Source organism: Klenkia sesuvii, from assembly GCF_037083825.1.
GTDB classification, from domain to species: Bacteria; Actinomycetota; Actinomycetes; order Mycobacteriales; family Geodermatophilaceae; genus Klenkia; species Klenkia sesuvii.
In genome coordinates this window covers 1-56880 of the sequence record NZ_JBAPLU010000013.1, presented here as the reverse complement: position 1 = coordinate 56880, position 56880 = coordinate 1, and the positions used below count along the sequence as shown (strand labels likewise).

The window sequence follows — 56880 nt, the reverse complement described above, 5'->3', positions numbered from 1 at the left end:
AGGTCCGCTGGTCGTTCCTGCGGCTGCTGGCCACCGGCCGCAGCGCCGTCCCGGTGCTCGAGCAGCTCGACCAGGAGGGCCTGCTCACCCGCATGCTGCCCGAGTGGGACCGGGTGCGGTCGCTGCCCCAGCGCCACCCCTGGCACCGGTTCACCGTCGACCGGCACCTGGTGGAGGCCGCCGCGGCCGCAGCGGAGCTCACCCGCGACGTCGACCGGCCCGACCTGCTGCTGGTCGGCTCGCTGCTGCACGACATCGGCAAGGGCTGGCCCGGCGACCACTCCGAGGTGGGGGCGGTGGTCATGACGGAGGTGGCCGCGCGCATGGGCTTCGGCCCCGCCGACGTCGCCGTGCTGGCCGCGATGGTGCGCCACCACCTCGTGCTGCCCGACGTCGCCACCCACCGCGACCTCGACGACCCGGCCACCATCGACCGCGTGGTGGACACCCTCGGTGGCGACCCCCAGCTGCTGCACCTGCTGCACGCCCTGGCCCAGGCCGACGGCGCAGCCACCTCCAGCGCCGCGTGGTCGCCGTGGAAGGCGCACCTGGTGGCCGCCCTCGTCGGTCGCGTGGCCGCCCGCCTGGGGTCCACCGCCGAGCCCGAGCCCGTGCTGGCACCCAGCGACCCGCAGGTGGTCGCGCCCGCGCCCGAGATCCCCGGGCCCACCCGGCCGGTCACGGTCGGCGTGGCCGACGTCGCCGACGGGCAGCAGGTCACCTTCGGCGCGCCCGACCGGCCCGGCCTGTTCAGCCTCTGCGCCGGCGTGCTGGCGCTCAACCAGCTCGACGTGCGCGCCGCGAGGGTGACCGTCGAGGGCGGCCACGCCACGTCGGTGTTCGCCGTCCGGCCGCGCTTCGGGCGGGTGCCGGTGCCCGAGATCCTGGCCGACGGCGTCCGCGCCGCTCTCGAGGGCACCCTGCCCCTGGCCGAGCGCCTGGCCCAGCGCGAGCGGGACTACAGCCAGGACGGCGTCCGCGGCGCGCCACCGCGGGTCGCCTGGTTCGACGCCGAGGCGACCGGTGCGGCGAGCACGCTGGTCGAGGTGCGGGCCACCGACCGCGCCGGGCTGCTGCACCGGCTGACCGCGGCGCTGGCCGCCGAGGGCCTCGACGTCCGGGCCGCGACGGTGGAGACGCTGGGGGCCGACGCCGTCGACGCCTTCTACCTGGCCGACCCGACGGGCACACCGGTGGACGCCGGCCAGCGCGAGCGGACCGAGCGCGCGCTGCTGGCGGCGGCCTCGGGCACGGCGCCCGACCCGGTGCCGCGCTGAGCCCGGATACCCTGGGGAGCCCGCTGATCCACCGCTGCTGAGGACGTGTTGTGTTCGAGACCCTCTCCGACCGGCTCGACAAGGTCTTCACCGGGCTGCGCGGCAAGGGCCGCCTCTCCGAGGCCGACATCGACGCCACCGCGCGCGAGATCCGCATCGCGCTGCTGGAGGCCGACGTCGCGCTGCCGGTCGTGCGCGAGTTCATCGGCGCGGTCAAGGAGCGGGCCCGCGGGGCCGAGGTCAGCCAGGCGCTGAACCCCGCCCAGCAGATCATCAAGATCGTCAACGAGGAGCTCATCGGCGTCCTCGGCGGGGAGACCCGGCGCATCCGCTACGCCAAGTCCTCACCGACGGTCATCATGCTGGCCGGTCTGCAGGGCGCCGGGAAGACGACGCTGGCCGGCAAGCTCGGCCGCTGGCTCAAGGGCCAGGGCCACACCCCGCTGCTCGTGGCCTGCGATCTGCAGCGGCCCAACGCGGTCAACCAGCTCTCCATCGTCGCCGGGCAGGCCGGGGTCGACGTCTACGCCCCGCAGCCGGGCAACGGCGTCGGCGACCCGGTCCAGGTCGCCCGCGAGTCGATCGAGCACGCCCGCCGCACCATGCACGACGTGGTCGTCGTCGACACCGCCGGCCGGCTGGGCATCGACGCCGAGCTGATGGCCCAGGCCGCCGGCATCCGCGACGCCGTGCAGCCCGACGAGACCTTGTTCGTCGTCGACGCGATGATCGGCCAGGACGCCGTCACCACGGCGATCGCGTTCTCCGAGGGCGTCGGCTTCTCCGGCGTCGTGCTGACCAAGCTCGACGGCGACGCCCGCGGTGGTGCCGCGCTGTCGGTCCGTGGCGTGACCGGACAGCCGATCATGTTCGCCTCGACCGGCGAGAAGCTGGCCGACTTCGACGTCTTCCACCCCGAGCGCATGGCCTCGCGCATCCTCGGCATGGGCGACGTCCTCACCCTCATCGAGCAGGCCGAGCAGGCCTTCGACGCCGACCAGGCCGAGAAGATGGCCGGCAAGCTGGCCAGCCGCGACGGCTTCACCCTCGAGGACTTCCTCGAGCAGATGATGGCCATCCGCAAGATGGGGCCGATCGCCAACCTGCTCGGCATGCTGCCCGGGGCCGGGCAGATGAAGGAGCAGATCAAGAACATCGACGACCGCGACCTCGACCGCACCGCGGCGATCATCCGGTCCATGACCCCGACCGAGCGGGTCAACACCAAGATCATCAACTCGTCGCGCAAGGTGCGCATCGCCAACGGCTCCGGCGTCACCGTCACCGAGGTCAACGCGCTGCTGGAGCGCTTCGCCCAGGCCCAGAAGATGATGGGCCAGATGGCCGGCTCGATGGGCATGCCGGGCCTGGGCCCCATGTCGAAGAAGGCCCGCGGGCGCCAGCAGCAGGCCGTCGCGCGCAAGGGCGGCAAGAAGGGCAAGAAGCCCGCGCGCCGGCAGATCGGCGGCGGGCCGGGCATGCCGCCCGGCGGGGTGGGTGGGGGCCAGCACGGCGGCATCCCCGGGTTGCCGCCGGGCCAGGCCATGCCCGACCTCTCCAAGCTCGACTTCAGCCAGTTCAAGGACCGCTGAGCCGTGCACCTCTCGGGGGTGCTGCTGCCCGAGGGCGGGACCCGTGACCTGTGGGTGCGTGACGGGCGGATCACCTTGGACCCCGTGCCGGGCGCAGAGACCGTCTCCCGGGGCGGGTTCGTGCTGCCGGGCCTGGTCGACGCGCACTGCCACGTCGGCATCGCGCGCGGCGGTGGTCACGTCGAGGACCTCGCCGCGGCCCGGGAGCAGGCCCTGGTCGAGCGGGACGCCGGGGTGCTGCTGCTGCGCGACTGCGGCTCGCCGGTGGACACCCGGGCCCTGGACGACGACCCCGACCTGCCGCGGATCCTGCGCGCGGGTCGGCACGTCGCGCGCGAGCGGCGCTACATCCCCGGCTTGGCGGTCGAGGTCGAACCGGCGTCGCTGGCCGACGAGGTGCGCACCCAGGCCCGCCGCGGTGACGGCTGGGTCAAGCTGGTGGGCGACTGGATCGACCGCGGCGCCGGCGACCTGGGCCCGCTGTGGCCCGACGACGTGCTGGCCGACGCGATCGCCGCCGCGCACGCCGAGGGCGCCCGGGTCACCGCGCACACCTTCGGCACCGACGCGCTGCCCGGGCTCATCCGCGCCGGCATCGACTGCGTGGAGCACGGCACCGGGCTGACCGAGGAGCTGATCGGGGAGATGGCCGCGCGCGGCACCGCCGTCGTCCCCACGCTGGTGAACGTGGAGAACTTCCCCGGCTTCGCCGCGGCGGGGGAGAAGAAGTTCCCGTCCTACGCCTCCACGATGCGTCGGCTGTACGCGTCGTCCGGGGCGGTGGTCCGGGCCGCGCACGAGGCGGGGGTGCCGGTGTTCGCCGGCACCGACGCCGGGGGCGGCATCGACCACGGCACGATCGCGGAGGAGATCCGGGCGCTGCACGCCGCCGGTCTGCCCCGGGAGGCCGCCCTCGCCGCCGGCTCGTGGGCGGCGCGGGAGTGGCTCGGCCTGCCCGGCCTGGTGGAGGGGGCTCCAGCCGACCTGGTCGTCTACGACCGGGACCCCCGCCAGGACCTCGATGCCCTGGCGGCACCGCAGCTCACCCTCCTCCGCGGCCGCGTGGTCACCCCCTCCCGCTGAGGCCCTTCCCTCCCGCGGTTGATCATCGCCCGATGGTTGCCGGCACCCGCGTGTCGCGCAGCCACCTGCCGATGATCAACTCCCGAGGTCGATCGTGCGCCTCCGGGCGGCGCAGGTCGCTGGTCAGCTGGACCAGCCGGCACCCTCGTCGTCCGGCCTCCGCCACGGCCCACCGGACCAGCGCCGAGCCCACCCCGGCACCGCGGTGGTCCCGGTGCACCCGGACCGCCTCGAGCTGCGCCCGCCGCGCACCCAGCCGCGCCAGCGACGGGAGGACCGACAGCTGCAGGGTCCCCACCACCTCGCCGACCGACTCGGCGACGACCAGCAGGTGCGCGGGGTCGGCGTCCACCTCGGCGAACGCGGCGCGGTAGGGACCGAGGTCGGTCGTCTCGCGGCTACGACCCAGCGGGTCGTCGGTCAGCAGCGCAACCAGGGCGGGGACGTCGTCGGCCGCCGCGCGGCGCAGGAGGAGGGACGGCGACAGCTGCTGCGGGAGGGGCAGGGCGCCATCGTGCCTACGGTGCACCCGTGGGCGACGTCGTGGCGGGAGCTCACCGAGGACGACGTCCGCGCCGTCGTGCGGGCCGAGCGGGACGAGCGGCTGGCCGCGGCCGACCAGCTGGACGCCACCGGGGCCGGGGACGCCGCCGACGAGCTCCGCGCGGCGGCGGCCGTGCTGGAGCGCTACCTGTAGGGAAACCGTTCGGCGGCGGCTGGGAGACTGGTGTCGTGCTGTTGCGGATGTCCACCCTGTTCCTGCGCACCCTGCGCGACGACCCGGCCGACGCCGAGGTCCCCAGCCACCGGTTGCTGGTGCGGGGCGGGTACATCCGCCGCGCCGCGCCGGGTGGGTTCACCTGGCTGCCGCTGGGCTGGCGGGTGTACCGCAACGTCGAGCGCGTCGTCCGCGAGGAGATGGACGCGATGGGCGCGCAGGAGGTGCACTTCCCGGCGCTGCTGCCCCGCGAGCCCTACGAGACCACCAACCGGTGGACCGAGTACGGCCCCAACCTCTTCCGGCTGCAGGACCGCCGCGGCGTCGACTACCTGCTCGGCCCCACCCACGAGGAGATGTTCACGCTCCTGGTGAAGGACCTCTACGGGTCCTACAAGGACCTGCCGCTGTCGATCTACCAGATCCAGACCAAGTACCGGGACGAGGCGCGGCCCCGGGCCGGGCTGTTCCGCGGTCGCGAGTTCGTGATGAAGGACAGCTACTCCTTCGACGTCGACGACGCCGGGCTCGAGCGCTCCTACGCCGCCCACCGCGAGGCCTACACCAAGGTCTTCGACCGGCTCGCGCTCGAGTACGTCATCGTGTCGGCCACCTCCGGGGCCATGGGTGGGTCGAAGTCCGAGGAGTTCCTGCACCCCACACCGATCGGCGAGGACACCTTCGTCCGCTCGGCCGGCGGGTACGCGGCCAACGTCGAGGCGGTCACCACCGTCGTCCCCGACGCGATCCCGCTCGAGGGGCTGCCGGCCGCGCACGTCGAGGACACCCCCGACACCCCGACCATCGAGACGCTCGTCGCCGTCGCGACCGAGCTGTTCCCCGACGCCGGGTACACGGCCGCCTCCACGCTGAAGAACGTCGTCGTCCAGCTGCGGCACCCCGACGGGTCGGCCGAGCCGCTGGTCATCGGGCTGCCCGGGGACCGCGAGGTCGACACCAAGCGGCTCGAGGCGCAGGTCGCCCCGGCCGAGGTCGAGCCGTTCACCGACTTCGCCGCGCACCCCGCGCTGGTGAAGGGCTACATCGGGCCGCGGGTGCTGGGGGAGGAGTCGGCCTCGGGCATCCGCTACCTGGTCGACCCCCGCGTCGTGCCCGGCACCCGCTGGGTCACCGGGGCCGACGAGCCCGGCAGGCACGTCTTCGACCTCGTGGCCGGCCGCGACTTCACCTGGGACGGGACCATCGAGGCCGCCGAGGTGCGCGCCGGTGACCCCGCCCCCGACGGCTCGGGCCCGCTCGAGCTGGCCCGCGGGGTGGAGATGGGCCACGTGTTCCAGCTCGGCCGCAAGTACGCCGAGGCGCTGGACCTGAAGGTGCTCGACGAGAACGGCAAGCTCGTCACGGTCACCATGGGCTCCTACGGCATCGGGGTCTCCCGCGCCGTGGCCGCGATCGCCGAGTCCACCCACGACGAGCTGGGCCTGGTCTGGCCGCGCGAGGTCGCCCCGGCCGACGTGCACCTGGTCGCCACCGGCAAGGACGCCGCGGTGTTCACCGCGGCCGAGGCCCTGGCCGGAGAGCTGGTCGCCGCCGGGCTCACCGTGCTCTACGACGACCGACCCAAGGTCAGCCCCGGCGTGAAGTTCAAGGACGCCGAGCTGCTCGGGATGCCGACCATCGTCACCGTCGGCCGCGGGCTGGCCGAGGGCGTGCTGGAGCTGCGCGACCGGGCGACCGGCGACCGGCGCGACATCCCGGTCGAGGGTGCGGCCGCCGCCGTCCTCGCCGAGGTCCGCGGCTAGGTCTGCCTGGCCCGGGCGCGCACCCACTGCTTGAGTGCGCGCCCAGGCGGGTTGCCGGTCCGGTCGACGAGGACGGGCGCGCAGCGGGGGAGCGGCTGCGCGCCCGTTCGGGTCAGCGGCCGAGGTGAGCGGCACACGCGCGCACCCGGCCGCGGGGTGTGCCTGGTCAGCCGCCCCGCTCGACGAGCTCGACCTCGTAGCCGTCGGCGTCCTCGAGGTAGGCGGCGCGGTGGTCGGGGCCGCCGGCGAACGGGTGCCGGTCAGGGAACATCAGTCGCCACCCGTGTCCTGGGGCTGGCCGGACCAGTGCGTCGAGGTCCGTGACGTGGAACGCGAGCGGAAGGACCCCGTCCTCCTCACGACTCGCAGGCTCGCCGCGAGCCTCTGGACGGGGCCGGGTCGGGCACCCACAGCTCGACGTGTTGGAGCAGCATTCGGCGTCCTCCCGACGTCTGGCATGATGAGCGGTCGAACACGCGCTGCCGGCGGCCCTCTCACCGTCGTGGCCCGTGTCCAGCCGCACCGCCCCCGGCGTACCCCCACGCGCATGCAGGGGCGGGCACCCCGAGAACTCGTACGAGGAGTACACCACCCACCGTGGCCACCAAGATCAAGCTCATGCGTCTCGGCAAGATGCGCGCGCCCTACTACCGCATCGTCGTCGCCGACGCCCGCACCAAGCGCGACGGCCGGTCCATCGAGACCATCGGCAAGTACCACCCCAAGGAGGACCCCTCCTACATCGAGGTCGACGCCGAGCGCGCCGCCTACTGGCTCGGTGTCGGCGCCCAGCCGACCGAGGCCGTGGCCGCCATCCTGCGCGTCACCGGTGACTGGCAGAAGTTCAAGGGCGAGCCGGCCCCCGAGCCGATGAAGGTCGCGGCCCCCAAGCCCGACAAGAAGGCCGCCTACGAGGAGGCCGCCCGCGCCGCCGCCGACGAGCCGGCCGCCGGGGCCACCACCCCGAAGAAGAAGGCCGCGGTCAAGGCCGACGCCACCCCCGAGGCCGAGTCCAAGCTCGCCGAGGACGCCCCTGCCGACGGCTCCGCCGGCAAGACGGCTGCCGAGTAACCAGTGCTCGAAGAGGCGCTCGAGCACCTGGTCAAGGGCATCGTCGACAACCCCGACGACGTCGCCGTCGACCTGGTCGAGGGTCGCCGCGGCAAGACGCTGGAGGTCCGGGTGCACCCCGAGGACCTCGGCAAGGTCATCGGCCGCGGCGGGCGCACCGCCAAGGCGCTGCGCCAGGTCATGACCGGGGTCGGCGGACGCGGCCTGCGGGTCGACGTCGTCGACACCGACGGGCGCTGAGCGCGAACCCGCGCCCGCAGGGCACCCCTCCCGACACCGTGGTGGTCGGCCGCATCGGCCGACCCCACGGTGTTCGTGGTGAGGTGACCGTCGAGGTGCGCACCGACGACCCCGACCGCCGGTTCGTCCCCGGGGCCGTGCTGGCGACCGAGCCGGCCGACCGCGGACCGCTGACCGTCGAGTCGGCGAAGTGGCACTCGGGCACCCTGCTGCTGCGCCTGGAGGGCGTCACCGACCGGCAGGCCGCCGACGAGCTGCGCAACACGATGCTCGTGGTCGAGGTCGCCGACCTCCCCGAGCTCGACGACGACTCCTTCTACGACCACCAGCTCATCGGGCTGGAGGTCCGCCTCGCCGACGGCACCGTCGTGGGCGCCGTGTCGGCCGTCCGGCACGACGCCGCCGAGCTGCTGGTCGTCCGCCGCCCGGGTACCCACGACCTGCTGGTGCCGTTCGTGACGGCGATCGTGCCCACCGTCGACCTCGCCGCCGGCCACCTCGTGATCACCCCGCCCGAGGGGTTGCTCGAGCTGTGAGGATCGACGTCCTCACGATCTTCCCCGAGTACCTGGCGCCGCTGGGCCAGGCCCTGCTGGGCAAGGCCGCGGCCAAGGGCCTGGTCGAGATCGGCGTGCACGACCTGCGGACCTGGACCGACGACGTGCACCGCACGGTCGACGACAGCCCCTACGGAGGCGGGCCGGGGATGGTCATGCGGCCCGAGCCGTGGGGCCGGGCGCTGGCCGAGGTGCGGCGTCCGGGCACCCGGCTGGTCGTGCCCACGCCCGCCGGCCGACCGTTCACCCAGACCGTCGCCGCCCAGTGGGCCACCGAGCCGGGGCTGGTCTTCGCCTGCGGGCGGTACGAGGGCATCGACCAGCGGGTGGCCGACGACGCCGCCGCGCACGGCCCGGTGTCGGAGGTCAGCATCGGCGACTACGTGCTCGCCGGCGGCGAGTCCGCCGTCCTGGTGATGGTGGAGGCGGTCACCCGGCTCATCCCGGGGGTCGTCGGCAACGCCGAGTCCGTGGAGTTCGACTCGCACGCCGACGGCCTGCTGGAGGGGCCCTCCTACACCCGACCGGCGTCCTGGCGCGGCCACGACGTCCCGCCGGTGCTGCTGTCGGGCGACCACGCGGCGATCGCGCGGTGGCGCCGCGCGGAGTCGGTCCGGCGCACCGCCGACCGCCGTCCCGACCTGCTCGCAGGGGTGCAGCTGACCGCCGCCGACCGGGCCGCCCTGGACGCCGACGCATGACCGCCGTGCCCGGGGGCGCGAGCGCCTGGGTCCGGCCCACGGCCCGGGTCCTGGTGCTGGACCCCGCCGGTCGTCTCCTGCTGTTCGGCGGGCGGTTGACCGCCCCCGACGTCGCCCCGGGTGACGTCCAGTGGTGGTACACCCCCGGCGGTGGGGTGGAGGACGGGGAGTCCCTGCGGGCGGCCGCCGTCCGGGAGCTGGCCGAGGAGACCGGCCTGGTGGTCGACCCCGCCGAGCTCGAGGGCCCGGTGTGGTTCCGGCGGTACGTCGGCGAGTTCGGCGGCCGGCTGGTCGACAGCCGCGAGACCTTCTTCGTGCTGCGGGACGTCGAGCACGTCGTCGACGTCGCCGGCCGCACCGAGCTGGAGGTGCTCGCCGACGAGCCGCACCGGTGGTGGTCCGCCGCGCAGGTCGCGTCCTCGACCGAGCGCTTCGCCCCGCGGGAGCTGGCCGACCTGCTCGTCGACCTGCTGGCCGGCCCGTGGACGGGTCCGCCGCGCATGGTGGACGGCTGACGTCACAGGGCCGCTGCGCCGCGCTGCCCGCGGATGTGGCAGAGTAGAGGACTGCTGCTGCCGCTCTGCACCGAGCGCGGCTCCCCGGCCACCGTCCGGGGCACCGCTGCGCCCCCCGGGCCGCGGGCAGCCCGAGTACAGACACCGCTAGGACTGAGGACAGCTGCGATGAACACCCTGGACGCCCTCGACGCCGAGTCGCTGCGCGACGACATCCCCGACTTCCGCCCCGGGGACACCGTGAAGGTGCACGTGCGGGTCATCGAGGGCAGCCGCTCGCGCATCCAGGTCTTCCAGGGCGTCATCCTGCGTCGTCAGGGCGGCGGCCTGCGCGAGACCTTCACCGTCCGCAAGGTCAGCTTCGGCGTCGGCGTGGAGCGCACCTTCCCGGTGCACACCCCCGTCGTGGAGAAGATCGAGGTGCTGACCCGCGGTGACGTCCGCCGGGCCAAGCTGTACTACCTCCGCGACCTGCGCGGCAAGGCCGCCAAGATCAAGGAGAAGCGCGAGGTCCGCGAGGCCGTCGCCCGCTGACCCAGCACTCAGGCACCACCCCCGGGGGGGAGGTGAACGGCGCGGACCGTACGCTGACCGGCGATGAGCACCGACCGGCCGACGGGGCCCGCCGACGACGAGACCGCCGGTCACCGGGCCGAGGGCGGCCAGGACGAGGTGCGCGTGGGCCGGTTCTCCCGGCGCGCCCGCCGGCGCGACCGCGAGGAGCAGAAGAAGAGCTCGTTGCTGCGCGAGCTGCCGGTGCTGCTGGTCGTGGCCTTCGTGCTCGCCCTGCTGGTCAAGACCTTCCTCGTGCAGGCCTTCTTCATCCCCTCGGGGTCGATGGAGCAGACCCTGCACGGCTGCACCGGCTGCACCGGCGACCGGGTGCTGGTCACCAAGCCGCCCTACTGGTTCGGCGACCCCGAGCCCGGCGACGTCGTCGTCTTCCAGGGACCCGACACGTGGACCCCCGAGGTCGAGGTCGCCGAGCCCGACAACTGGTTCTCCGAGGCGGCGCTGTTCCTGGGCCGCGCGATCGGGGTGGCCCCGCCCAGCGAGGACGACTACGTCAAGCGGGTCATCGCCACCGGCGGGCAGACCGTGCAGTGCTGCGACGCCGAGGGCCGCGTCACCGTCGACGGGGAACCGCTCGACGAGCCCTACATCTACCAGAACACCCCGATCGAGTCGCGCACCTTCGGCCCGGTCACGGTGCCCCAGGGCCGGCTCTGGGTGATGGGCGACCACCGGTCGGCCTCGGCCGACTCCCGCTCGCACGTCGGCGACCAGTACGCGGGCACGATCGGCGTCGACGACGTCATCGGCAAGGCCTCGGTCATCGTGTGGCCCTTCAGCCGCTTCACGTTCCTGGACAGCCCCGACATCCAGCCCCAGCAGGCCGAGGGCGCCGGGGTCGCCGGGCTGCAGGCCGACGTCGTGGCTGCCGCGCCGTTGCTCATCGGCCTGGCCGGGGCGGGCGCCGTCTCGGCCCGGCGCCGCCGGCGCTGAGCCGACCCGCCATTCCGGGAATGGCGCACGCGATTCTGGTGGTGCGCGAAGAAATCACCACAAAGTGTTCAAGCACTCCCTCGGGTGAGTCGATGAATGGTGTGCAAGCCACCGACACCGAAACGAGGAAGTGCAATGTCCAGCTCCCCGGCCGGAACGACCCGCGGCGTCACCCGCGTTCTGCTGCTCGCTGACGCCCCGGTCCTGCGCCGCGGCCTGGTCAGCATGATCAACGAGACCGCCGGCATGCAGGCCGTCGGCGTCCCCGGCGAGCTGCGCCGGGCCCTGACCCTGGTCGAGTCCGCCCGCCCCGACGCCGTCGTCGTCGAGCTGGGCTCCGGCCGCGCCGCCACCCTCAACGTGTGCCGCGACCTGCGCCGCCGCTACCCCCGCGTCGCCATCGTCGCCCTGGCCACCTCCGAGGACCCGGCCGTGGTGAACGAGGCCCTGGCCGCCGGTGTCCGCGGCTACCTGCTCATGAACACCTCGCCCACCCTGCTCGGCTGGTCGGTGCTGGCCGCCCGCGCCGGTCGGACGGTCGTGGACCCCCAGATCCGCCGCGTCGAGCCCAGCGAGGTCCCGGTGGCCAAGGAGCTCACCCCCTCGGTGCCGCTCACCCGTCGCGAGTCCGACGTCCTCGACGAGCTGATCCAGGGCCAGAGCAACCGGGCCATCGGCCGCAACCTGTTCATCTCCGAGGACACCGTCAAGAGCCACGTCAAGGCCATCCTGCGCAAGCTGGGTGCCCGGGACCGGGCGCACGCGGTCTCCCTCGTCCTGTCGGCCCGCAACGGCGGTGGCACCTGCACCTGCTCCCACGGCCACGCCGCCGGGCCCCAGCGCGAGACCGAGCGCCTGACCGAGGACGCCACCGTCTGAGCCCGGCAGCGACCACCAGGACTCGTGCGGTCGGGGCGTCCGCCTCCTCGGCGCCCCGGCCGCACCCCCACCGACCCGAGCCGGTCCCCGTCACCCGGGGGCCGGCTCGTGCCGTCGTAGGCTCGGACGGCGATGGCCGCCCCACCCCGTCCCCCCGACGCCCTCTGGTCGATGGAGGGCTCCCTGCGCCGTCGTGGCTTCGCCGCCGTGGCCGGGGCCGACGAGGCCGGTCGCGGGGCCTGCGCCGGGCCGCTCGTCGCGGCCGCGTGCATCCTGCCGGCCGGACGCCGGGGCCGGGTGCCGGGGTTGGCCGACTCCAAGCTGCTCACCGCGGCGGCCCGCGAACGGGTGTACGCCGAGGTGGTGCAGCGGGCGGTGGCCTGGTCCGTCGTCGTGGTCGACGTCCCCGAGCTCGACGAGCGCGGCATGCACGTCACGAACATCGAGGCGCTCCGCCGCGCGGTGGGCACCCTGGCGGTCACGCCCGACTACGTCCTCACCGACGGGTTCCCGGTGAGCGGGCTGGCGCAGCCCACGCTGGCTGTCTGGAAGGGGGACCGGGTGGCCGCCTGCGTGGCCGCGGCCTCGGTGCTGGCCAAGGTCACCCGCGACCGCATGATGGTCGACCTGCACCACCGGTTCCCGCACTACGAGTTCGACGTGCACAAGGGGTACATCACCGACCTGCACACCCGGGCGCTGGACCGCTTCGGCCCGTGCCCGGAGCACCGGCACCGCTTCGTCAACGTGGCGCGGGCCCGCGACGCGCACGCCGCGCGCGGCGGTCGCCCCGCCATGGACGATGATGGTCCGGTGCACCAGTCCCCGACGCCCGTGGAGAGTCTGCGATGAGCACCGAGGACCTCGAGAAGTACGAGACCGAGATGGAGCTGCAGCTCTACCGGGAGTACAAGGACATCGTCCGGCAGTTCTCCTACGTGGTGGAGACCGAGCGGCGGTTCTACCTGGCCAACTCGGTCGACCTGCAAGTGCGGGAGGCCGGCGGCGAGGTGTTCTTCGAGCTGAAGCTCTCCGACGCCTGGGTGTGGGACATGTACCGCCCGGCCCGGTTCGTGAAGAACGTGCGGGTGGTGACGTTCAAGGACGTCAACGTCGAGGAGCTGGACAAGCCCGACCTCGAGCTGCCCGACAACCCGCGCATCACCTGAGCCCCTAGCAGGTACGGCACCCAGCGCGCTCCCCGCCGTCCACATCGGGGGGTGCTGTCCACAGATCGGTCCGCGGGCGACCACGAGCCGCCCGCGCGGTCGACGGTGGACCGGTGCACCCCACCCCTCGCGACCGCCGCGCCGAGCTCGGCGCCCGCGGCGAGCAGATCGCCGTGGACCACCTCACCGCCGCCGGGTTCGTCGTGCTGGACCGCAACTGGCGGTCCGGGCGCGGCGAGCTCGACGTCGTCGCCCGCGACGGCGACGCGCTGGTCTTCTGCGAGGTGAAGACCAGGTCGGGCACCGGCTTCGGCGACCCCGCCGAGGCCGTGACCCCGGCCAAGCAGGCCCGGCTCAAGCAGCTGGCCGGGGCCTGGCTCGACCAGCACGACGAGCGGTCGGCCCGGCTGCGGTTCGACGTCGTGGGCGTGCTCGTGCTCGGTGGCCGGGTCGACGTGCAGCACCTGCGCGGGGCGTTCTGATGGCGCAGGCCCGCACCTGGTCGGTCGGCCTGGTCGGCGTCACCGGGGCGCTGGTGGAGGTCGCGGTCGACGCCGCCCGGGGGGCACCGGCGCTGGCCCTGGTCGGGTTGCCCGACGCGGTCGTGCGGCAGTCGGTGGACCGGGTCCGGGCCGCCGTGCGGCGGTGCGGGTGGAGCTTCCCCGACGGCCGGGTGACCATCTCGCTGTCACCGGCCGCGATGCCCAAGCAGGGCGCCGGTTTCGACCTGGCCCTGGCCGTCGCGGCCTTGGCCGCCACCGGCTCGATGGTGCTGCGCGACGTGGACCGGCTGGTCTTCCTCGGCGAGGTCGGCCTCGACGGGTCGCTGCGCGCCGTGCGGGGGGTGCTGCCCGGGGTGCTCGCGGCCCGGGCGGCCGGCTTCGGCGCCGTCGTCGTGCCGGCGGACAACGCGGCCGAGGCGGCGCTGGTGCCCGAGATGACGGTGCTCCCGGCGGAGGACCTGCGCCAGGTGGTCGCGCACCTGCGGCGGTCGGGGCCCCGGCTGGCCGCGCACCGCCCGGCCGCACCGGCCGCGCCGCCCCCGGGGCCCGACCTGGCCGACGTCGTCGGCCAGGCCACCGGCCGGCGGGCCATCGAGGTGGCCGCCGCGGGCGGGCACCACCTGTTCCTCTCGGGTCCCCCCGGGGCCGGCAAGACCATGCTGGCCGAACGGCTCCCCGGCCTGCTGCCGCTGCTCGACGACGACGTCGCCACCCAGGCCACCGCCATCGCCTCCGTGGCCGGCACCCTGCCGCCCGGGGCCCCGCTCATCCGGCGGCCGCCGTTCGAGGCGCCGCACCACTCGGCGACCGCGGTGAGCCTGGTGGGCGGGGGATCGGGGCAGATCCGCCCCGGCGCCCTGTCCCGCGCCCACGGCGGCGTGCTGTTCATCGACGAGGCACCCGAGTTCCCCCGCTCGGTGCTCGACACCCTCCGCCAGCCGTTGGAGCGCGGCACCGTCACCGTCCACCGCGCGCACGGGTCGGCCACCTTCCCGTGCCGGGCCCAGCTCGTGCTCGCCGCCAACCCCTGCCCGTGCGCCTCGCCCGCCGGCGACGCGGCCTGCACCTGCGGTTCCCTGGAACGCCGCCGCTACCAGGCCCGGTTGTCCGGCCCCCTGCTGGACCGGGTCGACCTGCGGGTGCAGCTCCCGCCGGTCACCCGGGCGAGCTGGCTCGACGGCCGGGCGGTCCCGGAGTCCACCGCGGTGGTCGCCGAACGGGTGCGGGCGGCCCGGGCAGCGGCGGGGGAGAGGCTGGCGGGCACCGGGCTGCGCACCACCTCCGAGGTGCCCGGCCGGTTGCTGCGCGACCGGTGGCCGGTGCCCCGGTCGGCGCTGGGGCTCGCCGAGCGGGCACTGGAACGCGGTGCCCTGTCGGTGCGTGGTCTCGACCGCGTCGTCCGGGTCTCCTGGACCCTCGCCGACCTGGCTGGGCGCACGGTGCCCGGCCGCGACGAGGTCGCCGAGGCCCTCGGCCTGCGCCTGGCCGGGGTGGCCGCGTGACCGGGGCGCTGACCGCGGCGATGGCGGGGGACCCGACCGACCCGGAGCTGGTGCGCCGGGCCCGGGCGTGGCTGTCGCGCACCTTCGAGCCCGGGGACGGGGAGGTGGTGCGGTGGGTGGAGCGCACCGGACCGGTCGCCGCCGTCCGGGCCCTGGTGGCCGGCACGGCCCCGGCCGGCGCCCGGCGCCGGGCCGCCCCGCGCGCGGGCGCCGACCAGAGCCTGGCCGACCTCGACGCCGCGGCCCGGGTCGGTGCCCGGCTGGTCGTGCCCGAGGACGACGAGTGGCCGCGGGTGGCCCTGCACAGCCTGGAGGTGGCCATGCACGTGCAGGGCGGCCCCGGTGACCGCACGACGGCGCTGGTGCCCCCGCTGGCCCTGTGGGTGCGCGGTGGACCCCGGCTCGACGAGCTCACCGACCGGTCGGTGGCGGTGGTGGGGTCCCGGGCGAGCACCGCCTACGGCGACCACGTGGCCGCCGAGCTGGCCGCCGGCCTGGCCGAGCGCGGTTGGACGACGGTGTCGGGCGCGGCCACCGGCATCGACGCCGCGGCCCACCGCGGGGCGCTCTCCGCCGGGGCGCCCACCGTGGCCGTGCTGGCCTGCGGGGTCGACCGCGCCTACCCGCAGACCCACCGCACCCTGCTGGCCCGCATCCTCGACGAGGGCCTGGTGGTGAGCGAGTGGGCACCGGGCTGCGCACCGCTCGGTCACCGGTTCCTGGTACGCAACCGGCTCATCGCGGCCCTGTCGCGGGGCACGGTGGTCGTGGAGGCCGCGGCCCGGTCGGGGTCGTTGGCCACCGCCAAGCGGGCCCGGGACCTGGGCCGGCCGGTGATGGCGGTACCCGGCCCCGTGACGGCGGCCACCAGCGTCGGGGTGCACCAGCTGCTGCGGTCGGACCAGGAGGTGCGGTTGGTGACCTGCGCGGCCGAGGTGGTGGAGACGGTGGGACGGCTGGGCGAGGACCTCGCCGACCCGCCCGTGGGGGAGAGCACCGTGCGCGACGACCTGTCCGACGTGGCCCGGCGGGTGCTCGACGCCTGCCCGGTGCGGGTCGGGGTGCCGCCGGAGCGGTTGGCGTCGATCGCCGGGTGCGCCGAGCTCGACGTCCTCCGCGTGCTGCCCGTGCTGGAGCTGCACGACCTGGTCGAGCGGGTGGCCGGCGGGTGGCGGGTGACCCCGCCGACCCGCACCCGCTCCCACCGTGACGGCCCGTGATCATCCGCACCGCCCATCACCCGGGGGCCCGGCGGTGCTCGTCCGGGTGGGTGGACCGTGCGGCGTGGCCGGTTGACCCCGCCCCGCCCGCTCCCGCAGGCTCGGTCCGTGACCAGCCGCACCGCCGCGATGCGCGCGGCCCTGCCGGTGCCGCTGGCCGAGCCGCTCGAGGGCTGGCTGGACCACCTGCGCGCCGAGCGCGACCTGTCCGAGCACACCGTGCGGGCCTACGCCGGCGACGTGGTGTCGTTGCTGGACCACCTCGTGCGCCGGGGCGGCTCCCGGGTCACCGACCTGGACCTGCCGGCGTTGCGCAGCTGGCTGGCCCTGGGCCGCACCCGGGGCGACGGCCGGTCGACCACGGCCCGCCGAGCCGCGTCCGCGCGCAGCTTCACCGCCCACCTGCGCCGCACCGGGCAGACCCCGGACGACGTGGGGTTGCGCCTGGCCAGCCCGCGGCCCCACCACACCCTGCCCGACGTGCTCACCGCCGACCAGGCGCGGGCCGTCGCCGAGGCACCCCGCCCGGTGGCCGAGGACGCCTCGCCGGCCGAGGTGGCCGTCGGCCTGCGGGACGCCCTCGTCGTCGACCTGCTCTACGCCAGCGGGGTCCGGGTCGGCGAGCTGGTCGGGCTCGACCTCGACGACGTCGACCACGGCCGGCGGCTGCTGCGCGTGCTGGGCAAGGGGCGCAAGGAGCGCAGCGTCCCGTTCGGGGTGCCGGCCGAGCGCGCGCTGCGCCGGTGGCTGGACGCCGGCCGGCCGGCCCTGGCCCGCGGCGACAGCGGACCGGCCCTCCTGCTGGGCGTGCGCGGCCGGCGCATCGACCCCCGCGAGGTCCGCCGCGTGGTGCACGCGGCGACCTCCGCGGTGCCCGGTGCGCCCGACCTGGGGCCGCACGGGCTGCGGCACACCGCCGCCACGCACGTGCTGGAGGGCGGCGCCGACCTGCGGTCGGTCCAGGAGCTGCTGGGCCACGCTAGCCTCGCCACGACGCAGATCTACACGCACGTGACGGTCGAGCGGCTCCGGGCGGTCCACGCCTCGGCGCACCCGCGAGCCTGAGGAGGAGCACCGGTGACGGGGATGACGGGCAGTGCCGCAGGACAACCCGGTGGCTGAGGCGGGCGAGCGCGAGCTGGGCGACGGGGCCGACGAGCGGGCCGCCGCCTCGGCCGCCGACGCGGCACTGGCCGACCTGTGGGCCCGGTACGTGGCCGGCCGCGACGCCGCGCTGCGCGACCGGTTGATCCTGCACTACGCGCCGCTGGTGAAGTACGTCGCCGGCCGGGTCGGGTCGGGGTTGCCCGCGCACGTGGAGCAGGCCGACCTGGTGTCCTACGGCACCTTCGGCCTGATCGACGCGATCACCCGGTACGAGCCCTCCCGCGAGGTCAAGTTCGAGAGCTACGCGATGGCCCGCATCCGCGGCGCGATCATCGACGAGCTGCGCTCCACCGACTGGATCCCGCGGTCGGTGCGCATGAAGGCCCGCGAGTTCGAGCGGACCGTCGCGTCGTTGGAGACCAAGCTGCAGCGCAGCCCCACCGACAGCGAGGTGGCCCAGGCCATGGGGGTGGAGGTCGAGGAGATCCGCAAGTTCCTCGGCCAGCTCTCCCTGGTGAACGTGGTCGCCCTCGACGAGCTGCTCGGCGACGACGAGGGCGGCGCGCCGCGGCTGGTGGACACCCTCAAGGACACGTCGGCGCTGGACCCGCAGGCGATGGCCGAGCACGGCGAGGCCCGCCAGCTGCTCGCCCGCGCGGTCGAGCAGCTGCCCGACCGGGAGAAGGTCGTGGTCAGCCTGTACTACTTCGAGGGGCTGACGCTGGCCGAGATCGGCCGGGTGCTCGGGGTGACCGAGAGCCGCATCTGCCAGCTGCACACCAAGGCCGTGCTGCACCTGCGCACCAAGCTCGCCGACATCGCCTGAGCCGAGCCAGAGCAGGGCGTCGAGTGGCGCCCCAGGGTCGAGATCTGCGCTCATCTCGACCACAGGACGCCACTCGCCATCACCCCCACGGCAGCAGGCGGACGCGCGGGGGAGTCAGCAGTGCCAGCGGGTCCAGGTAGGTCTGGCCCACCCGGGCACCCCAGTGCAGGCAGGCATCGGCCGGGCACCCGGTGTGGCCGGGCTGCAGCACGCCCAGCGGGGACCCGCGGGTGACCACCTGGCCGGCGGCGACGACCGGCGCCACGGGTTCGTAGGTCGTGCGGACGCCGTCGGGGTGGTCCACGCTCACCACCGGCCGCCCGGCCACCGACCCGGCGAACGCGACGACCCCGGCGCCGGCCGCCAGCACGGGCTCGCCGGCCACCCCGGACAGGTCGACCCCGCGGTGCCCGGGGCCGTAGACGTGGGCCGGCGGGTCGAAGGGCCGCGTCACGACGGGGTCACCGGCCAGCGGCCAGCCGTAGCCGGCGGCCGGCACGACCTGCCCGTCCTGCTCGACCTGCTCGACCTGCCCGCCGCCGGTGGGGGTCGCCGACACGGAGGGGGAGCCCCCGGTCAGCAGTCCGAGGGCCAGCACCAGCACGAGCAGCGGGCGGAGCGCGGTCACCGGGCCAGCGTCGCCCCGGCCGGGCCGGCCGGGGCCTCGGGACGCCCCCCTGTGGAGGACCGGTCGGCCTGTGGACGGCCCGCCGCGGGGTGGGCGTATGCTCTCCCGTGCGACCGGTCTCGCGGCCGGTCGACTTCGCGCGTCCTCCTCCCACCGCCACGCGGTGGGGCGGATCCCACCTCGGTCCCGCTCCGGCGGGTCGGTGGCCCGCAGGACGCCAGGGCGGTGCACCACCCGGTGCCCGCGTCAACCGAGGAGCGCGGTGGACCGGCCGGAGGGCCGGGTGCCGCGCGTGCACAGAGAGGCGGCGCCACGTGGCAGTCGTCAGCATGAAGAACCTGCTCGACAGCGGGGTCCACTTCGGGCACCAGACCCGTCGCTGGAACCCGAAGATGAAGCGCTTCATCTTCACCGAGCGCAACGGCATCTACATCATCGACATCCAGCAGACGCTGGGCTACATCGACCAGGCCTACGAGTTCGTGAAGCAGACCGTCGCCCACGGCGGTTCGATCATGTTCATCGGGACCAAGCGCCAGGCGCAGGAGGTCATCGCCGAGCAGGCGACCCGGGTCGGCATGCCCTACGTCAACCAGCGCTGGCTGGGCGGCATGCTCACCAACTTCTCGACCGTCTTCAAGCGCCTCGAGCGCCTGAAGGAGCTCGAGGACCTGGAGCAGACCGGTGCGATCAACGGCCTGACCAAGAAGGAGCAGCTGGTCCTCTCCCGCGAGAAGGCCAAGCTCGAGCGCTCCCTCGGCGGCATCCGGGACATGAAGAAGGTCCCCAGCGCCGTGTGGGTCGTCGACACCAAGAAGGAGCACATCGCCGTCGGCGAGGCCCGCAAGCTGGGCATCCCCGTCGTGGCGATCCTCGACACCAACTGCGACCCCGACGAGGTCGACTACAAGATCCCGGGCAACGACGACGCCATCCGCAGCGCCGCCCTGCTGACCCGCGTGATCGCCGACGCCGTCGCCGAGGGCCTCATGGCCCGCTCGGCCGCTCAGGCCAACGCCGGCCGCGGTGAGGGCGACGCCCCCGCCGGTGCCGACGCCGAGCCGCTGGCCGACTGGGAGAAGGAGCTGCTGACCGGCGGTCAGGGCGCCGACGCCGCCGCGCCGGCCGACAGCTCGGTCCCGGCCGCCCCCGAGCAGGAGTCCGTGGTCTCCGAGCAGGAGCAGGCCCCCAACGCCGGTGACCCCGCCGTCACCGAGATCGTCCAGGACAGCTCCACCCAGGCGTGAACCCCTCGGCGCGTCTCCCCACCGCACTCGCACAGAAGAGGAAGTGACATGGCTGCTGTCACCGCTGCCGACGTCAAGCGTCTCCGCGACGCCACCGGCGCCGGCATGATGGACTGCAAGAAGGCCCTGACCGAGGCCGACGGCGACTACGACAAGGCCGTCGAGATCCTGCGCGTCAAGGGCGCCAAGGACGTCGGCAAGCGCCTCGAGCGCTCCACGACCAACGGCCTGGTCGTCAGCCGCGACGGCGCGCTGCTCGAGCTCGACTGCGAGACCGACTTCGTCGCCAAGAACAAGGACTTCGCCGCGCTGGCCGAGCGCCTGCTCGACATCGCCCTGCAGACCAAGCCCGCCGACGCCGCCGCCCTGCTGGCCACCGAGGTCGAGGGCCAGACCGTCGAGAAGCTCGTCGAGGGCGAGTCCGCCCGCATCGGCGAGAAGCTCGTGCTGTCGCGCTTCACCGCCTTCGACGGCCAGACCGCGACCTACCTGCACAAGCGCTCGACCGACCTGCCCCCGGCCATCGGCGTCGCGGTGCAGTACTCGGCCGGGTCCGAGGAGGCCGCCCGGTCGCTGGCGATGCACATCGCCGCCGCCCGCCCGCGCTTCCTCACCCGCGACGAGGTGCCGGCCGAGACCATCGAGACCGAGCGCCGCGTGGCCGAGCAGACCGCGAAGGAGGAGGGCAAGCCCGAGCAGGCGATCTCCAAGATCGTCGAGGGGCGCGTCAACTCCTACTTCAAGGACTTCGTCCTGCTCGAGCAGCCCTCGATCACCGAGCCCAAGCGCACGGTGAAGCAGGTCATCGACGAGGCGGGGCTCACCGTCGACCGGTTCGCCCGGTTCGAGGTCGGCCAGCAGTAGGACCCCGTCCCACCCCACGACGTGCTCCGCACGCCGCGGGTCCCTGGGACGGGGCCGTTCCAGTACGTCACCGCGGCCCCGTCCCCCGCACCGGGGGGCGGGGCCGGAGGTCTGCCCGGCCCCGGTCGGGCAGGATGCGACACGAGACCACCCCGTGAGAGGACGACGAGACCGCCGATGACCGACCAGCTCCCGCTGTCCGCCCCCACCGCGTTCAAGGCAGCGGGCGCCGACGGCTACGACCGCGTGCTGCTCAAGCTGTCCGGGGAGGCCTTCGGCGGCGGCGGGGTGGGTGTCGACCCGGCCGTCATCCGCGACATCGCCGAGCAGCTGGCCACCGTCGTCGCGCGCGGCACCCAGGTCGCCATCGTCGTGGGCGGCGGCAACTTCTTCCGCGGTGCCGAGCTCTCCCAGGCCGGCATGGACCGGGGCCACGCCGACTACATGGGCATGCTCGGCACGGTCATGAACTGCCTGGCCCTGCAGGACTTCTGCGAGAAGGCCGGCATCGAGACCCGCGTGCAGACCGCCATCACGATGGGCCAGGTCGCCGAGCCCTACATCCCGCGCAAGGCGATGCGGCACCTGGAGAAGGGCCGCGTGGTCATCTTCGGGGCCGGTGCGGGCATGCCCTACTTCTCCACCGACACCGTCGCCGCGCAGCGCGCCCTGGAGATCGAGGCCCAGGTGCTGCTGATGGCCAAGAACGGGGTCGACGGCGTCTACGACGCCGACCCGCGCACGCACCCCGAGGCCACGATGTACCGCGACCTCGACTACGCCACCGTGCTCACCGACGAGCTGGCGGTCGCCGATGCCACCGCCATCAGCCTGTGCATGGACAACCGCATGCCCATCGTGGTGTTCAACCTGCTCCGCGACGGGAACATCGCCCGGGCCGTGGCCGGTGAGAGGATCGGCACGCTGATCAGCCGGTCCGCCTGACGCACCAGCCCACCCGGTACCACCGGCCCTCCGGGGCCACAGGAGGAGAACAACGTGATCGACGACACCCTGCTCGACGCCGAGGAGCGGATGGACAAGGCCCTGTCGGTCGCCCGCGACGACCTCGGGTCGGTGCGCACGGGGCGGGCCGCCCCGTCGATGTTCAGCCGCATCGTGGTCGAGTACTACGGCGCGATGACCCCGGTGCCGCAGATGGCCTCCATCACGGTGCCCGAGGCCCGCATGGCGGTCATCAAGCCCTACGACAGCGGCCAGCTGGCCGCCATCGAGAAGGCGATCCGCAACTCCGACCTCGGCGTCAACCCGACCAACGACGGCCAGCTCATCCGGGTCAACTTCCCGCAGCTGACCGAGGAGCGGCGCCGCGACCTGGTCAAGCAGGCCCGCGCCAAGGGCGAGGACGCCAAGATCGCGATCCGCAACGTGCGGCGGCGGGCCAAGGAGGAGCTGGACCGGATCAACAAGGACGGCGAGGCCGGCGAGGACGAGGTGCGCCGCGCCGAGAAGGAGCTCGACGACCTGACCGCCCAGCACATCGCCGGCATCGACGACGCGATGAAGAACAAGGAAGCCGAGCTGCTCGAGGTCTGACCGAGCCCGCCGCGCCGACGATGGCCGCCCACCCCGCCCCGCCCCCCGGTCCCGACGGACCGGGTCGCGGGCGTGCCCGCCTCGTCGAGCCCGACACCGAGGAGCTGCCGGCGGCGGGCCGCCCACCGGCCGCAGCGGCGGGGGCGCCGCCTCCCGAGCCGCCCCCGGTGCGCCTGCCTCCCTCGGCGCGGCCGGAGGTGCCGCCGCCGGCCGCGCCGGTCCAGCGCGCCGACGACGCGCCGCTGACGGCGCTGCCCGGCGCCCTGGGTGCGGAGGCGACCGGCGCCGCCCCGGCCGACACCCCCACGGGTGCCCCGCGCGCGAGCCGGGCCGGCCGGGACATGGTCGCCGCGGTCGGGGTGGGTGCCGGCCTGGGCGCCGTCGTCATCGCCTCGCTGTTCCTCTACCGGCCCTCCTTCCTGCTCGTGGTGGCCCTCGCGGTCGTGGTGAGCGTCACCGAGCTGGTGCGGGCGCTGGACCGGGGTGGTCACCGCCCCCCGTTGCCACCCGTCCTCGTCGGCGGCCTGCTCATGCTCGGGCTGGCCTGGACGCGTGGCCCGGCGGGCCTGGTCGTCGCCTTCCTGCTCACCGTGCTGGCGGTGCTGCTGTGGCGGCTGGGCGACGGGCCGGTCGGCTACCTGCGCGACGCCTCGGCCGCGGTGCTGGTGGCCCTGTACGTGCCGCTGCTGGCCGGGTTCGCCGTGCTGCTGCTCGTGCCCGACGACGGCGTCGCGCGGGTGCTGCTGTTCATCGCCACGGTCGTCTGCAGCGACGTCGGCGGGTTCGCCGCCGGCGTCCTGCTGGGCAAGAAGCTGTTCGGCGACAAGCCGATGGCCGAGTCGATCAGCCCCAAGAAGTCCTGGGAGGGCTTCGCCGGTTCGGTGCTGGCCTGCGTCCTCATCGGCGTCCTGGTCATCACGCTCACCTTCCACGGCCCGTGGTGGGGCGGCGTGGTGTTCGGCGTGGCCATGGCCGTGACCGCCACCCTCGGTGACCTGGCCGAGTCGCTCATCAAGCGCGACCTGGGCATCAAGGACATGGGCGCGCTGCTGCCCGGGCACGGCGGCCTCATGGACCGCATGGACTCGTTGCTGCCCTCGGCCGTCGTGGCCTACCTGCTGCTGAGCTGGCTCGTCCCGGCCTGATCCGGCGGGGTGGCCGAGCGGACCACCCCGACGTCGTCGAAGCCCCGGCGGGCGTACCAGTGCCGCGGCCAGTCCGACGGGTCGGCCGCGAGCACGGCCAGGTCGCACCCGGCGCGCGCTGCCTCGACCAGCAGACGCGCCAGCACGGCGTCGCCCAGCCCGCGGCCGCGGTACGCCGGATCGGTCAGCACCGCCTCGACGGCCGCCGTGGCGCCGTCCGTGCGCAGCTGCCCGGCCGCCACCACGCGACCGCGGTCGCGCACCCCGACGTCGATGACCCCCACCGCCCGGGCGGTGCGGTGCTCCCGGTCGACCAGCTGGCGGACCGCGGCCGGGTCGTCGGGGATCAGCCCGCGCCAGGCCTCGGCCCACAGCGGGTGGACGTCCGTCTGGTCGACGACCTCCGCGGCGCCGTCCGGGACCCCACCGTCCGGGGCGGCACCCGTCGCGGGGGGCACGGAACGGCTCATCACCCGGTCCGCGGTGATCCGCCACCCGGCGCCCGCGAGGTCGTGCGCGAGCCGCGCCGCCGCGTCGTCGGCGCCGGGCCAGCACCAGGTGACGGCAGCCGCGGCGCCGGGCACCAGGGGGCCGGCGTCGGCCAGCACCTGTGCCGTGCCGACCGGCGCCGGCAGCAGCAGACGGTTGTCCTCGCCCGACACGGGGTGGTCGGGCGAACCGACCGCCCACCCGGCCGCCCGCCGCTGCACCGGCTCGCCGGAGGCGAGCGCCCGGCGCAGGGGGAGGGACGTCTCCAGGGCGGCGTGCCGACCGGCCGGGTCGTCGGCCTCGGGCACCGGGAGCCGGTGCTCGGCGGCCCAGGGCTGGACGGCGACCACCGCGGTGGCCGGGAGCGGGCCGTAGAGGTGGGGGAAGCGCATGGACTCCGGGTCGCCGGGCACGCCGGGCTCGAGCCGCACCGGGTCGGTCAACCGCGCGGGGTCGACGACCAGCAGCAGGACGTCGTCCCGGCCGGCGAACAACCGCCCCGCCGGCAGGTGCACCTGGTCGGGCGCGGACAGGTGGACGAAGCCGACCTCGGGCAGGGGGTCGATGCGGCCGCGCCGCAGCGCGCGGACCCAGTCGCCGGCGGGGCACAGGTGCAGCAGCACCGGCCCACCGTAGGCCGACCTAGGCTGCCGGCGATGGACACCGAGCCCGACCCCGCCGCACCCGGCCCCACCGAGTGGGGGACGACCGTCGGGGTCGGCCCGTGGGTCGGCCCGTGGCCGGAGGACCCCCGCTACGACCGGCACCTGCTGGCCGAGGGGGACCGCCGCAACGTGGTCGACCGCTACCGGTACTGGACCCTGGAGGCGGTGGTCGCCGACCTCGACCGGCGGCGGCACGCCTTCCACGTGGCCATCGAGAACTTCGGCCACGACCTGAACATCGGCACTGTCGTGCGCACCGCCAACGCCTTCCTGGCCGCGGAGGTGCACGTGGTGGGTCGACGTCGCTGGAACCGCCGGGGCGCGATGGTCACCGACCGGTACCAGCACCTGCGCCACCACCCGGACGTCGCCGCCCTGCTCGCGCACGCCAGGGCGGCCGGGCTGGCGGTCGTCGCGGTCGACAACGGTCCGGGAGCGCAGCCGCTGGAGACCGTCGAGTTCCCCGAGCGGTGCGTGCTGCTGTTCGGCGAGGAGGGACCGGGGCTGACCCCGCAGGCGCGGGCCGGGGCCGACCTCACCGTCTCGATCGCCCAGTACGGGTCGACCCGGTCGTTGAACGCGGGGGTGGCGGCCGGCATCGCGATGCACGGGTGGATCCGGCAGCACGCCCGACCGGTCGTCGACGCCGAGTAGTCGCTGAGCAGTCGTCGGGTAGCCGCCCAGTTGCGCGGCGCGGTCGCGCCTCCCGGCTGCGCGACCCGGCGCACGGCAGCATGGCGGGGCCCGCACCGTGCCGCCGTCCGTGGAGGTCGTCCGTGACCGGTTCCGCCCCGTCGTCCCCGGTCGCTCCCGGGTGGGACGCCGACTGGCTGCCGGACTGGGTGGGCTCGCCGGCGGTCACCCCTGCCGCCGTCGAACCCGCCGACGCTCCTGCTGACGTCCCCACCGGCGACCCCGCTCCCCACCGCGCGCGCGACCACGGGCCGGGCGCCGTGCCCGGCGCCCCGCAGCCGGCCTCGCGGCGGGTCCGGGGGGTGGTCGTCGGGGTGGTGGCCGCCGCGCTCGTCGTGGGGGGCGCCCTGGTGCTCCCGCTCACCGCGCGCCCGACCACCCCCACCGCAGCCGCCGGGACCCCCATGGCCGCGACCACCCCGGGAACGCACGTGCCGCTGGCGTCCGGCACGACCCCGACCCCCGCCCCGGCCACCGGGGTGGTCCCCCCGGCGCCCGGCTCGCCCGAGCCGGTGGTCGTGCCTGCTGCGCCGACCGGCGGGACCTCCCGGGCCGGCGCGCCGGCGGTGCCCGCGACCGATGCACCGGCCGCCCCGGCCGTCGAGGTCGAGCCCGCCACGGACCGGCCCGCCGACGACGGGGCCCGCGCCACCCCGGGCGCGGGCGCGCCGGTTCCGCCCCCGCCGAGCGCCGACGGGCCGGGCGCCGCGGACGGTGCACCCCGGAGCACCACCGCCGAAACCGCCACCGGCCCCGCCCCCGGGAGCCCGGGCGGCGGCGCTGCTGGCCCGGGTGCCGGCGACCCCGGCCGGCCCGACGCCGGCACGCCCGTCGACCCCAGCACCGCGACACCCACCACTGCGACACCCAGCACTGCTGCACCCAGCACCGCCGCACCCGCCTCGGAGACACCAACCACCGCGACGCCGATCGGCGCGGCACCGGCCGGCGGCCCCGCCGGTGACCCGTCGTCCGCGCCAGTGGCGTCCGGGTCGGCACCGGGGTCCTGACCGCCCGGCGGGAGCCATCTCACCCGGGCCGGTGGGGGCACCCGGCGGCGGCCGGTGGGACAGTGGAGCGGTCATGACTGCCGACACCACCGAGTCCGCCGGGGCCAGAGCCCCGCTGCCCCTGGTCTTCGAGGCCCCGCGCCGGGCGGCCAAGCCCCCGCGCCACCTCGCCGACCTGACCCGCGAGCAGGGCCGCGCCGCCGTGGTCGAGCTCGGGCACCCCGCCTTCCGGGCCGACCAGCTCGCCCGGCACTTCTACGCCGGGGTCACCGACCCGGCGGCGATGACCGACCTGCCGGCCGCCGCCCGCGCCGACCTCGTCGAGGCGATGCTGCCGGGTCTGCTGACCGTGGTGCGGCACCAGAGCGCCGACGGCGGTCGCACCCGCAAGACGCTGTGGCGTCTGCACGACGGCGCCCTGGTCGAGAGCGTCCTCATGCGCTACCCCGACCGGGCCACCGTGTGCATCTCGAGCCAGGCCGGCTGCGGCATGGCCTGCCCGTTCTGCGCGACCGGCCAGGGCGGTCTCACCCGCAACCTGTCGGCTGCCGAGATCATCGGCCAGGCGGTGGTCGCGGCCGCGGCGATGGCGTCGGGGGAGATCCCCGGCGGGCCCGGGCGGCTGTCCAACGTCGTCTTCATGGGCATGGGCGAGCCGCTGGCCAACTACAACCGGGTCCGCACCACGCTGGACGCCCTGCTCACCCCCGCGCCGCACGGTCTGGGCCTGGCGCAGCGGTCGGTCACGGTGTCCACCGTGGGGCTGGTGCCGGCGATCAACCGGCTCACCGAGGAGGGGCTGAACGTCACCCTCGCGGTGAGCCTGCACGCCCCCGACGACGAGCTGCGCGACACCCTCGTGCCGGTCAACACCCGGTGGAACGTGACCGAGGTGCTGGAGGCCGCCGACGCCTACGCCCGCCGCACCGGGCGGCGGTACTCCATCGAGTACGCCCTCATCCGCGACGTCAACGACCAGCCCTTCCGCGCCGACCTGCTCGGTCGCCGGCTGGCCAAGCGGCTCGCGCACGTCAACCTGATCCCGCTGAACCCGACGCCGGGCAGCAAGTGGGACGCCAGCCCGCTGCCCGCGCAGCGCGAGTTCGTCGCCCGCCTGCGTGCCCACGGCGTGGCGACGACGGTGCGCGACACCCGCGGGCAGGACATCGACGGCGCGTGCGGTCAGCTCGCGGCCAGCGAGGACGTCGGCGTCCCCACCGCGGCGCTGCCCCGCCCGCAGCTGGAGGAGACCGTCGAGCTGGGCGCCGAGACCGACTGAACGCACCAGCGGCCGGCCCCCGGGTCCGGGGACCGGCCGCTGGTGGTGGCCGAGGGGGAGGTCAGCGGGAGCGCCAGGCGTTCTTGCGGCGGCGCCAGTCCCACACCAGGATCCCCAGCAGGATCACCACGAACACGTTGATGTAGATGTTCTCGACGTTGCCCTCGTGGTTGCTGAACTGGAACGAGAACAGCACCAGCGCGGCGACGAACACGCCGATGCGGCCCTTCTTGCCCGTCTCGCCGTGCCAGCCCCAGTCCTCGGGCCGGTCGGTCTCGTGCAGCGGCTCCGAGCCGGCCCGCACGATCGCCTCCTCGCGGTTGGACTGGGCGACGACGGTCGCGCTGGTCTGCTGGCCGAGGTGGTCCTTCGCGCTCACCCACCCATCATGGCAGGCCCGCACCCGGCGCACGCGTCAGCACCGCGGGTCGGCGAGGATGGGGCCCGTGGTCGACTCCCCGCACGAGCCCCGCACGGTCACCGTCCTGGGGTCCACCGGCTCCATCGGCACCCAGGCCCTCGAGGTGGCCCGGGCCAACCCCGACCGGCTGCGCATCACGGGGCTGGCCGCGGGTGGCGCCGACGTCGCGCTGCTGGCCGAGCAGGCCCTGTCCCTCGGCGTCGACGTGGTGGCCGTGGCGCGGGCCACCGCCGCGCAGGACCTCCAGCTGGCCTTCTACGCCGCCGCCCAGCAGCGCGGCTGGGCGCAGGGGCAGTACCGGCTGCCCGAGATCCTGGCCGGGCCACGCGCGGCCGAGGAGCTGGCCGCCCGCCCGGCCGACGTCGTCCTCAACGGCATCACCGGGTCGATCGGCCTGGGGCCGACGCTGGCCGCCCTGCACGCCGGGCGCACCGTGGCGCTGGCCAACAAGGAGTCCCTGGTCGCCGGGGGAGCCCTGGTCACCGCGGCGGCCGCCCCCGGCCAGCTCGTCCCGGTGGACTCCGAGCACTCGGCGCTGGCGCAGTGCCTGCGCGGGGGCGCCCGCGGCGAGGTCGCCCGGCTGGTGCTCACCGCCAGCGGCGGCCCCTTCCGCGGGCGGTCGGCCGCCGAGCTGGCCGACGTGACCGTCGAGCAGGCCCTCGCGCACCCCACCTGGGCGATGGGCCCGGTGGTCACCATCAACAGCGCGACGCTGGTCAACAAGGGGCTGGAGCTGATCGAGGCGCACCTGCTCTTCGACGTGCCCTACGCCGACGTCGACGTGGTCGTCCACCCGCAGTCGATCGTGCACTCGATGGTCACCTTCGCCGACGGCGCCACCATCGCCCAGGCCAGCCCACCGGACATGCGGCTGCCGATCGCCCTGGCCCTGGCCTGGCCCGACCGGCTGCCGCACGTGCAGCCGGCGCTGGACTGGTCGCAGGCCAGCTCCTGGGAGTTCGCGCCGCTGGACCACGAGGCGTTCCCCGCCGTCGCGCTCGCGCGGTCGGCGGGTGAGGCCGGCGGCGTCGTCCCGGCGCTGTACAACGCGGCCAACGAGGAGGCCGTCGCGGCCTTCGTGGCCGGACGCCTGTCGTTCCCAGGGATCGTCCAGGTGATCGCGCGTACCCTCGACGCGGCGCCGGACCTCGGCGTCCCCACGAGCGTCGACGACGTGCTGGCCGCCGAGAGGTGGGCCCGAGAGCACGCCCGCGCCGCCATCGCCGGAGGTTGAGCTGAGCGGGTTCCTGCTGACGGTCCTGGGGATCGTCGCCTTCTTCCTCGGGCTGCTGTTCTCCATCGGCTTCCACGAGTACGGCCACTTCTACTGGGCCCGGAAGTTCGGCATGCGGGTGCCGCAGTTCATGGTGGGCTTCGGCCCCACGATGTACTCCCGCCGCAAGGGCGAGACCGAGTACGGGGTGAAGTGGATCCCGCTGGGCGGCTACATCCGCATCGTCGGCATGATCCCGCCGGCCGAGGAGGGCGAGAGCACGCGCGCCACCCGCATGCGCAGCTTCATCGCCGAGGTGCGCGGGGCCGCGCTGAACGACGTCCTGCCCTCCGACGGCGACCGGGTCTTCTACAAGAAGCCGTGGTGGCAGCGCGTGGTCGTGATGTCGGCCGGGCCGCTGCACAACCTGCTGCTGGCCGTCGTCCTGTTCACCATCACGCTCACGACCATCGGCACCCAGGTGCTCACCACCACGCTGGCCACGGTGCCGGCGTGCGTCATCCCCTCGAACGCCCAGTCCCTGGACCGGTTGCAGGACGACCCGGACTTCGACCTCTGCTCGGTGCCGCTGGTCACCGCCGGCGCCGACGCCGGCCAGGAGTGCCAGGAGGGGACGGCGAACTGCGCCCTGCCGGCCGAGAGCCCCGCCGCGGAGGCCGGTCTGCAGCCCGGCGACACCATCACCGCGATCGACGGCCGCCCCCTCGACCCCACCGCGTGGGACTCCTGGACCCAGGTGCAGACCGCCGTCCGGGCCTCACCCGACCAGCCGCTCACCCTCACCGTGGAGCGCGACGGGCAGAGCCGGCAGGTGCAGGTCACGCCGATCCCCAACACGGTGGCCGACCTCGACGGCGAGGGCACGCTGACCGCGGGCTACCTGGGGGTGAGCCCCGCCGACACCTTGGCCCGGCAGTCGATCACCGAGGTGCCCGGCTACTTCGGCAACATCGTGGCCAACTCGGTCGACCGGTTGCTCGAGATCCCCGAGCGCATCCCGGCGCTGTTCGGTGCCGCGTTCCTCGGCGACCAGCGCGACGCGGACGGGCCGATCGGCATCGTCGGGGTCGGCCGCATCTCCGGGGAGGTCTTCTCCTTCGCCGACTTCTCCGGGCTGCAGAAGCTGAGCTTCTTCCTCGGCCTGCTGGCCAGCGTCAACCTCGTGCTGTTCCTGTTCAACCTGCTGCCGATCTACCCGCTCGACGGCGGGCACGTGGCCGGCGCGCTGTACGAGAAGGCCCGCTCGACCGTCGCCCGCTGGCGCGGCAAGGCCGACCCCGGCCCCTTCGACATCGCGCGGCTGATGCCGGTGGCCTACGTGGTCGCCGGGCTGTTCATCGCGCTGTCGGCGCTGCTGCTGGTCGCCGACGTCGTCAACCCGATCACGCTGCAGTAACCGGCAGCACTGGAGGACACTGGCCCCGTGACCGTCGCACTCGGCATGCCCGCACCCCCGCCCCCCGTCCTCGCCCCCCGCAGGAAGACCCGTCAGCTCGACGTCGGCGAGGTGGGCGTCGGCAGCGACTCCCCGGTCAGCGTGCAGTCGATGTGCACCACCAAGACCGCCGACATCAACGCGACGCTCCAGCAGATCGCCGAGCTCACCGCGTCGGGCTGCCAGATCGTGCGGGTCGCCGTGCCCGACACCGACGACGCCGAGGCGCTGCCGATCATCGCGAAGAAGTCGCAGATCCCGGTCATCGCCGACATCCACTTCCAGCCGCGGTACGTGTTCGCCGCGATCGAGGCCGGGTGCGCCGCCGTCCGGGTGAACCCGGGGAACATCAAGAAGTTCGACGACAAGGTCGGCGACATCGCGAAGGCGGCCAAGGAGCACGGCACCCCGATCCGCATCGGGGTCAACGCCGGCTCGCTGGACAAGCGGCTGCTGGAGAAGTACGGCAAGGCCACGCCCGAGGCGCTGGTGGAGTCCGCGCTGTGGGAGTGCTCGCTGTTCGAGGAGCACGACTTCCGCGACATCAAGATCTCGGTGAAGCACAACGACCCGGTGGTCATGGTGCGCGCCTACGAGCTGCTGGCCCAGCAGTGCGACTACCCGCTGCACCTGGGCGTCACCGAGGCCGGGCCGGCCTTCCAGGGGACCATCAAGTCGGCGGTGGCCTTCGGTGCGCTGCTCTCCCAGGGCATCGGCGACACCATCCGCGTCTCGCTGTCGGCGCCCCCGGCCGAGGAGGTCAAGGTCGGCCTGCAGATCCTCGAGTCGCTGAACCTCAAGCCGCGCCGGCTGGAGATCGTGTCCTGCCCCTCCTGCGGGCGGGCCCAGGTCGACGTCTACAAGCTGGCCGACGAGGTCACCGCGGGGCTGGAGGGCATGGAGATCCCGCTGCGCGTGGCCGTCATGGGCTGCGTCGTCAACGGCCCCGGCGAGGCCCGCGAGGCCGACCTCGGGGTCGCGTCGGGCAACGGCAAGGGCCAGATCTTCGTCAAGGGCGAGGTCATCAAGACCGTGCCCGAGTCGCAGATCGTCGAGACCCTCATCGAGGAGGCGTTCCGCATCGCCGAGCAGCAGGCCGACGACGGCGTCACGTCGGGCACGCCCACCGTCAGCGTCTCCTGACCGGCATGACCGTGCTGGGCGCCCGCGCGGCGCGGGTGCTCGACGCCTCCGACGAGCGCGCCGTGCGGCAGCTGCTGGACACCGACCCGGTGGCCACCTGCATGCTCGCCGGCCGGGTCGAGACCCACGGCACGGACCCCGCCTCGCTGGGTGCGCCGCTGTGGGGCATCGGGGCCGACGGCCGCCTCGACGCCGTCTGCCTCGCCGGGGCCAACCTCATCCCCTTCACCCGGCCCGGGGTCGAGGCCGAGGCGGCCCGGGCCTTCGCCGACCGCGCCCGGCGGGCCGGCCGGCGCTGCTCGACCATCGTCGGTCCGGTCACCGCCGTCGCACCCCTCTGGGAACGGCTGGCCCCGCACTGGGGCCCGGCCCGCGACGTGCGGTCCAACCAGCCGCTGCTGGCCATCGAGGGCCCACCCCTGGTCCCGCCCGAGCCGCGGGTGCGGCCGGTGCGGCTGGCCCAGCTGGAGACCCTGCTGCCGGCCGCGATCGCCATGTTCACCGAGGAGGTCGGCGTCAGCCCGCTGCGCGCCGACGGCGGTGCGGGCTACCGCGCCCGGGTCACCGAACTGGTGCGCGCCGGCCAGTCGCTGGCGTGGATCACCGACGGGCCCGGTGGGCCCGAGGTGGTGTTCAAGGCCGAGGTGGGGGCGGTGTCGCGCGGCGCCTGCCAGGTGCAGGGCGTGTGGGTCGCGCCGGCGCACCGGGGACGAGGGATCGGGCAGGCGGGGACGGCCGCGGTGGTCGAGTACGCCCGCCGGGCCATCGCCCCCGTCGTCAGCCTCTACGTCAACGACTTCAACGACGCGGCGCGGGCGGCCTACCGCCGGGTGGGCTTCCGCGACGTCGGCACCTACGCCTCCGTGCTGTTCTGACCCGTGCTGTCCTGACCCGTGCTGTTCTGACCCGTGCCGTCCTGACCGGGGGAGTGCTCCTGCGCCGTCGGCGCCGGCGCGGCCCGGTCCTGTCAGGGGGACGTGCCAGAGTGCAGCCGTGAACGGACGACGGGGCAGGGTCCTGCTGGTCACCACGGTCGTGCTGGCCGGCCCGGTGCTGAGCGCCTGCAGCGGGGCCGACCCCGCGGCGGGTGCCCGCACGGCCGCGCAGGGGTTCCTCGACGACTGGTCGGCCGGTGACCTCACCGCCGCGGCCGGCGACACCGACGACGCGGCCGCAGCCACCACCCTGCTCGAGCAGACGGCCGCCGACCTGCCCGACGCCACGCTCACCGCCGAGCTGGGCGAGGTCGCGGTCACCGGTGACGGCGAGGTCGCGGCCACCGCGCAGTGGACGGCGACCTGGGACCTCGCCGCCGCGCCCGACTGGTCCTACACCGCCACCCTCGACCTCACCCGGGCCGACGACGACGCGCCCTGGCAGGTGGTGGCCAGCCCCTCTGTCGTGCACCCCGAGCTGGGCGAGGGCCAGCACCTGCAGCTCTCCCGGTCGCTGCCCGAGCGCGCCGCGATCACCGACGCCGGCGGGGCGCCGCTGTTCACCGAGACCGAGGTCGTCACGGTGGGGGTCGACAAGGGCCAGGTGACCGACCTCGCGGCGCTGGCCTCGGCGCTGGGCGCGGCCACCGGGGTCGACCCGGCCACCATCACCGCCGACGTCGAGGCGGCCGGCGAGGGCCAGTTCGTGCCGGTCATCACCCTGCGCCGGCCCGACTTCGAGGCCATCCGGGCGCAGGTGTTCGACCTGCCCGGTGCGGTGTTCCCCACCTCCACCAGGTTGCTGGCGCCCACCGCCCGGTTCGCCTCCGCCCTGCTCGGCCGGGTCGGCGAGGCCACCGCCGAGGTGCTGGAGGAGTCCACCGGCGACGACGGTCGCCCCCGCTACGCCGCCGGTGACCAGCTCGGGCTCTCGGGTCTGCAGCGGGCCTACCAGGAGCAGCTGGCCGGCACCCCCGGCTTCACCGTCAGCGCCCTCAGCCTCGACACCGCGACCGGGGACACGGGCGTGGTGATCGGCTCGGTCGACCCGGTGCCCGGCACGCCCGTGCAGACCCCGCTCGTGCCGGCGGTCCAGACCGCGGCCGACGCCGCCGTCGCCGGCCAGTCGCTGGCCACCCACGTCGTGGTCGTCCGCCCGGGGACGGGGGAGGTGCTGGCCGTGTCGTCCAACGAGGCGGCGAACGCGAGCAACGCCCTCTCGGGGCAGTTCCCGCCCGGGTCGAGCATGAAGACGATGACGGCCACCGCACTGCTCGCCGCGGGCGCGCTCACCCCGGACACCCCGGTCGCCTGCCCGGGCACCACCACCGTCGACGGCCGCGAATTCGAGAACGAGGACCAGTTCGACCTGGGCACGGTCCCCTTCACCGAGGCCTTCGCGCAGTCGTGCAACACCACCTTCATCGAGCAGGCGCTGACGCTGCCCGACGACGCCCTGAGCGCCGCCGCCGCCGGGTACGGGGTGGGCAGCGACTGGCAGCTGCCGGTCGGCATCTTCTCCGGCAGCGTCCCGTCGACCAGCACGGGCACCACCAAGGCCGCCGACGCGATCGGGCAGGGCGAGGTGCTCGTGAGCCCCGCGCAGCTGGCCCTCGTGGCCGCCGGCATCGCCAGCGGCACCCCGGCCGCGCCCGTGGAGGTCCTCGGCGCCGACCCGGCCGGTGCGGCCCCGGCCGGGCCCGGGCAGGCCGTGCTCGACCAGCTGCGCCCGATGATGCGCCAGGTCGTGCTGTCGGGCACCGCGACCGGGCTGGCCGACCAGGGCGAGGTGTACGGCAAGACCGGCACCGCCGAGTTCGGCACGGCCACCCCGCCGGACTCCCACGGCTGGTTCGTCGGCTACCAGCTCGGCGGCCCGCAGGGCGACATCGCGTTCGCGGTGCTGGTCGAGGCCGGCCAGTCCAGCAGCGCCGCGGTCGCGGTCACCGACGCGTTCCTGTCCGGCCTGGCCGGCTGACCCGGGTGGCCCGCCTGGCCCGCCTGGCCCGGCTGACCCGGCTGGCCCGGCAGCGGCCGGGCGCCGCTCAGCCCAGGCCGGGGGTCGCCGAGGTGGGCGGCACGGTGCCGGCCTGCTGCCGCCACGCGACGGCCCGCACCTCGGCGGCGCCCGCGGCCTGGGCGGCGAGCTCGCGGGTCGAGCGCTCGGCGGCCTGGTCGAGCACCCACACCCACGCCGCCGTCGTCCCGTCCTCCAGCACGACGGCCAGGGCGGCCGCGTCGACCGCCGACAGCACCGGGAAGGGCAGCTGGTAGGCCGCCTCGGTGGCCACCGGGTCGGCGCCGCGGGCGGTGAGCACGGCCGCGACCCGGTCGCGCAGGTCGCGGTGGGCCTCGGCGGCCTCGGCCACCGCGCCGCGCTGACCCGCCGGCACCGCCGCCCCCACCGTGCCGTAGCCCCAGACGGCGGCGTGCTCGGCGGCGAGGGCCTCCTGCAGCGCGGCGGTGCCGGCGCGCACCGACCCGGCCTCGGCGCTGCCGGCGGGCACCGACGACGACCCCGACGACCCCGCCGACGACCCCGGCGACGACCCCGATGGCCCTGCCCCGGAGGTGGGCGCGGTCATGCCAGCACCGCCCCGTGCCCGCGCAGCCCCGCGGCGATGCTGCCCAGCAGGGCGGCCCGGGCGCCGGTGAACTCGGGGCAGGCGGTGGCGTGCGAGTCGGCCGTGGCGGCCACCCGGGTCCGCAGGTCCGCCCGCGGGTCGACGCCGACCCCGCCGTCCGCGGACCCCGGCGCGGTGGCCCCTGACCCGGACGTCGACCCGGACTCGGATCCGGACGCCGACCCGCTCGCGGACGAGGTCACGGTGGGCGCGGCGGCCCGCAGCAGGTCGAGCTGCTCCTGCCACTGCGCGGCCAGCCCGGCCGCGGTGGCGGCCAGCTCCGGGGAGGCCGCGAACGCCGCGACGCCGGCGGCCACCAGCTGCTCCTGGGCGGCGACCTGCCCGGCCAACCGGTCGACCTGGGCGGGGGTGACGGCGTCGGGACCGGGCGGCTGGCCGGTGCACCCGGCGACCAGGCCCAGCAGCGGGGCCACCCCGGCCGCGACCAGCACCGTGCGGCGGGGGACGGGGCGCGTGGACATCGGCCACATCCTGGCAGCCGCGCCCGGGCCGGTGCCGTCGCACCACCGCGGCCGGGACGACGTCCCGGGTGGAGGCGGTACCGTGGTCGCTCCGTCGCCGCGCCCGAGCCCTGCCTGGTCCGCGCGGGCGGGCCCGGGTCGCACCGGCCCGCCGACGACGGCCGACAACTGTTCCGCCCGAGGAGGATCCTGGTGCCCACACCGCAGTCGCCCCGGTCCGGACCCGTCGCCACCGACCGGCTCACCGGGTGGTTCGCCCCCGTCGTCGCCGAGGCCGGCTACGACCTCGAGGACCTCGACGTGCGGGCGGCGGGCAACCGCTTCGTCGTCCGCGTGGTCGTCGACCGCGACAGCGGGGTCAGCCTCGACGACGTCGCCGAGGTCAGCCGGGCCCTGTCGGACGTGCTCGACGCCGAGGACGACGACCTGGGCCGCTCGCCCTACGTCCTGGAGGTCACCAGCCCCGGGGTGGACCGGCCGCTGACCCTGCCCCGGCACTGGCGGCGCAACGAGGGCCGGTTGGTCACCACGACGGTCGGCGGGCAGGAGCTCCTCGGGCGGGTGGTGTCCGTCGACGACGACGGCGTGACCCTCGCGGTGGAGAAGGGCGGGGCGAAGAAGGGCCAGGTCCGCAAGGCCGTCGGCGACCGCACCGTGAGCTGGGCCGAGCTGGGCGAGGGGCGGGTGCAGGTCGAGTTCAACCGCCCGGCCGGGCACCGCGACGCGCACCTGGTGCACGAGGGGCCCGACGACGACGCCGGGGACGACACCGACGACGAACCGCTCACCGCCGACGACGTCGACGACGAGCTGGACGAGCACGACGGGTCCGCCGACGCGGCGGCCCAGGACAGAGGAGAACAGTGAACATCGACGTGACCGCCCTCAAGGCGGTCGAGCGCGAGAAGGGCATCCCCGCCGACACCGTGCTGCAGGCGATCGAGACCGCGCTGGTCACCGCCTACCGGCACGCCGAGGGCGCCGCCAAGCACGTCCGGGTGCAGATCGACCGCAAGAGCGGGGAGGTCGCCGTGCTGGCCCAGGAGCTGGGCGAGGACGGCGAGGTCGTGCACGAGTGGGACGACACCCCCACCGACTTCGGCCGCATCGCCGCCAGCACCGCCAAGCAGGTCATCGTCCAGCGGCTGCGCGACGCCGAGCACGAGCAGACCTTCGGTGAGTACGCCGGCAAGGAGGGCGACGTCGTGGGCGGCATCGTCCAGGCCCACGACCGCCGCAACAGCGAGGGCACCGTGCTGGTCGACATCGGCAAGGTGGAGGCCAACCTGCCCGCCACCGAGCAGGTGCCCGGCGAGACCTACCCGCACGGCAGCCGGCTGAAGGCCTACGTGGTCTCGGTCGCCCGCACGTTCCGCGGCCCGCAGGTGACCCTGTCGCGCAGCCACCCCAACCTGGTGCGCACCCTGTTCGCCCTCGAGGTGCCCGAGATCGCCGACGGCAGCGTCGAGATCGTCGCGGTCGCCCGCGAGGCCGGCCACCGGTCCAAGATCGCCGTCCGCACGAAGGTGCCCGGGCTGAACGCCAAGGGGTCCTGCATCGGCCCGATGGGCCAGCGGGTGCGCAACGTCATGAGCGAGCTGCACGGCGAGAAGATCGACATCGTCGACTGGTCCGACGACGAGGCGACGTTCGTCGCGTCGGCGCTGTCCCCGGCCCGGGTGTCCAGCGCCCGGGTCGTCGACGCCGCGGCCCGCGCGGTGCGGGTGGTCGTCCCCGACTACCAGCTGTCGCTGGCGATCGGCAAGGAGGGCCAGAACGCCCGCCTGGCCGCGCGGCTCACCGGTTGCCGCATCGACATCCGCAGCGACGCCCAGCCCGAGACCGAGGACACGGTGTCCCCGGGTGAGGGTCGCGCCCCGCTGCGTTCGGCCCCCCGGCCGGCGGGTGGTCCCGAGGGTCTCCCCGGCCGCGGCGGGCCGGCCCGCAGCGGCCCCCCGCGGGGTGGTCCGGTGCGACGGCCGGAACACCGCGGGCCCTCGGCGCGCTAGACTCGTCGATGGCCGACACGTCGATCCCGGTCCGCACCTGTGTGGGGTGCCGGCGGCGCGCTCCGGTCACCGAACTGCTGCGCGTCGTCGTGCAGGGCACCCGGCTCACGCCGGATCCCCGCCGGCGGCTCCCGGGACGGGGCGCCTCCGTGCACCCCACCCCCGAGTGCCTGCGTGCGGCGGTCCGGCGTCGGGCCTTCCCGCGTGCGCTGCGCGTCAGCGCGCCGCTGGAGACCGGCGAGCTGCAGGACCACGTCGACCAGGCGGGGGACGGCAGCACCCCAGCACCAACCGTCGGACCGGCACCCGGCCGGTCCGCTCGTCGAGAGCAGGACGTCCTCGGATGACCCACCCGTGAAGTCGCACCGATGACCATGCACCACTGACGACGAGGTCGAGCGGGCAAGCCGCCGGCCTCACCACTGAGGAGACCCGTGCCAGGCAAAGCCCGCGTTCACGAGCTCGCTAAAGAGCTCGGTGTCGACAGCAAGGCCGTGCTCGCCAAGCTCAAGGAGCAGGGCGAGTTCGTGAAGTCCGCATCGTCCACGGTCGAGGCCCCCGTGGCCCGGCGCCTGCGCGAGGCCTACGGGTCCGCGAGCGCGCCGGCGGCCCCGAAGCCCGCGCCCCGTCCGGCTGCGCCCGCGCCGGCGGCCCCGTCGGCCGGCGCGCCCGCGTCGGCTGCTCCGGCGGCCCCGGCGCCGGCCCCCGGCCCGCGTCCGGTCGGCCGCCCCGCCGGTGCCGGCCCCCGCCCCGGCCCGCGTCCGGGTCCTGCCCCGCAGGCCCCCCAGCCGCAGGCCCCGCAGACCCCGGCCCAGCCCGCTGCGCAGGCCCCCGCCGCGCAGGCCCCGGCGGCGAGCGCTCCCGCCGCGAGCGCCCCGGCGCAGCCGCGTCCGGGCGCCCCGCGTCCCGGTGCGCCGCGTCCGTCGGGCCCCGGTGGTGCAGCCCCCGGCGGCGGTGCTCCCGGTCAGGGCGGCACCGGTCAGGGTGCGCCGCGTCCCGGTGGCCCCCGGCCCGGCCCCCGGCCGGCCCCCCGCCCGGGCAACAACCCGTTCAGCAGTGCGCCCCGCCCCGCTGCGCCCGGCCGTCCCGGCCCGCAGGCACCCGGTGGCGGCGCGCCCGCGCAGGGCGCACCGGGCCAGGGCGGTCCCCGTCCGGCCCCCGGTGCCGGCGGCCCGCGTCCGCCGTCGGGCCCCGGTGGTCCGCGTCCCGCGGCCGGTCCCGGCGGGCCCCGCCCGAACCCGGGCATGATGCCGCAGCGGCCCAGCCCGGGCATGATGCCCGGTCGCTCGACCGGTCGCCCCGGTGCGCCGGGCGGCCGCGGTCGGCCCGGTGGGCCCGGCGGTGGCGGCGGTTTCCGTCCCGGCGGCGGTGGCCCCGGTGGCGGCGGCGGTGCCCCGGCCGGCGGTTTCCGCCCCGGCGGCGGCGGTCGCGGTCGTGGCCGCGGTGGCTCGGGTGCCGGCACCGCGGGTGCCTTCGGGCGTCCGGGTGGTCGCGGCCCGGTCCGCGGGCGCAAGAGCAAGAAGCAGAGGCGTCAGGAGTTCGACTCCATGGCGGCGCCCTCGATGGGTGGCGTCAGCCTGCCCCGCGGCAACGGGCAGACCGTCCGGCTGCCCCGCGGTGCCTCGCTGACCGACCTGGCCGAGCGCATCGGCGCCCAGCCGGCCGCGCTGGTCACCGCCCTGTTCCACCTGGGCGAGATGGTCACCGCGACGCAGTCGGTGAACGACGACACGCTGCAGCTGCTCGGGGCCGAGATCGACTGGGTCATCCAGGTCGTCAGCCCCGAGGACGAGGACCGCGAGCTGCTGGAGACCTTCGACCTCACCTTCGGCGACGAGGAGGGCGACGAGGACGACTGGGACGCCCGCCCGCCGGTGGTCACCGTCATGGGTCACGTCGACCACGGCAAGACCAAGCTGCTGGACGCCCTGCGCCACACGAACGTGGTGGCCAAGGAGGCCGGTGGCATCACCCAGCACATCGGCGCCTACCAGATCGTCACCGAACTCGACGGCGAGGAGCGGCCGATCACGTTCATCGACACCCCGGGTCACGAGTCGTTCACCGCGATGCGTGCCCGTGGGGCGAAGGTGACCGACATCGTGGTGCTGGTGGTCGCGGCTGACGACGGCGTCATGCCGCAGACGGTCGAGGCGCTCAACCACGCCCAGGCGGCCGAGGTGCCGATCGTGGTCGCGGTGAACAAGATCGACAAGGAGGGGGCCAACCCCGCCAAGATCCGCCAGCAGCTCACCGAGTACGGCCTGGTCGCCGAGGAGTACGGCGGCGACACCATGTTCGTCGACGTCTCGGCCACCACGCGCCGGGGCCTCGAGGAGCTGGAGGCCGCGGTGCTGCTGACCGCCGACGCCTCGCTGGACCTGCGCGCCAACACCGAGCAGGACCCGCAGGGCGTGGTCATCGAGGGCAAGCTGGACAAGGGCCGCGGCCCCGTGGCCACGGTGCTCGTCCAGCGCGGCACGCTGCGCCAGGGCGACTCGATCGTGGCCGGCGACGCCTACGGGCGCGTCCGCTCGCTGCTCGACGAGCACGGCAACAAGCTGAAGGAGGCCCTGCCGGCCCGCCCCGTGCAGGTCGTGGGTCTCACCTCGGTGCCCCGCGCCGGCGACACGTTCCTCGTGGTGGAGGAGGACCGCACGGCCCGGCAGATTGCCGACCGCCGCCAGGCCCGCATCCGCAACGCGCAGAACGCGCAGGCCCGCAAGCGGATCAGCCTCGAGGACCTCGACGCCGCCCTGAAGGAGAGCCGCGAGCTCAACCTGATCATCAAGGGCGACAACTCCGGCACCGTGGAGGCGCTGGAGGAGGCCCTGATGAAGATCGAGGTGAGCGACGACCTGTCGCTGCGGGTCATCCACCGCGGCGTCGGTGGCATCACCAAGAGCGACATCGACCTGGCGCTGGCCGACGACGTCATCGTCCTGGGCTTCAACGTCCGGGCCGAGGGACAGGCCACCGAGCTCGCCAACCGCGAGGGCGTCGACGTGCGCTACTACTCGGTGATCTACCAGGCCATCGAGGAGATCGAGGCCGCGCTCAAGGGCATGCTCAAGCCCGAGTTCGAAGAGGTGCAGCTGGGCACGGCGGAGGTCCGCGAGGTCTTCCGGGTGCCCCGCATCGGCAACGTCGCGGGTTCGCTGGTGCGCAGCGGCACGATCGTGCGCAACAGCAAGGCCCGGCTCATCCGCGACGGCGCGGTCGTCGCCGACAACCTGTCGGTCGACTCGCTGCGCCGCTTCAAGGACGACGCCACCGAGGTCCGTGAGGGCTACGAGTGCGGTATCGGCCTGGGGTCGTTCAACGACATCAAGGTCGACGACGTCATCGAGACGTTCGAGCTGCGCGAGAAGCCCCGGGCATGACCCCCGCGGCAGGTCGGCGGATGATGAGCGGGTGTTCACCGGCTCGTTGACCGCCGACCTGCTGCTCGGGGACGTGCACTCCCTCAAGGGCAAGCGTTCCCTCGTGAAGCCCGTCGTGGCCGAGCTGCGGCGACGCTTCGCCGTCGCCGCGGCCGAGGTCGGCGACCTCGACCTGCACCGCAGGGTGCAGATCGGGGTCGCCACCGTGGCCGGCGACGCCGCGCAGGTGGGGGACGTCCTCGACGCCTGCGAGCGGCTGCTGGCCGAACGCCCCGAGCTGACCCTGCTGTCCACCCACCGCCAACTGATCAGCACCGACGACTGAGGAGTCCAGCCATGGCCGACGCGGCACGGGCACGGCGGCTGGCCGTGCGCATCCGGCAGATCGTCTCCGCCACGATCGAGATGCAGATCAAGGACCCGCGGCTGGGGATGGTCACCATCACCGACTCCCGCGTGACCAGTGACCTGCGCGAGGCCACGCTCTTCTACACCGTCTACGGCGACGCGACGGCCGCGGCCGACTCCGCCGCCGCGCTGGCCAGCGCCACCGGGGTGCTGCGGTCCACGGTCGGCAAGCAGACCGGCATCAAGTTCGTCCCCACGCTGACCTTCGTCGCCGACGCCGTCCCCGAGACCGCCCGGGAGCTCGACGAGGCGCTGGAGCGGGCCAGGCAGGCCGACGAGGAACTGGCCCGCGCCCGCGCGGGCGCCGCCTACGCCGGTGACGCCGACCCCTACCGCAAGCCGCACGAGGACGAACCGCCCGACGACGACCTGTCCGACGACGACCTGTCCGACGGTGACCTGCCCGCCGACCCGTCCGACGCCGACACCGCCGGGCTGACCGCCGAGGCGCGAAGGAGCACCCCGTGACCGACCGTCCCGCCACCGAGGCCGTCGACCCCGACCCCGACACCCCCGCCGAGCAGCAGCCCGGGTCCACCCTGGGCGGCCGGGCCGTGCCCGGCGACGGTGCCGACCCCACCGCCGGCGGCCGCGACCAGCAGGCCGGTGACGCCGACCCGGCGCACGACCCCAACGCCGCCTCCATCGCCGCCGACGAGCCCACCGACGGCGGCCCGGCGATCCCCGTCGCCGGCGGGGCCCCCGGTGAGGAGCCCGACGAGGTCCCGCACGCCGCCAGTGGCCCCACCGACGCCTGAGCGCGCCGACCGCCGACCTCTCGCATGGCACCCGTGGGCGCGCTCCCGGCCGCCGTCGCCGTCCTCGCCCGGGCGGCCGACGCCGGTGCCTCGGTGCTGCTCTCGGCCCACGTGCAGCCCGACGCCGACGCGTTGGGGAGCACGCTGGCGCTGGCCGAGGGGCTGCGCCGGCGCGGGGCGCGGGTGACCGCCACGTTCCCGGGGCCGTTCGTGCTGCCGGCGTCGCTGGCCTGGTTGCCCGGGGCCGACGCGCTCGTGCCCGCCGGCGACGTACCGGCCGACCCCGACCTGGTGGTGGGCCTGGACGCCGCCGACCTGCGCCGGCTGGGTGAGCTGGGCCCCGTGCTGCTGGCGGCCCCGCAGTCGCTGGTGGTCGACCACCACGCATCGAACCCCGGGTTCGGCGCGGTGCAGCTGGTCGACCCCGAGGCGGCGGCCACGGTCGCGCTCGTGGCCGACCTGCTCGACGGCCTAGGCGTCGAGCTCGACGCCGGGCTGGCCACGCTCCTGTACGCCGGGCTGGCCGCCGACACCGGCAGCTTCCGGTTCGGGAACACGTCCCCGGCCACCCACGCGTTGGCGGCGCGGTTGCTGGCCACCGGCATCGACCACGCGCGCATCAGCCAGCGGCTGTTCGACACCGCGCCCTTCGGCTGGTTGGCCCTGCTGGGCACGGCGGCCGGGCGCGCGACCCTGGAACGAGATGTCGGCGCGGGCCTGGTCTGGACCTGGGCCACCGTCGGCGAGGCCGACGACCACGGACTGGCCGGTGACCACCTCGAGGCCCTGGTCGACGTCGTCCGGTCGGCGCAGGAGGCCGACGTCGCCTGCGTGCTCAAGGGCGCCGCGGACGGCAGCTGGAACGTCTCGCTCCGCTCCCGCGGCGGCACCGACGTGTCGGCCGTCGCCATCGCCCTGGGCGGCGGTGGCCACCGCATGGCGGCGGGCTTCACCTCCCACCTCGACCGCGACGGCACCCTGGCGGCCATCCGGCGGTGCCTGCGGGCAGGTGCCGCCCCCGAGCAGGGCTGAGGCGTTGGCCGCCACCCGGTCGGTCCCGGCGCTGGCGCTGCCGGCGCTGGTGGTGCTGGCCGCCGAACCGCTGTACCTGCTGGTGGACACCGCGGTCATCGGTCACCTCGGCACCGTCGAGCTCGGCGGTCTCGCGGTCGGTGGCGGCCTGCTCGCCCCGGTCGTGGGCATGCTGAACTTCCTGGCCTACGGGACGACGGCGCGCGCGGCCCGTCGTGCCGGCGCCGGGGACCGCGCGGGTGCGGTCGGCGAGGGCGTGCAGGCCACCTGGCTGGCGCTGGGCACCGGTCTGCTCGGCGTCCTGGTCTTCCAGCTGGCAGCCGGGCCGCTGACCCGGCTGCTGGCCGGCGGCCCCGGACCGGTTGCCGAGGCGGCCGAGGGCTGGCTGCGCATCGCCGTCCTCGGGCTGCCGCTGCTGCTGGTCGCCCTGGCCGGCAACGGGTGGCTGCGCGGGGTCGCCGAGCTGCGCCGGCCCGTGCGGTTCGTCGTCGCCGGCAGCCTGGTCAGCCTGGTGGCCAACCCCGTGCTGGTCTACCCGGTGGGTCTGGGCCTGGAGGGCTCGGCCGTGGCGAACGTCGCCGGGCAGACGGTCTCCGCGGTGCTCTTCCTCGCCGCACTGCGGCGCGAGGGCGTACCGCTGGCTCCACGACTGCCCGCGGTGCTCGCCCAGCTCACGATCGGCCGGGACCTCCTGCTGCGGGCCGCGGTCCTGCAGGGTGCGTTCGCGGTGGCGGCGGCCGTGGTGGCCCGGTCCAGCACCGCCGAGCTCGGCGCCCACCAGATCGCGCTCCAGCTGTGGCTGTTCCTGGCCCTCGTGCTCGACTCCTACGCCATCGCCGCGCAGACGCTGGTCGGCCAGGCCCTCGGTGCCGGTCGCACGGACGAGGCCCGCACCGCCGCGCGGCGGGTGGTGTGGTGGGGCCTGGGCACCGGCGTGCTCGTGGCGACGGTGCTGCTCGTGGCACGGCCGGTCGTCGCGCCGCTGTTCACCGCCGACCCCCAGGTGCTGGCGCAGGCCGCGGTCGTGTGGTGGTTCCTCGGCCTCATGCAGCCGCTGGCCGGGGTGGTGTTCGCCCTCGACGGCGTGCTCATGGGCGCCGGGGACGTCGGCTACCTGCGCACGGTGACCATCGGAGCGGCGCTGGTCGGGTTCGTGCCGCTGTCGGTGCTGTCGGTGCCGCTGGGCTGGGGGCTGGCCGGGGTGTGGAGCGGGCTGACGCTGTTCGTCGCACTGCGGCTGGTCGCCGTCCTGGCCCGGGTGGCCGGGGACAGATGGACCTCTGCCACGGTGGTGCGGTGAGCCCGAGGAGACCCGACGCCGACGTCCCGCCCGGCCTGCTGCTGGTCGACAAGCAGCCCGGCATGACCTCCCACGACGTCGTCGCCATCGCCCGGCGGGCCCTGTCGGTGCGCAAGGTCGGCCACGCCGGCACCCTCGACCCGATGGCCACCGGGGTGCTCGTCCTCGGGGTCGGGGCCGCCACGCGGCTGCTGGGCCACCTGGCCGGCAACGACAAGGGCTACGCGGCCACCGTCCGGTTCGGCCAGACCACGGTCACCGACGACCGCGAGGGCGACGTCTCGACCACCACCTCGGCGGCCGGGGTCACCGACGACGCCGTCCGGGCCGCGCTGGCCGCGCAGACCGGGCCGCTGCAGCAGGTGCCCTCCTCGGTCAGCGCGGTCAAGGTCGGCGGGGTGCGGTCCTACGACCGCGTGCGCGCCGGTGAGGACGTCGAGCTGGCGCCCCGGTCGGTCACCGTCCACGCCCTCGACGTCCTGGCGGTCCGGCGACCCACCCCCGACCTGGTCGACGTCGACGTCGAGGTCACCTGCTCCACCGGCACCTACATCCGGGCCATCGCCCGTGACGCCGGCGCCGCTCTGGGGGTCGGGGGGCACCTGACCGCTCTGCGGCGCACCCGGTCGGGACCGTTCGACCAGTCGGCGGCGCGCGGGGTCGCCGACGCCGCGGACGCGCTGCTGGCGGGTGGGGGAGCGGGTTTCGTCCCGTTGACCGAGGCCGCCGCGGCCGTCTTCCCGGTGCGGCCGGTGACCGCCGACGAGGCGGTCGACCTCGGCCACGGCAAGCGGGTGGCAGCCACCGGCACCCCGGGCCTGCACGCCGCGGTCGACCCCGACGGGCGGCTGGTCGCCCTGGTCGTCGACGCCGGACCCACCGCGAAGGTCGAGGTCGGCTTCCCCGGCTGAGCGCCTCAGACCACCGGCGTCGGCGGGTCCTGCCCGGCCAGCACGGCCAGCACGTTGCGCGCGGCGAGCACCGCCATGGCCTCCCGGGTCTGCTCGGTGGCCGAGCCCAGGTGCGGGGTGAGCAGCACGTCGTCGCGGGCGAGCAGGCCGGGGTGCACCGCCGGCTCCTCCTCGAACACGTCCAGCGCCGCCCCCCGGATCTCCCCGTGGTCCAGCGCGTCCACCAGGGCCGCCTCGTCGACCACCGGACCGCGGGCGGTGTTCACCAGGTGGGCCGAGCTGGGCATCGCCCGCAGCGCCGCCGCGTCGACCAGGTGGTGGGTCTCCGGGGTCAGCGGGCAGTGCAGGGACACGACGTCGGAGGAGGCGAGCAGCTCGGGCAGCGGCAACCGCCGGGCGCCGAGCGGGCCGGTGACGTCGGCGGGTGCGTCGTGCCGTGCGCTGTAGGTGATCGACATGCCGAACGCCGCAGCCCGTGCGGCGACCGCCCGGCCGATGGCACCGAACCCGACCAGCCCGAGCTGCTGCCCGCGCAGCCCGGTGCCCAGCAGGAAGTCCAGGTCCCACCGCCACGGGGTGCCCGCGCGCAGCAGCCGCTCGCCCTCGCCGACCCGCCGGGTGATGCCCAGCAGCAGGGCCAGGGTCAGGTCGGCGGTGGCGTCGGTGAGCACGCCGGGGGTGTTCGTGACCCGCACACCCCGCCGCCGGCAGGCCTCGACGTCCACGTTGTCGTAGCCCACCGCGACGGTGGCCACGACCCGCAGCTGCGGACCCGCGGCGTCCAGCAGCGCCTCGTCCACGCGGTCGAGCAGGAGGCACACCAGGGCGTCCGCGCCGGCCACCGCGGTGCGCAGCTCGGCGGCGGTGAGCGGTCGGTCGACGTCGGGGGTGCGGACGTCGGCCGCGCCGTCCAGCAGCCGGGCGGCCGCCGCCGGCAGCCGGCGGCTGAGGGCCACCACGGGGCGGGTCACCGGCCGGGCTCCCGGGCGGGCTCCCGGGCGGCGGTCCACACCCGTGCCAGGTGCCGGCCGAGGTCCACCAGGTCCTCGGCTGCCCGGGCGCGGTCGCCGCTGAGCGGGAGCACGGCGGTGGCCCCCAGCGCGCGCAGCGCTGCAGCGGCCCCGGTGGCCACCTGCCCGCCGAACACGACCACCGGGACCCCGGCCGCCGCGGCGGCGACGCACACGCCGGCAGCCACCTTCCCGTCGGCCGAGGAGGCGTCCACCGAGCCCTCCCCGGTGACCACGAGGTCGGCGGTCGCGACGGCGGCGGTCCACCCGGTCAGCTCCAGCACCAGCTCGATGCCCGGGCGCAGGCGGGCACCCAGGGCCAGCAGCGCTGCACCCAGCCCGCCGGCCGCGCCGGCCCCGGGGGCGTCGGCGACCTCCGGCGGGAAGCCGAGGTCGGCCAGCCGCTGCTCCAGCACCGGGATGTCGGCGGGGCGGGCCCCCTTCTGCGGGCCGAAGACCGCGGCCGCGCCCCGCGGGCCCAGCAGGGGGTTGCGGACGTCGGTGACCACCTCGACCGGCAGCGGGAGCCGGTCGAGCACCGCACGCAGCCCCGCCCCGCCGTCGACGGTGGCCACGCCGCCCACGCCCAGCAGCAGCCGGTCCACCTCGGGGTCGCGGCCGATGGCGGCCACCAGCTCGCCCAACCCCCGGCTGGAGGCGCGGAAGGGGTCGAGCTCCTCGGCTGTCAGCAGCGGCAGGCCGATGGCCGAGGCGCTCTCGGCGACCGCCTGGCCGTCGTCGAGCACGAGGTACTCGGCCTCGACCGGGCGGCCGAGCGGGTCGGCGACCCCCACCCTGCGTCGCCGACCTCCCCGGCGGGCCGAGAGCACGTCGACCAGGCCCTCGCCGCCGTCGGACAGGGGGGCGCGCACGACGTCGGCGTCCGGGCGCTCGGCCAGCACCCCCTGGGCGAGGGCGGCCGCGGCAGCGGCCGCGTCCAGCACCCCCTTGAGGCTGTCGGGGCTGAGCACGACGCGCAGCGTGCGGTCCTCCGTCATCCCGGGGTCCTCTCCTCGTCGACCGTCCCCGCGCATCCTGCCGGGCCGCGGGGCACGCTGGGGGCATGAGCGTCGTGAAGATCAACGTCCTGACCGTGCCGGCCGAGGCCCGCGAACGGCTCGAGGACCGGTTCAGCAACCGGGCCGGGGCCGTCGAGGCCTCCGACGGCTTCGAGTGGTTCGAGCTGCTCCGCCCGGTCGAGGGCACCGACTCCTACCTGGTCTACACCCGCTGGCGCAGCGAGGCCGACTTCGAGGCCTGGCAGAACGGCCAGGACTTCGCGCGGGGCCACTCGGGCGGCGGTTCGGGGATGGCCCCGGCGGCGACGGGGTCGACCGTGTGGTCCTTCGAGGTGGTCACGCAGGCGTCGCCGGCGCGCTGACCTCGTCCACGGTGGTCGCCCCGCGCACGGCGGCCGCCCAGCGCTGCTCCCGCTCGGCCGGGGTCAGCACGTCGTCGGCCGTCGTCGCCACGAAGTCGGCGACGACGGCGGCGAACCGCTCCGGGTCGTCGACCTGGGGGAAGTGCCCGGCCCGGGGGAAGACCACCACCCGGCTCCCGGGCAGCTGGGCGTGCAGCTCGTGGGCGTGCCGCACCGGGATCACCGTGTCGGCGCCGCCCCACACGAGCAGCACGGGGAGGGCGTGGGCGAGGTACACCCGGTCGGCCGCGCTGACCCGCTGACCGCCCGCGTCGAGGACGGCCCGGGCGGTGTGCACGAAGGCCGTGCGCGCGTCGGCGTCGGCCAGGGTGTCCAGACCGGAGACGACCTGGGAGGTGCCCGGCGGCGTCCAGCGCTGCAGGGGCCGGAGCACCTGCCGACCGGCGGCACGGGTCCAGCGGTTGAACAGCGCCGGCAGCACGTACTCGGCGCCGGGCAGCGTGACCGCCCGCAGCGCCGGGGTGACGTCGCGGCCCAGCCCGCCCGAGTCCACCAGCACCAGCCGCTCGACCAGCGCGGGGAACTGGTGGGCGAACTGCAGGGCCACGCCGCCCCCCAGGCTGTGCCCGACCACGGTCGCCGCGTCGACGTCGAGCACGGTGAGCAGGTCCCGGGCCTGGGTGGCGAACGAGCCCAGGCTGTAGTCGCCGGCGGGCTTCTCGGACAGGCCGTGGCCCACCAGGTCCGGCGCCAGCACCCGGTGGTCGCGGGCGAGCTCGTCGAGCGCGGGCCCGAAGCTGGCCCCCGAGCCGAGCAGCCCGTGCAGCAGGAGCAGCACCGGCCCCGCCGTCCCGCCCACCCGGGCGTGCAGGTCGTGGCCGTGCAGCCGGACCCGCACCCGGCGCACGTGCGGCGTCGTCCACGGTGTGACCAGCGGTGGCATGCACCCGACCCTAGGTCGGTACCCCCGGACGCGTCACGACCCGGGGTTAGTGTGCAGGGGCCGGGCGGGTGCCCGGCGCCGTCTGCCTTCTCGGAGTGGGGACCATGACCGACATGCTCAACCAGAGCCGCACCTCCTCGCGCACCTTCGCCGAGGGTGTGCCGCTGGTGGTGGAGCAGGCCCCCCGCCGGTCCGACGCCGAGCGTGCGCAGCTGCTGGCCGACCCCGGCTTCGGCAAGGTCTTCACCGACCACATGGTCGTGGCCCGCTACGTCGCCGGGCAGGGCTGGACCGAGGCCACGCTCACCGGCTACGCCCCCCTGCAGCTGGACCCCAGCACCGCCGCCCTGCACTACGCGCAGTCGATCTTCGAGGGCCTGAAGGCCTACGCCCAGCCCGACGGCTCGGTCTCGGTCTTCCGGCCCGAGCAGAACGCGGCCCGCATGGCCCGCGGCGCGGTGCGCATGGCGATGCCCCCGGTCCCGGCCGAGGGCTTCCTCGCCGCCGTCGACGCCCTCGTCGACGCCGACCGCGCGTGGGTGCCCACCGGGCCGGACCAGACCCTCTACATCCGGCCCTACGAGCTGGCCGTCGAGCCCTTCCTCGGCGTCCGCCCCGCCGCCGAGTACCTGTTCGTGGTCATCGCCAGCCCGGCCGGCGCCTACTTCCCGCGCGGGGTCCAGCCGGTGTCGGTGTACCTCTCCGAGGACTACATCCGGGCCGCCCCGGGTGGTACCGGCGACGTCAAGTGCGCCGGCAACTACGCCGCCAGCCTGCTGGCCCAGGAGCAGGCCATCGCGGCCGGCTGCGACCAGGTCGTGTGGCTCGACGCGCTGGAGAAGAAGTACGTCGAGGAGATGGGCGGGATGAACCTGTTCTTCGTCCTCGGCTCGGGCGCCGACGCCGAGCTGGTCACCCCCGAGCTCACCGGCACCCTGCTGCCCGGCATCACCCGCGAGTCCCTGGTCACCGTGGCCCGCGAGATGGGGCACCGCGTCACCGAGCGCAAGGTGACCGTCGAGGAGTGGCGCTCGGGCGTGGCCGACGGCTCGATCACCGAGACCTTCGCCTGCGGCACCGCGGCCGTCATCACCCCGGTCGGCGACGTGAAGGCCCGCACCGGCGACTTCACCGTGGGCGACGGCACCCCCGGCGCGGTCACCATGGCCCTGCGCGAGCGGCTCCTGGACATCCAGCACGGCCGGGTCGCCGACGACCACGGCTGGCGGCACACCGTCACCGCGGCCTGACGTGCGTCGCTGGCGCGGCCTGGAGGCGACCCCGGGCGACCTCGGGCGCTCCGTCGTCACCGTCGGCATGTACGACGGCGTGCACCGCGGTCACCAGCAGCTGATCGGCACGGCGGTGGCCCGGGCGCGTGCCCTGGGCCTGCCGGCGCTGCTGCTGACCTTCGACCCGCACCCGGCCGAGGTGGTGCGACCCGGCTCGCACCCGGCCATCCTCACCACGGCCGACCGCAAGGCCGAGCTCGTGGCCGCCCTGGGCGTGGACGCCATGTGCGTGCTGCCGTTCACCCCCGAGTTCAGTCGGCTGTCCCCCGAGGGCTTCACCCACACCGTCCTCGTCGAGCACCTGCACGCCGCCGCGGTGGTGGTGGGGGAGAACTTCAGCTACGGCCACCGGGCGGCCGGTGACGTCGCGTCGCTGACCCGCGAGGGGCGCCGGTTCGGCTTCGCCGTCGAGGGCCTGGACCTGACGGCCGACTCGGCGGGCGGGGGAGAGGTCACCATCTCCTCCACCTACATCCGGGCCTGCGTCGCGGCCGGTGACCTGGGTGCGGCCGCCCGGGCCCTCGGCCGCCCCCACCGGGTCGACGGCGTCGTCGTCAAGGGCGACCAGCGCGGCCGCGAGCTGGGCTACCCGACGGCCAACGTCGAGTCCCACCCCTACACCGCCGTCCCCGCCGACGGCGTCTACGCCGGGCACCTGGTGCTGCGCGACGTGCAGGGCCGCAGCGGGCAGCGGTTCCCGGCCGCCATCTCGGTCGGCACCAACCCGACGTTCCAGGGCACCCGCCGCACGGTGGAGGCCTTCCTCCTGGACTGGTCGGGCGACCTGTACGGCGACCACGTCGGGGTCGAGTTCGTCGAGCGGCTGCGCCCGATGGTCGCCTACACCGGGCCCGAGGCCCTGGTCGCGCAGATGGACGCCGACGTCGTCGAGACCCGGCGGGTCCTCGGCGTGTAGCCTCGTGCGCGGCGCCGGGCAACCGGCGTGTGTGCATGCTGCCCCCGTGACACCGACCGGGGGCCACACGTGACCTGCCCAGGAGGCACCACATGGCGCTCGACAGCGCGACGAAGAAGCAGATCATGACCGAGTACGCCACGGTCGAGAGCGACACCGGGTCCCCCGAGGTGCAGGTCGCGATGCTGACCCGACGGATCAGCGACCTGACCGAGCACCTCAAGATGCACAAGCACGACCACCACAGCCGGCGGGGCCTGCTCCTGCTGGTCGGCCGGCGCCGCCGGCTGCTGAACTACCTGGCCAAGACCGACATCAACCGGTACCGCTCGCTCATCGAGCGGTTGGGTCTGCGCCGCTAGCACGTCGAGGGGACCGCTCCGCACCGCGGAGACGGTCCCCTCTTCTCGTGCGGCACCCGCCGCACGGGCCCAGGCGGTCCACCCGGCCCTGGTCGCGCCACCCCGGCGCTCGGCCCGGTCCTCGGTGGTGGCCCCCGGGACGCGGCAGGCACGAGCCCCGCGACCCGAGGGCTTCGATCGGAGACCGGCCCCAGGGCCACCCGGTGCACGCACCGCCGAACCAAGAGGGCGCCGCCGCATGCGGCGCAGGAAGAGGACACGATGTCCGCACCCACCACCGACGCCGTCACCTACGACGAGGACGGCGTCGTCACGGCCTCCGCCGTCATCGACAACGGGTCCTTCGGGTCCCGCACCGTCACCTTCGAGACCGGCCGGCTGGCCAAGCAGGCCGCCGGCTCCGTCGTCGCCACCATGGGCGACACCACGCTGCTGTCGGCCACCACGGCCGGCCGCCAGCCCAAGGACCACTTCGACTTCTTCCCGCTGACGGTGGACGTCGAGGAGCGGATGTACGCGATCGGGAAGATCCCCGGTTCGTTCTTCCGCCGCGAGGGCCGGCCCTCCGAGGACGCGATCCTCACCTGCCGCCTCATCGACCGCCCGCTGCGCCCGACCTTCGCCAAGGGCCTGCGCAACGAGGTCCAGGTCGTCATCAGCGTGCTCTCGCTGGACCCCGACCACCTGTACGACGTGCTGGCCATCAACGGCGCCTCGGCGTCCACCCAGCTGTCGGGCCTGCCGTTCTCCGGCCCGGTGGGCGCCACCCGCGTGGCCCTGGTCAACGGCCAGTGGGTCGGCTTCCCCACCCACACCGAGCTCGAGGACGCCGTCTTCGACATGGTCGTGGCCGGCCGCGTCCTGCCCGACGGCGACGTCGCGATCATGATGGTCGAGGCCGAGGCCACCGAGAAGACCATCGAGCTGGTCGCCGGCGGCGCCACCGCCCCGACCGAGGAGGTCGTGGCGCAGGGCCTGGAGGCCGCCAAGCCGTTCATCAAGGCGCTGTGCGACGCCCAGTCGGCGTTGGCCGGCAAGGCCGCCAAGCCGGTGCAGGACTTCCCCCGCTTCCTGGACTACCAGGACGACGTGTACGCCGCCGTCGAGGCCCAGGCGATCGACAAGCTCACCGTCGCCCAGGCCATCCCGGGCAAGGCCGACCGCGAGGACGCCACCGACGCCCTCAAGGACGAGGTCAAGGCCGCGCTGGCCGACCAGTTCGAGGGACGCGAGAAGGAGGTCTCCGCCGCCTTCCGCGCCGTCACCAAGAAGGTCGTCCGGCAGCGCATCCTGCGCGACAAGGTCCGCATCGACGGCCGCGGCGTGACCGACATCCGGCCGCTGTCGGCCGAGGTCGAGGTGCTCCCGCGGGTGCACGGCTCGGCGCTGTTCGAGCGCGGCGAGACCCAGATCATGGGCGTCACCACGCTGAACATGCTCCGCATGGAGCAGCAGCTGGACACCCTGAACCCGGTGACCCGCAAGCGCTACATGCACAACTACAACTTCCCGCCGTACTCCACCGGTGAGACCGGTCGCGTGGGCTCGCCCAAGCGCCGCGAGATCGGCCACGGCGCGCTGGCCGAGCGCGCGCTGCTGCCCGTGCTGCCCGACCGCGAGGAGTTCCCCTACGCGATCCGGCAGGTCTCCGAGGCCCTGGGCTCCAACGGCTCGACCTCCATGGGCTCGGTCTGCGCCTCGACCCTGTCGCTGCTCAACGCCGGTGTGCCGCTGCGCGCCCCGGTCGCCGGCATCGCCATGGGCCTGGTCTCCGACGAGGTCGACGGGCAGACCCAGTACGTCGCCCTCACCGACATCCTCGGTGCCGAGGACGCCTTCGGCGACATGGACTTCAAGGTCGCCGGCACCAAGGACTTCGTGACGGCGCTGCAGCTGGACACCAAGCTCGACGGCATCCCCTCCGACGTCCTGGCCGGTGCGCTGACCCAGGCCCGCGCGGCCCGGCTGCACATCCTCGACGTCATGCTCGAGGCGATCGACGGCCCCGACGAGATGAGCCCCTTCGCGCCGCGGGTGACCACGGTGCGCATCCCGGTCGACAAGATCGGCGCGGTCATCGGGCCCAAGGGCCAGATGATCAACGCGATCCAGGACGAGACCGGCGCCGACATCACCATCGAGGACGACGGCACGATCTACGTCGGCGCGGCCGACGGCCCCTCGGCCCAGGCCGCGGTGGACCGGATCAACGCCATCGCCAACCCGCAGCTGCCCAAGGTCGGCGAGCGGTTCCTGGGCACGGTCGTCAAGACCACCGCCTTCGGTGCCTTCGTCTCCCTGCTGCCCGGGCGCGACGGCCTGGTGCACATCAGCAAGCTGGGCAACGGCAAGCGCATCGCCAAGGTCGAGGACGTCGCGAACGTCGGCGACAAGCTGCAGGTCGAGATCACCGACATCGACGCCCGCGGCAAGATCAGCCTCGTCCCCGTGGTCGAGGGCGGCGACGCCGCCCCCGCCGAGGCTGCTGCCCCCGCGGGGGAGTGACCACGGCTGACCGCAGCTCGACCGTGACCGGGGTGGGTGCCGACCAGGCGCCCACCCCGGTCGCCGTCGGGCAGACCGAGGTGCTCGACGTCGACGAGGTGGGCGGTCGCGTCGAGCGCACCGAGCTCCCCGGCGGCCTCCGGGTGATCACCGAGGCCATGCCCGGGGTGCTGTCGGCGACGGTCGGCATCTGGGTGGGGGTGGGCTCGCGCGACGAGACCCCCGCGGTCTCGGGGTCCTCGCATTTCCTGGAGCACCTGCTGTTCAAGGGCACCCGGTCGCGCACGGCCCTGGAGATCGCGACGGCGATGGATGCGGTGGGCGGGGAGATGAACGCCTTCACCGCGAAGGAGCACACCTGCTACTACGCCAACGTGCTCGCCAGCGACCTGCCGTTGGCCGTCACGCTGCTCGGGGACCTCGTCACCGACGCGCTCAACACCGCCCCGGACCTGGAGTCCGAGCGCACGGTGGTGCTCGAGGAGATCGCGATGCGCGACGACGAGCCCGCCGACGCCGTCCACGACCTCTTCGCCGAGACCCTGTTCGGCGACACCCCGCTGGGGCGGTCGGTGCTGGGCACCGTCGACTCCATCGAGGCGCTGACCCGCGACGACGTCGACGGTTGGTACCGCAGCCGGTACACCCCGCCGGCCATCGTGGTCGCGGCGGCCGGCCGGGTGGACCACCGGGAGGTCCTCGACCTCGTGCACCGCGCCTTCGGCGACCGGCTCGGCGGGGCAGCCCGGCCCGAACCGCTGCGGGTCGGGGACGCGGGCGCCGGGACGACGCCACACCGCGCCACCGGGCTCATCCACCGGCGCACCGAGCAGACCCACCTGCTGCTCGGCTCGGTCGGCCTGGGCCGGCTCGACGACGCCCGGTACGCCGCGGCCGTGCTCGACGCCGCCGTCGGCGGCGGCATGAGCTCCCGGTTGTTCCAGGAGATCCGCGAGAAGCGCGGGCTGGTCTACAGCGTCGGGTCGGCACTGACGCACTACGCCGGTACGGGGGTGTTCTCCGTGTACGCGGGGTGCGCGCCCAAACGGGTGCCCGAGGTGCTGCGGTTGGTGCGCGAGAGCCTGGGCGAGGTCGCCGCGCACGGCGTCGGTGACGACGAGGTGCTGCGCGGCATCGGCCAGCTGCGGGGCGGTCTGGTCCTCGGGCTCGAGGACACCGGCTCGCGCATGAGCCGGCTGGGCAAGAGCGAGCTGTCCTACGGGGAGTACCTGCCCGTGCGGACGGTCCTGGCCCGCCTCGGTGCGGTCCGTCCCGACGACGTCCGCGCGGTGGCCGCCGACCTGCTGGGCCGGCCGACCGCGCTCGCAGTGGTGGGTCCCTACCGCGAGGCGGACCTGGCACGGTTGTCCGCCTGACCGACCCGCGGGGGCTCGCCGGCGTCCCGGCCACCGCCGTCCCGCAGGCTGATCACCGGCTTGCGTCGGTGACCGGCGCCGGTGAGAGTGCCGGCATGACCCCCACCACCCCCGCCGCCGCACCCGCTCCCGAGGCCCCGCTGACGTCGGTCGCCGTGCTCGGTGCCCGTGGCCGCATGGGCGTCGAGGTCTGCAAGGCCGTCGACGCCGCCGACGACCTCGAGCTGGTCGCGATGGTCGAGGGCAGCGAGTGGCTGTTCAACGTCGCCGACGGCGGTGCGCAGGTCGCGGTCGACTTCACCCGCCCCGAGTCGGTGATGGAGAACATCCGCTTCTGCATCGACCAGGGCATCCACTGCGTGGTCGGCACCAGCGGGTTCGACGAGGCCAAGATCGCCACCGTGCGGGAGTGGCTGGCACCCAAGCCCGAGCTGGGGGTGCTGATCGCCCCGAACTTCGGGATCGGGGCGGTCCTGCTCATGAAGTTCGCCGCCGAGGCCGCCCGGTTCTTCCCCTCGGTCGAGGTCGTCGAGCTGCACCACCCGGGCAAGGTGGACGCCCCGTCGGGGACCGCCACCCGCACGGCGCAGGTGATCGGGGAGGCCCGGCGCGCCGCCGGTCTGGGTGCGGCGCCCGATGCCACGAGCGAGGACTCCTCGCTGGCCGGCGCCCGGGGTGCAGTCGTCGACGGGGTCCCCGTGCACGCCGTGCGGCTGGCCGGGTTGGTCGCGCACCAGGAGGTGCTGCTCGGCACCACCGGCGAGACGCTGACCCTCCGGCACGACTCCTACGACCGGGCGTCGTTCATGCCCGGGGTGCTGCTGGCCGTCCGGGAGATCCAGCGTCGGCCGGGTCTGACCATCGGCATCGACGCACTGCTCGGTCTCTGAGGGCCGCGTGCCGCGCCGTCGGGCCGGCCACGACACCCGCCCGACACGCCGGTGACACCCCGTCGACACGTGACCTGCGTCGTAGACGGCGCCGACTCGGAAGCGTGCGACCTGCGCTTTCACCCCGCCGGGTGGCGTCGACGGCGCCGGGCGGACACGTGGGGGACCCCCCGGGTTTGACGAGCCGCAACCGGGGGCGTAACTTTCTCTCTGCGCCGGGGACGACCGCGAGGCCGGGCCCGAAGCGCCGAAGCGAGACAACAAGCCAAGACGTCGAAGGCCTAGCGGCTGGGGATCTTGCGCGTCCGCTCTTTGAGAACTCAA

59 protein-coding genes and 1 pseudogene (1 of these 60 only partly in view) are annotated in these 56880 nt (G+C 75.1%); 51 read left to right on the top strand and 9 right to left on the bottom strand.

Annotation, left to right across the window (positions count from 1 at the left end; translation table 11 throughout):
* The 3 genes in view from TEK04_RS13595 to TEK04_RS13585 are tightly spaced (at most 50 nt apart) and all read left to right on the top strand, a layout consistent with a single transcriptional unit that may run on beyond the window.
* On the top strand, positions 1-1277 hold the 3' portion of the coding sequence (locus TEK04_RS13595; protein WP_336404883.1) for a [protein-PII] uridylyltransferase. The gene continues 1111 nt to the left of window position 1, outside the view; 1277 of the gene's 2388 nt are visible here — the last part of the coding sequence; its start codon lies off the left edge, out of view; it ends in the stop codon at positions 1275-1277.
* Positions 1278-1327: 50 nt separating this feature from the next.
* A complete protein-coding gene (gene ffh, locus TEK04_RS13590; RefSeq protein WP_336404882.1) occupies positions 1328-2869 on the top strand; it encodes a signal recognition particle protein in 1542 nt (513 codons plus the stop codon).
* Between the two features lie 3 nt (positions 2870-2872).
* The gene (locus TEK04_RS13585; RefSeq protein WP_336404881.1) at positions 2873-3952 is read left to right on the top strand and encodes an amidohydrolase family protein; all 1080 of its coding nucleotides are present in this window, start codon (positions 2873-2875) and stop codon (positions 3950-3952) included.
* A 22-nt stretch (positions 3953-3974) separates the two neighbouring features.
* On the opposite strand, the gene TEK04_RS13580 is transcribed toward TEK04_RS13585, so the two are convergent.
* The gene (locus TEK04_RS13580) at positions 3975-4481 is read right to left on the bottom strand and encodes a GNAT family N-acetyltransferase (protein ID WP_336404880.1); all 507 of its coding nucleotides are present in this window, start codon (positions 4479-4481) and stop codon (positions 3975-3977) included.
* Here TEK04_RS13580 and TEK04_RS13575 point away from each other — a divergent pair.
* The 17 genes from TEK04_RS13575 to whiG all read left to right on the top strand — a co-directional run bounded on the left by TEK04_RS13575 (position 4476) and on the right by whiG (position 18229).
* Entirely contained in the window at positions 4476-4649 is a 174-nt protein-coding gene (locus tag TEK04_RS13575) for a hypothetical protein (protein ID WP_336404879.1), read from the top strand. The two genes, TEK04_RS13580 and TEK04_RS13575, sit on opposite strands and share 6 nt — an antisense overlap.
* Positions 4650-4684: 35 nt before the next feature.
* The gene (locus TEK04_RS13570) at positions 4685-6433 is read left to right on the top strand and encodes a proline--tRNA ligase (RefSeq protein WP_336404878.1); all 1749 of its coding nucleotides are present in this window, start codon (positions 4685-4687) and stop codon (positions 6431-6433) included.
* A 597-nt stretch (positions 6434-7030) separates the two neighbouring features.
* Positions 7031-7504, top strand: coding sequence for a 30S ribosomal protein S16 (rpsP, locus tag TEK04_RS13565; RefSeq protein ID WP_336404877.1), 474 nt, complete (start codon positions 7031-7033; stop codon positions 7502-7504).
* Positions 7505-7507: 3 nt separating this feature from the next.
* Entirely contained in the window at positions 7508-7744 is a 237-nt protein-coding gene (locus TEK04_RS13560) for an RNA-binding protein (protein ID WP_092805481.1), read from the top strand.
* Positions 7745-7782: 38 nt separating this feature from the next.
* The gene (gene rimM / locus TEK04_RS13555) at positions 7783-8280 is read left to right on the top strand and encodes a ribosome maturation factor RimM (RefSeq protein WP_336404876.1); all 498 of its coding nucleotides are present in this window, start codon (positions 7783-7785) and stop codon (positions 8278-8280) included.
* A complete protein-coding gene (trmD, locus tag TEK04_RS13550) occupies positions 8277-9002 on the top strand; it encodes a tRNA (guanosine(37)-N1)-methyltransferase TrmD (protein WP_336404875.1) in 726 nt (241 codons plus the stop codon). Before rimM ends, trmD begins: the two co-directional genes overlap by 4 nt.
* The gene (locus tag TEK04_RS13545) at positions 8999-9517 is read left to right on the top strand and encodes an NUDIX hydrolase (protein WP_336404874.1); all 519 of its coding nucleotides are present in this window, start codon (positions 8999-9001) and stop codon (positions 9515-9517) included. Before trmD ends, TEK04_RS13545 begins: the two co-directional genes overlap by 4 nt.
* 168 nt (positions 9518-9685) lie before the next feature.
* A complete protein-coding gene (gene rplS, locus TEK04_RS13540; protein WP_336404873.1) occupies positions 9686-10051 on the top strand; it encodes a 50S ribosomal protein L19 in 366 nt (121 codons plus the stop codon).
* A gap of 63 nt (positions 10052-10114) precedes the next feature.
* The gene (lepB, locus tag TEK04_RS13535; protein WP_336404872.1) at positions 10115-11023 is read left to right on the top strand and encodes a signal peptidase I; all 909 of its coding nucleotides are present in this window, start codon (positions 10115-10117) and stop codon (positions 11021-11023) included.
* Positions 11024-11158: 135 nt separating this feature from the next.
* Positions 11159-11902: a LuxR C-terminal-related transcriptional regulator gene (locus tag TEK04_RS13530; protein ID WP_336404871.1), complete on the top strand. Its 744-nt coding sequence runs from the start codon at positions 11159-11161 to the stop codon at positions 11900-11902.
* A gap of 132 nt (positions 11903-12034) precedes the next feature.
* Positions 12035-12754: a ribonuclease HII gene (locus TEK04_RS13525; protein WP_336404870.1), complete on the top strand. Its 720-nt coding sequence runs from the start codon at positions 12035-12037 to the stop codon at positions 12752-12754.
* Entirely contained in the window at positions 12751-13071 is a 321-nt protein-coding gene (locus TEK04_RS13520) for a DUF2469 domain-containing protein (RefSeq protein WP_092805495.1), read from the top strand. Before TEK04_RS13525 ends, TEK04_RS13520 begins: the two co-directional genes overlap by 4 nt.
* A 113-nt stretch (positions 13072-13184) precedes the next feature.
* The gene (locus TEK04_RS13515; RefSeq protein ID WP_336404869.1) at positions 13185-13553 is read left to right on the top strand and encodes a YraN family protein; all 369 of its coding nucleotides are present in this window, start codon (positions 13185-13187) and stop codon (positions 13551-13553) included.
* Entirely contained in the window at positions 13553-15076 is a 1524-nt protein-coding gene (locus TEK04_RS13510) for a YifB family Mg chelatase-like AAA ATPase (RefSeq protein ID WP_336404868.1), read from the top strand. Before TEK04_RS13515 ends, TEK04_RS13510 begins: the two co-directional genes overlap by 1 nt.
* Complete coding sequence (gene dprA / locus TEK04_RS13505) at positions 15073-16296, top strand: DNA-processing protein DprA (RefSeq protein ID WP_336404867.1); 1224 nt, start codon at positions 15073-15075, stop codon at positions 16294-16296. Before TEK04_RS13510 ends, dprA begins: the two co-directional genes overlap by 4 nt.
* A gap of 108 nt (positions 16297-16404) precedes the next feature.
* Positions 16405-17361: a tyrosine recombinase XerC gene (locus tag TEK04_RS13500; protein WP_336404866.1), complete on the top strand. Its 957-nt coding sequence runs from the start codon at positions 16405-16407 to the stop codon at positions 17359-17361.
* A gap of 49 nt (positions 17362-17410) precedes the next feature.
* Positions 17411-18229 carry an RNA polymerase sigma factor WhiG gene (gene whiG / locus TEK04_RS13495; RefSeq protein WP_432277340.1) on the top strand — a complete coding sequence of 273 codons (819 nt, stop codon included), beginning with the start codon at positions 17411-17413 and terminating at the stop codon, positions 18227-18229.
* Between the two features lie 79 nt (positions 18230-18308).
* On the opposite strand, the gene TEK04_RS13490 is transcribed toward whiG, so the two are convergent.
* Positions 18309-18857: a M23 family metallopeptidase gene (locus TEK04_RS13490; RefSeq protein WP_336404865.1), complete on the bottom strand. Its 549-nt coding sequence runs from the start codon at positions 18855-18857 to the stop codon at positions 18309-18311.
* A gap of 314 nt (positions 18858-19171) precedes the next feature.
* On the opposite strand from TEK04_RS13490, the gene rpsB reads away from it, so the two are divergent.
* From rpsB to TEK04_RS13465, 5 genes are all read left to right on the top strand, one after another.
* Positions 19172-20104 (top strand): 30S ribosomal protein S2, encoded by a 933-nt coding sequence (gene rpsB / locus TEK04_RS13485; RefSeq protein ID WP_336404864.1) that lies wholly within the window; start codon positions 19172-19174, stop codon positions 20102-20104.
* Between the two features lie 48 nt (positions 20105-20152).
* A complete protein-coding gene (gene tsf / locus TEK04_RS13480; RefSeq protein ID WP_336404863.1) occupies positions 20153-20968 on the top strand; it encodes a translation elongation factor Ts in 816 nt (271 codons plus the stop codon).
* 177 nt (positions 20969-21145) lie between these two features.
* On the top strand, positions 21146-21913 hold the full coding sequence (gene pyrH, locus TEK04_RS13475; RefSeq protein WP_336404862.1) for a UMP kinase: 768 nt from the start codon (positions 21146-21148) through the stop codon (positions 21911-21913).
* Between the two features lie 54 nt (positions 21914-21967).
* Positions 21968-22525 carry a ribosome recycling factor gene (frr, locus tag TEK04_RS13470; RefSeq protein ID WP_336404861.1) on the top strand — a complete coding sequence of 186 codons (558 nt, stop codon included), beginning with the start codon at positions 21968-21970 and terminating at the stop codon, positions 22523-22525.
* Between the two features lie 167 nt (positions 22526-22692).
* Positions 22693-23670: a phosphatidate cytidylyltransferase gene (locus tag TEK04_RS13465; protein WP_336404860.1), complete on the top strand. Its 978-nt coding sequence runs from the start codon at positions 22693-22695 to the stop codon at positions 23668-23670.
* On the opposite strand, the gene TEK04_RS13460 is transcribed toward TEK04_RS13465, so the two are convergent.
* Positions 23637-24782, bottom strand: coding sequence for a GNAT family N-acetyltransferase (locus TEK04_RS13460; protein WP_336404859.1), 1146 nt, complete (start codon positions 24780-24782; stop codon positions 23637-23639). The genes TEK04_RS13465 and TEK04_RS13460 overlap by 34 nt on opposite strands.
* A gap of 33 nt (positions 24783-24815) precedes the next feature.
* Between TEK04_RS13460 and TEK04_RS13455 the strand changes: the two genes are divergently transcribed.
* The 3 genes from TEK04_RS13455 to rlmN all read left to right on the top strand — a co-directional run bounded on the left by TEK04_RS13455 (position 24816) and on the right by rlmN (position 27806).
* Positions 24816-25478 (top strand): TrmH family RNA methyltransferase, encoded by a 663-nt coding sequence (locus TEK04_RS13455; protein ID WP_336404858.1) that lies wholly within the window; start codon positions 24816-24818, stop codon positions 25476-25478.
* 122 nt (positions 25479-25600) lie between these two features.
* On the top strand, positions 25601-26527 hold the full coding sequence (locus TEK04_RS13450) for a hypothetical protein (protein WP_336404857.1): 927 nt from the start codon (positions 25601-25603) through the stop codon (positions 26525-26527).
* A 73-nt stretch (positions 26528-26600) separates the two neighbouring features.
* A complete protein-coding gene (gene rlmN / locus TEK04_RS13445; protein ID WP_336404856.1) occupies positions 26601-27806 on the top strand; it encodes a dual-specificity RNA methyltransferase RlmN in 1206 nt (401 codons plus the stop codon).
* 61 nt (positions 27807-27867) lie between these two features.
* Here the strand turns inward: rlmN and TEK04_RS13440 are convergent, their stop codons facing one another.
* A complete protein-coding gene (locus TEK04_RS13440; RefSeq protein WP_336404855.1) occupies positions 27868-28185 on the bottom strand; it encodes a DUF2631 domain-containing protein in 318 nt (105 codons plus the stop codon).
* A gap of 67 nt (positions 28186-28252) precedes the next feature.
* On the opposite strand from TEK04_RS13440, the gene dxr reads away from it, so the two are divergent.
* The 5 genes from dxr to TEK04_RS13415 all read left to right on the top strand — a co-directional run bounded on the left by dxr (position 28253) and on the right by TEK04_RS13415 (position 34952).
* Positions 28253-29461 carry a 1-deoxy-D-xylulose-5-phosphate reductoisomerase gene (gene dxr / locus TEK04_RS13435; RefSeq protein WP_336404854.1) on the top strand — a complete coding sequence of 403 codons (1209 nt, stop codon included), beginning with the start codon at positions 28253-28255 and terminating at the stop codon, positions 29459-29461.
* Between the two features lies 1 nt (position 29462).
* Entirely contained in the window at positions 29463-30857 is a 1395-nt protein-coding gene (locus TEK04_RS13430; RefSeq protein WP_336404937.1) for a M50 family metallopeptidase, read from the top strand.
* A gap of 27 nt (positions 30858-30884) precedes the next feature.
* Positions 30885-32039: a flavodoxin-dependent (E)-4-hydroxy-3-methylbut-2-enyl-diphosphate synthase gene (ispG, locus tag TEK04_RS13425; RefSeq protein WP_336404853.1), complete on the top strand. Its 1155-nt coding sequence runs from the start codon at positions 30885-30887 to the stop codon at positions 32037-32039.
* 5 nt (positions 32040-32044) lie between these two features.
* Positions 32045-32914 carry a GNAT family N-acetyltransferase gene (locus TEK04_RS13420; protein WP_336404852.1) on the top strand — a complete coding sequence of 290 codons (870 nt, stop codon included), beginning with the start codon at positions 32045-32047 and terminating at the stop codon, positions 32912-32914.
* A 118-nt stretch (positions 32915-33032) separates the two neighbouring features.
* A complete protein-coding gene (locus tag TEK04_RS13415) occupies positions 33033-34952 on the top strand; it encodes a penicillin-binding transpeptidase domain-containing protein (protein WP_336404851.1) in 1920 nt (639 codons plus the stop codon).
* 67 nt (positions 34953-35019) lie between these two features.
* Here the strand turns inward: TEK04_RS13415 and TEK04_RS13410 are convergent, their stop codons facing one another.
* Both TEK04_RS13410 and TEK04_RS13405 read right to left on the bottom strand, forming a co-directional pair.
* Positions 35020-35481, bottom strand: a complete 462-nt coding sequence (locus TEK04_RS13410; protein WP_336404850.1) for a DUF4439 domain-containing protein — start codon at positions 35479-35481, stop codon at positions 35020-35022.
* 74 nt (positions 35482-35555) lie between these two features.
* Positions 35556-36080, bottom strand: a complete 525-nt coding sequence (locus TEK04_RS13405; RefSeq protein ID WP_336404849.1) for a hypothetical protein — start codon at positions 36078-36080, stop codon at positions 35556-35558.
* A 192-nt stretch (positions 36081-36272) separates the two neighbouring features.
* On the opposite strand from TEK04_RS13405, the gene rimP reads away from it, so the two are divergent.
* From rimP to truB, 11 genes and pseudogenes are all read left to right on the top strand, one after another.
* Positions 36273-36947, top strand: coding sequence for a ribosome maturation factor RimP (gene rimP, locus TEK04_RS13400; RefSeq protein WP_336404848.1), 675 nt, complete (start codon positions 36273-36275; stop codon positions 36945-36947).
* Positions 36944-38089, top strand: coding sequence for a transcription termination factor NusA (gene nusA, locus TEK04_RS13395; protein WP_336404847.1), 1146 nt, complete (start codon positions 36944-36946; stop codon positions 38087-38089). The genes rimP and nusA overlap by 4 nt, the downstream gene beginning before the upstream one ends.
* 8 nt (positions 38090-38097) lie before the next feature.
* Positions 38098-38436: a YlxR family protein gene (locus TEK04_RS13390; protein WP_336404846.1), complete on the top strand. Its 339-nt coding sequence runs from the start codon at positions 38098-38100 to the stop codon at positions 38434-38436.
* A gap of 87 nt (positions 38437-38523) precedes the next feature.
* A pseudogene (locus TEK04_RS13385) lies at positions 38524-38667 on the top strand (translation initiation factor IF-2 N-terminal domain-containing protein); the annotation flags it as partial.
* Between the two features lie 969 nt (positions 38668-39636).
* On the top strand, positions 39637-41472 hold the full coding sequence (gene infB, locus TEK04_RS13380) for a translation initiation factor IF-2 (protein WP_336404936.1): 1836 nt from the start codon (positions 39637-39639) through the stop codon (positions 41470-41472).
* A 31-nt stretch (positions 41473-41503) separates the two neighbouring features.
* Positions 41504-41797, top strand: a complete 294-nt coding sequence (locus tag TEK04_RS13375; RefSeq protein WP_336404845.1) for a DUF503 domain-containing protein — start codon at positions 41504-41506, stop codon at positions 41795-41797.
* An 11-nt stretch (positions 41798-41808) separates the two neighbouring features.
* Complete coding sequence (gene rbfA, locus TEK04_RS13370) at positions 41809-42348, top strand: 30S ribosome-binding factor RbfA (RefSeq protein ID WP_336404844.1); 540 nt, start codon at positions 41809-41811, stop codon at positions 42346-42348.
* Positions 42345-42638, top strand: a complete 294-nt coding sequence (locus TEK04_RS13365) for a hypothetical protein (RefSeq protein ID WP_336404843.1) — start codon at positions 42345-42347, stop codon at positions 42636-42638. The genes rbfA and TEK04_RS13365 overlap by 4 nt, the downstream gene beginning before the upstream one ends.
* Positions 42639-42662: 24 nt before the next feature.
* Positions 42663-43670 (top strand): DHH family phosphoesterase, encoded by a 1008-nt coding sequence (locus tag TEK04_RS13360; RefSeq protein WP_432277339.1) that lies wholly within the window; start codon positions 42663-42665, stop codon positions 43668-43670.
* 4 nt (positions 43671-43674) lie between these two features.
* Positions 43675-44970 carry an MATE family efflux transporter gene (locus tag TEK04_RS13355; RefSeq protein ID WP_336404841.1) on the top strand — a complete coding sequence of 432 codons (1296 nt, stop codon included), beginning with the start codon at positions 43675-43677 and terminating at the stop codon, positions 44968-44970.
* The gene (gene truB, locus TEK04_RS13350; RefSeq protein WP_336404840.1) at positions 44967-45881 is read left to right on the top strand and encodes a tRNA pseudouridine(55) synthase TruB; all 915 of its coding nucleotides are present in this window, start codon (positions 44967-44969) and stop codon (positions 45879-45881) included. The genes TEK04_RS13355 and truB overlap by 4 nt, the downstream gene beginning before the upstream one ends.
* A gap of 5 nt (positions 45882-45886) precedes the next feature.
* On the opposite strand, the gene TEK04_RS13345 is transcribed toward truB, so the two are convergent.
* Entirely contained in the window at positions 45887-46852 is a 966-nt protein-coding gene (locus tag TEK04_RS13345; RefSeq protein WP_336404839.1) for a 2-hydroxyacid dehydrogenase, read from the bottom strand.
* Complete coding sequence (locus TEK04_RS13340) at positions 46849-47889, bottom strand: glycerate kinase (protein WP_336404838.1); 1041 nt, start codon at positions 47887-47889, stop codon at positions 46849-46851. Before TEK04_RS13340 ends, TEK04_RS13345 begins: the two co-directional genes overlap by 4 nt.
* Positions 47890-47954: 65 nt before the next feature.
* On the opposite strand from TEK04_RS13340, the gene TEK04_RS13335 reads away from it, so the two are divergent.
* Positions 47955-48272 (top strand): antibiotic biosynthesis monooxygenase family protein, encoded by a 318-nt coding sequence (locus TEK04_RS13335; protein ID WP_336404837.1) that lies wholly within the window; start codon positions 47955-47957, stop codon positions 48270-48272.
* On the opposite strand, the gene TEK04_RS13330 is transcribed toward TEK04_RS13335, so the two are convergent.
* A complete protein-coding gene (locus tag TEK04_RS13330; RefSeq protein WP_336404836.1) occupies positions 48247-49215 on the bottom strand; it encodes an alpha/beta fold hydrolase in 969 nt (322 codons plus the stop codon). The genes TEK04_RS13335 and TEK04_RS13330 overlap by 26 nt on opposite strands.
* 104 nt (positions 49216-49319) lie before the next feature.
* Here TEK04_RS13330 and TEK04_RS13325 point away from each other — a divergent pair, with 104 nt between their 5' ends.
* The 6 genes from TEK04_RS13325 to dapB all read left to right on the top strand — a co-directional run bounded on the left by TEK04_RS13325 (position 49320) and on the right by dapB (position 56556).
* Complete coding sequence (locus TEK04_RS13325; protein ID WP_336404835.1) at positions 49320-50465, top strand: branched-chain amino acid aminotransferase; 1146 nt, start codon at positions 49320-49322, stop codon at positions 50463-50465.
* 1 nt (position 50466) lies between these two features.
* Complete coding sequence (locus TEK04_RS13320; protein WP_336404834.1) at positions 50467-51423, top strand: bifunctional riboflavin kinase/FAD synthetase; 957 nt, start codon at positions 50467-50469, stop codon at positions 51421-51423.
* Positions 51424-51515: 92 nt separating this feature from the next.
* Positions 51516-51785 (top strand): 30S ribosomal protein S15, encoded by a 270-nt coding sequence (gene rpsO, locus TEK04_RS13315; RefSeq protein WP_091242986.1) that lies wholly within the window; start codon positions 51516-51518, stop codon positions 51783-51785.
* A gap of 261 nt (positions 51786-52046) precedes the next feature.
* Complete coding sequence (locus TEK04_RS13310) at positions 52047-54290, top strand: polyribonucleotide nucleotidyltransferase (RefSeq protein WP_336404833.1); 2244 nt, start codon at positions 52047-52049, stop codon at positions 54288-54290.
* A gap of 32 nt (positions 54291-54322) precedes the next feature.
* Complete coding sequence (locus tag TEK04_RS13305) at positions 54323-55666, top strand: M16 family metallopeptidase (protein WP_336404832.1); 1344 nt, start codon at positions 54323-54325, stop codon at positions 55664-55666.
* 95 nt (positions 55667-55761) lie between these two features.
* Positions 55762-56556 carry a 4-hydroxy-tetrahydrodipicolinate reductase gene (dapB, locus tag TEK04_RS13300; protein WP_336404831.1) on the top strand — a complete coding sequence of 265 codons (795 nt, stop codon included), beginning with the start codon at positions 55762-55764 and terminating at the stop codon, positions 56554-56556.
* The last annotated feature ends 324 nt before the right edge of the window (positions 56557-56880 follow it).

Excerpts from the sequence above, each read along its gene's own strand:
- TEK04_RS13525 (WP_336404870.1), top strand. The coding sequence starts at position 12,035 with ATGGCCGCCCCACCCCGTCCCCCCGACGCCCTCTGGTCGATGGAGGGC.
- rbfA (WP_336404844.1), top strand. The coding sequence starts at position 41,809 with ATGGCCGACGCGGCACGGGCACGGCGGCTGGCCGTGCGCATCCGGCAG.
- TEK04_RS13390 (WP_336404846.1), top strand. The coding sequence starts at position 38,098 with ATGGCCGACACGTCGATCCCGGTCCGCACCTGTGTGGGGTGCCGGCGG.
- TEK04_RS13510 (WP_336404868.1), top strand. The coding sequence starts at position 13,553 with ATGGCGCAGGCCCGCACCTGGTCGGTCGGCCTGGTCGGCGTCACCGGG.
- rplS (WP_336404873.1), top strand. The coding sequence starts at position 9,686 with ATGAACACCCTGGACGCCCTCGACGCCGAGTCGCTGCGCGACGACATC.
- TEK04_RS13420 (WP_336404852.1), top strand. The coding sequence starts at position 32,045 with ATGACCGTGCTGGGCGCCCGCGCGGCGCGGGTGCTCGACGCCTCCGAC.
- TEK04_RS13330 (WP_336404836.1), bottom strand. The coding sequence starts at position 49,215 with ATGCCACCGCTGGTCACACCGTGGACGACGCCGCACGTGCGCCGGGTG.
- TEK04_RS13545 (WP_336404874.1), top strand. The coding sequence starts at position 8,999 with ATGACCGCCGTGCCCGGGGGCGCGAGCGCCTGGGTCCGGCCCACGGCC.
- rpsO (WP_091242986.1), top strand. The coding sequence starts at position 51,516 with ATGGCGCTCGACAGCGCGACGAAGAAGCAGATCATGACCGAGTACGCC.
- TEK04_RS13455 (WP_336404858.1), top strand. The coding sequence starts at position 24,816 with ATGGACACCGAGCCCGACCCCGCCGCACCCGGCCCCACCGAGTGGGGG.
- infB (WP_336404936.1), top strand. The coding sequence starts at position 39,637 with ATGGCGGCGCCCTCGATGGGTGGCGTCAGCCTGCCCCGCGGCAACGGG.
- TEK04_RS13340 (WP_336404838.1), bottom strand. The coding sequence starts at position 47,889 with ATGACGGAGGACCGCACGCTGCGCGTCGTGCTCAGCCCCGACAGCCTC.
- dapB (WP_336404831.1), top strand. The coding sequence starts at position 55,762 with ATGACCCCCACCACCCCCGCCGCCGCACCCGCTCCCGAGGCCCCGCTG.
- pyrH (WP_336404862.1), top strand. The coding sequence starts at position 21,146 with ATGACCGACCAGCTCCCGCTGTCCGCCCCCACCGCGTTCAAGGCAGCG.
- rlmN (WP_336404856.1), top strand. The coding sequence starts at position 26,601 with ATGACTGCCGACACCACCGAGTCCGCCGGGGCCAGAGCCCCGCTGCCC.
- tsf (WP_336404863.1), top strand. The coding sequence starts at position 20,153 with ATGGCTGCTGTCACCGCTGCCGACGTCAAGCGTCTCCGCGACGCCACC.
- TEK04_RS13530 (WP_336404871.1), top strand. The coding sequence starts at position 11,159 with ATGTCCAGCTCCCCGGCCGGAACGACCCGCGGCGTCACCCGCGTTCTG.
- TEK04_RS13405 (WP_336404849.1), bottom strand. The coding sequence starts at position 36,080 with ATGTCCACGCGCCCCGTCCCCCGCCGCACGGTGCTGGTCGCGGCCGGG.
- TEK04_RS13325 (WP_336404835.1), top strand. The coding sequence starts at position 49,320 with ATGACCGACATGCTCAACCAGAGCCGCACCTCCTCGCGCACCTTCGCC.
- lepB (WP_336404872.1), top strand. The coding sequence starts at position 10,115 with ATGAGCACCGACCGGCCGACGGGGCCCGCCGACGACGAGACCGCCGGT.
- TEK04_RS13335 (WP_336404837.1), top strand. The coding sequence starts at position 47,955 with ATGAGCGTCGTGAAGATCAACGTCCTGACCGTGCCGGCCGAGGCCCGC.
- TEK04_RS13520 (WP_092805495.1), top strand. The coding sequence starts at position 12,751 with ATGAGCACCGAGGACCTCGAGAAGTACGAGACCGAGATGGAGCTGCAG.
- TEK04_RS13360 (WP_432277339.1), top strand. The coding sequence starts at position 42,663 with ATGGCACCCGTGGGCGCGCTCCCGGCCGCCGTCGCCGTCCTCGCCCGG.
- TEK04_RS13310 (WP_336404833.1), top strand. The coding sequence starts at position 52,047 with ATGTCCGCACCCACCACCGACGCCGTCACCTACGACGAGGACGGCGTC.